We start from the raw sequence: 55,204 nt of genomic DNA on the forward strand, positions 1-55,204 counted from the left end.
TCGCCTGCAGCTGCTGCAAACGGTCGTCATAATGCTCCATCTCTTCCAGCTCGTCCTGGATCGACGCGGCATACTCCAGGATTTCGTCGACGCTTTTGCCGTACTTGCGCTTCAGGCCTTGAATCACATCCAGCCGCCGTTCCACCTCGGCCAGTTCTTCCGGATCGTATTCCACCCTGTCCGCGTACTGGCGGAGCTGGCGCGCCAGGTCTTCCACCTGATAGTAGGCCGACTGGATCGCTTCAACCATCGGGGCCAGCCCGTCGTCATACTGCTGAATGCGCTCCAGCTCGCTCATGGCATGGCCGAGCCAATCCAGGCCGCGCTGATCTCCGTGCAGGGCGCGGTAGGCAGCCTGAATCCCGCCGAATATCTTTTCCATATGGGCCGATTTCTTCCGCATGCTGTTCAGGCGCTCGTCTTCCCCCGGCTGCAGGGCGGCTTCCTCGATCTCCCGCAGCTGATAGCTCAGCAGATCGATACGGTGCATCAGTTCCCGCTCGTTTTTGGCCATGCGCTCCAGATCCTGCCGGGTTTTCCGATAGGAGGCGTACAGGGCGGCATATTCCTTTTTGGCCGCCGCCAGCTGCTGTTCGCCAAACGCGTCCAGCCAGGCGATATGCTTGTCCGCATGCAGCAGATCGTGGGCATCGTGCTGTCCGTGAACGGTCACCAGCCAGGGGCCAAGCTCGCGCAGCATGGCCAGCGTCACCAGCTGGCCGTTGAGCCGGATAATGCTTTTGCCCTGCAGGGAGATGTCCCGTTTGACCACCAGCATGCCATCCTGGTCCACCTGCACGCCAAATCCTTCGCAGATTTTCAGCGCGGGATGGCCCGGGGGCAGCTCGAACAAGCCTTCCACTTCCGCGCGCTTTTCGCCGTAGCGGACGAAATCGACGGAGCCGCGTTCCCCCAGCAGGAGGCCGAGGGCATCGATGATGATCGACTTGCCGGCGCCGGTCTCTCCGGTCAGGATATTCAGGCCGCGCTGAAACGAGATGGTCACGGACTTGATAATGGCAAAATTGCGGATTGTCAACTCCAGGAGCATGGCGTCCCCCCACCTTTACAGCATGTCCATAATGCGATCGGTTACCTCTTTGGAATTTTCTTTCGATCGGCAGATGATCAGAATGGTATCGTCACCCGCAATGGTGCCCATGATCTCCGGCCAGCTCAGGCCGTCAATCAGGGCGGCTACCGTGTTGGCATTCCCCGGCAGCGTTTTCATGACGATCAGGTTGTCGGCATGATCGATGCCGACAAAGCTGTCGAGCAGGGCGCGCTTCAGCTTCTGCAGCGGATTGAACTTCTGCTCGGCAGGCATTGAATATTTATACCGTCCGTCCGGCAGAGGCACTTTGACCAGATGAAGCTCTTTGATATCCCGGGAAACCGTCGCCTGCGTCACGTTAAAGCCTGCCTCGCGCAGGCGTTCCACCAGCTCGTCCTGGGTCTCCACCTCATGATTGGCAATGATGTCTCTGATCCGGATATGACGCTGTCCCTTGTTCATTCCATCTACTCCCATTCCCCTTGAAGTTTCGTGCGTATCGCTTCAAAAAAGCTGTCTTTCTGCCATTTGATCAGTGGCGTCACATGGGGGGATTTGCACACATAGATGTCATCCCCGCCCTCCAAATGGTAGCCAAACTGCCCGTCAATGGAGAGCCCCATCTCCCGGTGAACCGCATCCACCTGAATGCGGATCATCTGGCTCGCCGAGAAAACCATGGGGCGTGCCGTCAACGAATGGGGGGCTACCGGTGTCAACAGCAGCATATCCACGTTGGGGGCGACGATGGGGCCGCCTGCGGACAGCGAATAGGCCGTGGAACCGGTGGGGCTGGAGACGATCACCCCGTCTCCGCTGAACGTCGCCACGTACTGTTCATCCAGATAGACGGCGCATTGGATGATCCGGCAAAAGGATCCCTTGGCGATTCCGATATCATTCATGGCCGTGTACGTGCCCAGCACCTCTCCGCGGCGAACCAGCTTCGCCTCCAGCATGCTGCGCTCTTCGATGAAATACTGGCCGGACAGCAGCTTGTCCACGGCATCGGTCAAATTGTCCGGCTCCGCCTCCGACAGGAAGCCGAGCGTTCCCAGATTGATGCCGAGGATGGGCAGCGAGCAGCCGGCCAAACGGCGTGCGATGCCCAGAAGCGTGCCGTCTCCGCCCAACACGCAGACAAGCTGCACCACCCCGTCAAAGCGATGAAGCGGCAGCCCCAGATCGGGTCTCCCGATGTCGCCTGCGATGCTTTCATCCAATACCGCTCGTGCCCCTTTCGCTTCCAGCAGGTACAAGAGTTCCCGGGCCACAATGCGGGTTTCCGGTTTTCCTTTATTTGCAACGATTCCGATCGTTTTCACAGCGCCACCCCAAAGCTCGGTTATCTCCGTTTGCTGTATACAATTATACAACTATGTATGCATATAAAAAAAGCGCCATTCCGTAAGTCGCCCGCACAAATCGTACAAAATTACCCCGCCGACTCAAGCGAACCACCCACTCGGTCATAGCTAACGCTCTGCCCACCCGGCGACAGCTATCGCTGCACCGAGCGGGGAGCTCTCTGTGCCGAGCAGGGTCCCTTGCTGATGTCGGCGGGGCCCCTATTCGTTATTTCAATTCCCGGTGAGCGGCGGCGACAACTTCCTCCATCCGCTTCAGCCATGCGGTTGTTTCCTCTTCCGTACCCGGCGGCTCTTTGCGCAGGTGGAGCAGAAATTCGATATTCCCCTCCCCGCCGGTAATGGGCGAATAGCTGACCCCTTTCACCTGCATGCCGATCGACGACGCAAATCCGGCGATTCCCGTAAGCACCTCCAGATGAACAGCCGGGTCGCGCACGATGCCGTTTTTCCCGACGTTCTCCTTTCCCGCTTCGAACTGGGGCTTCACCAGGGCCACCGCGTCTCCGCCGTCCTTCAAGAAACGGTGAAGGACAGGCAGAATCAGCCGCAAGGAAATAAAGGAAACGTCGATGGAGGCGGCATCCGGCTTTTCGTACGGAAATGCTTCCGGCTCCAAATGACGGAAATTGGTTCGCTCCATGACGACGACGCGCTCGTCCTGCCGCAGCGACCAGGCAAGCTGTCCGTAGCCGACGTCGATGGCATACACCAGACGGGCGCCGTGCTGCAGGGCGCAATCGGTAAAACCTCCCGTGGAGGCGCCGATATCCATCATCACTTTTCCTGTAAGGTCGATGCCGAATTCCCGCAGCGCTTTTTCCAGCTTCAGGCCTCCGCGGCTCACGTATGGGTGTAGTTCCCCTTTTACCGCGATCGCCACGTCTTCGGGCAGCTTCGTCCCCGGCTTGTCGCAACGCTCGCCGGCTACCGTCACCAGGCCGGCCATGACCGCCGCTTTCGCCTTTTCCCGCGTCTCAAACAGGCCGCGCTCGACCAGCAATACATCCAAACGCTCTTTTTTCATCGTATCAAGCCCTTTGTCTGCTGCGCGGCATGAGTGCCCGGACGCTGGCGGCGATCCGTTCCGCCGTCAGCCCCACTTCCTGCCGCTGTTCTTTTACACTGCCATGTTCCACGAAATAGTCCGGAACGCCGATCATCCGCACATTGACGCTGCCGTAGCCCGCCTGGACAAGAAACTCCAGCACCGCGCTGCCGAAGCCGCCCATCGTCGAGCCTTCTTCCACGGTGACGATGTCGTAGCCTTCCTTGGCGAGGCGAAGCAGCAGCTCTTCATCGAGCGGTTTGCAGAAACGGGCATTCACCAGCATCGGACTGCTTCCTTCCGCCCGCAGGAGATCGTATGCCTGCTCCGCCACCTCGAAGATATGACCGAAGGAGAGGATCGCCACTTCGCTGCCGTCGCGCACGATCTCCGCCTTGCCGATCGGCAGCACCTTCAGCTCCTGATCCATTTTCACCCCGCGAATATTGAGGCGCGGATAGCGGAATGAGATCGGCCCGTCGTTGTAGGCAATCGCCGTTTTCATCATATGGCGCAGTTCATTTTCGTCCTTGGGCGCCATGATCACCATATTGGGAATGGCACGCATGAAGGCGATGTCATACACGCCCTGGTGGGTCTCGCCATCCGCTCCCACCAGTCCGGCACGGTCCACCGCAAAGACGACGTTCAGCTTCTGGCGGGCCACATCGTGGATCAGCTGATCGTAAGCCCGCTGCAGGAAGGTGGAATAGACCGCATAGACGGGTTTGAGGCCCTGTGTCGCCAGGCCGGCACAGAAGGTACACGCATGCTGTTCGGCGATGCCCACATCAAACATGCGGTCCGGGAAGTGCTCGGCAAACTTGAGAAGCCCCGACCCGGCCGGCATCGCGGGCGTGACGGCGATGATCCGTTCATCCTCCTTGGCCAGTTCGATCATGGTGTCGGCAAAGACAGTGGTGTAGGTGGCCGCCGATTTGGCCGATTCCCCCGACTCGATCTTGTAGGTGCCAACCCCGTGCCACTTGACCGAATCGGCTTCGGCCGGGGCATAGCCCTTCCCTTTTTTCGTGATGGCATGGATCAGCACCGGCCCTTTTGTGTTCGCAGCCGTCCGCAGGGAATCGAGCAGCAGCTCCACATTGTGGCCGTCGATCGGGCCGATGTAGGTAAAGCCCAGCTCTTCGAACAAGATGCCGGAGACCAGGAGATACTTCAAGCTGTCTTTGAGCCGTTCCGCAAATTGGGCCAGCTTGCCTCCCACGGCCGGTATCGACTTCAGCAGGTGCTCCAGTTCGTCTTTGGTGCGGCGGTAATTGTTGGTTGTGCGCAGTCTGCCCAGGTAATTGTGCAGGGCCCCCACATTGGGAGCAATCGACATTTCGTTGTCGTTCAACACGACGATGACGCTCTTTTTCTCGTGACCGATGTGGTTGAGCGCCTCAAACGCCATCCCGCCGGTCAGGGCGCCATCCCCGATGATGGCTACCACATGGTTCTTCTCCTTCTTCAGGTCGCGCGCACAGGCCATTCCCATGGCGGCCGACAGCGAAGTGCTGCTGTGTCCTGTCTCCCAGACATCGTGCGGGCTTTCGCTCATCTTCGGAAAGCCGCACAATCCTTTGTACTGGCGCAAGGTAGGGAACAGCTCCCGGCGGCCCGTCAGCATTTTGTGCACATAGGCCTGGTGTCCGACGTCCCAGATCAACTTGTCTGTCGGGCTGTTAAACACATAATGCAGGGCGAGCGTCAATTCCACCACGCCCAGATTGGGCGCCAGATGGCCGCCTGTCTTGGAGAGCGTTTCCACCAAAAATGTACGTATTTCATCCGCGAGCTGATAGAGTTGCGGGATCGTTAGTTTCTTCAGTTCTTTCGGGTCGTTGATGCGTTCCAACAACATGACAAACCCCCACTTTCAGCTACATGCATGAGGTTTATTGCTTGATTCATTATAAACGACTCTGGTACAAAACTCCACCGTTCAAGAAAATGAGGAAGAATCGGGACCCTTCAACATGCAAAAAGCTGGCGCTTTTCAACCGGCGCCAGCTTTTGTTATTTCTTGCGCTCCATCACATAATCCGCCAGCGGCATCAGGGCCGAATGGCCGAGGCCCGCCGCTTCCAGGGTCGCTTTCGCCTCGGCGATCAGCGCCGCCAGACGCTCCTTGGACGCTTGCAGTCCCAGCAGGGCGGGATAGGTGGCTTTTCGTCTGTCGGCGTCGCTTCCCACCGCTTTTCCCAGGAGCTCCGCGCTGCCTTCCACGTTCAGGATATCATCCTGAATCTGAAACGCCAGCCCGATGCAGCGGCCGTAATGCGACAATGCCTCCAGCTGCTCTTCGCTGGCTTCCGCGAGAAGGCCGCCGCCCAAAAGCGACGCGATCAGCAGATCTCCCGTCTTGTGCTGGTGGATATATTCCAGTTCGTTCATGGTCAGCGAGCGGCCTTCCCCTTCGATGTCCGCCATCTGACCGCCCACCATGCCGCGGGCCCCGGCCCGTTTGCCCAATTCGGCGATCAGCTTCACCACGGTCTGCGGGCTTACCTCGGGATGATGGAGATAGGCGTCCGCGATGTAGCCGAACGCCCGCGTCAGCAAGGCGTCGCCGGCCAGAATCGCCGTCGCTTCACCAAATACCTTGTGATTGGTCGGCTTGCCGCGGCGCAGATCATCGTTGTCCATCGCCGGCAGATCGTCATGGATCAGCGAGTAGGTATGAATCATTTCCAGTGCGACGGCGTAAGGGATTCCCCGCTCAACCGGCTTGTCCAGCGCTTCCAGCACGGCCAGCACCAGAACGGGACGCAGCCGCTTGCCGCCGGCCATCAGCGAGTAGGCCATGGAGTCGTACAGGGTCGGCGGGACCCCTTCCTTTTCCAATGCCGGGAGAAGATTTTTTTCGATCAGGGTTACTTTTTCTGCCAGATAGCTGCTGAGAGAGACGGCCATTATGCTTCTCCTTCCAGGCGAAAATCTTTCTGCTTCACCTGACCGTCTTCTTCCAGGATCTGCGTGATTCTGGTTTCGATGGCCTCCAGCTTCTGCGCACAGACGCGCGACAGCTGCACCCCTTCCTGATAAAGCTCCAGCGCCTCTTCCAGCGGGATGTCCCCTTCTTCCAGCCGGCGCACCACTTCCTCGAGACGCTTCATCGCTTCTTCAAACTGCATCGGTGTTTGCGGTTCTGTCTTTTTCCGAGCCATCCGCTTTCTCCTCTCGTACAATCTCCGTCACGTGTGCCGTTATGCTGCCATCTTTTAATCGTACCATGAGTTCGTCACCGATCGCAAACGGTTCCACCGACTTCACGAGCCGCTCCCCTTTGTACACCAGGGAGTAGCCGCGCTCCATGACGCGCAGCGGGCTCAGGGCATCCAGCTGGGCCAGCCGGGCCAACCAGGCGCTTCGGGCGGTGGCGAGACGCTCTTCCATGCGCTGGTGCAGCCGCTCTTCCATGCGCAGCGCCTGTTCCCGCTTCGCTGCCACACGGTCGCTCAACCGGAAGCGGCGCATGCGTTCGGCTGCATGCCAATACTGCTCCTTCCGGCGATCGCGCAGCTTCCCCATGGCCTGGCGCAGGCGCATCTGCCAATCGTCGAGCCGCTGCTGCGCCTCTTCCAGTCGCCGCTGCGGCTGCCGCATCGCATAGGAATGCATCAGTCTGGTCAACCGTTCCCGCTCTTCCTCGACCTGCCCCCGCATGGCCCGGTGCATGCGCAGATCCAGCTGCTTCACCCTCTCCAGCCATTCCAGATAGTGAGGGACCGCCAGTTCGGCGGCGGCGGTGGGCGTGGCGGCCCGCACATCGGCGACAAAATCCGCGATGGTAAAATCGGTTTCGTGTCCGACGGCGGAGATCACCGGAATGCGGGAAGCCGCGATCGCGCGGGCCACCACCTCTTCATTGAACGCCCAAAGCTCTTCAATCGAACCGCCTCCGCGCCCCACGATCAGAACATCAATGTCCGTACAGCGGTTGATCATGCCGATGGCCGCTACGATGGAAGCCGGGGCTTCCGCGCCCTGCACGAGCGCCGGCGCGATGACGATCTCCGCCTGGGGGAACCGGCGCCTGATGGTCGTGCAGATGTCCCGGATCGCCGCGCCGGTGGGAGAAGTAACCACGCCGACCCGTTTGGGGAACTGGGGAAGGGGGCGCTTCCGTTCCGGGGCGAACAATCCTTCCGCTTCCAGCTTGGCCTTCAGCTGTTCAAACGCCAGATAGAGAGAGCCCAGGCCGTCCGGCTGCATGTCGCGCGCGTAGAGCTGGTAGGTGCCGTCCCGCTCAAAGGCAGAAATGGAACCACGCACAAGCACCTTGGTTCCATCCTTGGGGAGAAACTTGAGAAAACGATTGTAGCTGGCAAACATGACGACCTTGATCCGGGCATCCCGGTCTTTCAAGGTAAAGTACATATGTCCGCTGGTATGGTGGACGAAGTTGGAGATTTCGCCCCTCACCCAGACGTCGGCGAGACGCTCCTCTCTCTCCAGCACCCACTTGATCCAGCGGTTCAGTTCCGTGACGGACCATACCTGGTTGGGTTTCATCAACTATCCCTTCCGTTTCTCTTCCTTCGCCAGCAGCCTGGCCGCCTTGATGGTATTTTTCAGCAGCATCGTGATGGTCATCGGCCCCACACCGCCCGGCACCGGCGTGATATAGCTCGCGATCGGCGCCACTTCGTCAAACCTCACATCCCCGGTCAGTTTGCCGGTCTCCAGCCGATTCACGCCCACATCGATGACGAACGTACCCGGCGTGACGTGTTCCCTGCCGATGATGCCCGGCTTCCCGACGGCCACGATCAGAATGTCCGCCTGCCGGGTCACCTCTTCCAGGTTGGTCGTGCGGGAGTGGCACATCGTCACCGTGGCGTTTTCCTGCAGCAGCAGCTGCGCCACCGGTTTTCCGACGATATTGCTGCGACCGACCACCACAACCCGTTTGCCGGTCAGCTCCACACCCGTCCGCTTGATCATTTCCACAATGCCGTAGGGGGTGCAGGGCAGAAACGCATCCTCGCCGATCATCATGTTGCCGACGTTGATCGGGTGAAAGCCGTCCACGTCTTTTTCCGGGAGGATGGCATCGATCACCGCTTTTTCGGAAATATGGGCAGGCAGCGGCAGCTGCACCAAAATGCCATGAACGTTCGGATTTTCGTTTAAATGCGCGATCGTCTCCAGCAGTTCCTGCTGGCTGGTGGTGTCGGGCATGCGGATCACTTCCGAACGGATGCCGACCTCCTCACACCCTTTTACCTTTCCTCTCACATAGGAATGGGAAGCCGGGTCCTCCCCCACCAAAATTACGGTTAATGCCGGTACGATGCCTTGCTGCGCCAGCTCCTTCACTTCGGCGGCCAATTCCGCGCGAATCGATTTGGCAACCTCTTTTCCGTCGATCACAATAGCAGCCATTGGAACGAACCCTCCTTCGTGCGAATCCATACCCTTAGTGTATCGGTCGAGGGGGTTCGTGTAAAGGCGAATTTTTAGCCATTTTCTATTTTAAAATGTTCGGTTTTTGTGCTGCGCCCACCCCAACATGGCGACGCCGTAAGCATTATCGCCGGAATAGGCCGGATCGCAAAAGAATAATCGTGCCCGCACGGCCGGATGTTCCAGCCGCTTGATCAGCCGCTCCCGCACGTACTGGTTGGCCGCCACCCCGCCAACGATCAGGATCTCCTCGGGATATCCCTGTTCCCGGGCTGTCCGCAGCACCTTTTCCAGCGTGTTGGCGATGCACTGTTCCGTCGCGCGGGCAATCTCCGAAGGCGGCACGTTTCCCTGTTCGATGGCCCGCAGGAGCGACGCTTCCGGCCCCGAAAAGCTGAACGTCAAGCCGTTCACCGCAGAGGGGACGCGGAACGTTCCGGCCGCCTGCCGCGCCAGCTTCTCCAGCGCCGGTCCCGCCGGAAAGGGCAGCCCGAGCGCCACCCCCACGCGGTCCACCAGCTGTCCGGCATGCAGATCCGCCGTTCCCCCGATCTTTTCGATGGCATACCCGCTCTCCCTGCGGGTGCAGAGCAGGAGTTCGCTGGTGCCTCCGGACAAATGCACGGCCAGGAACCGATCCTGGCGGGGGCGTGCCGCCGCCGTCAGCTCTCCGGCCGCAATATGGCCTTCCTGATGGGTGGTCAGATAATAAGGCACCTTGTGAAAGACGGCAAACGATTTGGCCAATCCTTCCCCCACCTTGAAGACCGGCATGTAGGAGCCTTCCACCGGGCGCGGCTTCTCGCTCGCGCAGACGGCCACGATCTCCCACTCGGCAAGCCGCATCGCTTCGCTTAATTCCGGCAGATTCATCACATGCTGAAAGACGGCCTCCGACTGCTGCAGGCCGCGCTTCCCCTCCTTGACGCGCAGGAGGCGTTTGGCTTCCGCCACAATCCGTCCGTCTTCCCCCGCCAGACACAACGATGTCCGATAGTTACTCGTGTCAATCCCCAGCACTACCTTCGCCATCGCCGCCACCCGTTACGCCTGCGTCGTCTGCCGGTTCTGCAGGTAGCTGGACAGGACCCCGTTGACAAAGCGGTACGATTGTTCGTCGCTGAACAGCTTGGCCAGCTCGATCGCTTCGTTCAGCACCACTTTCTCCGGAATCTCCGCCACATGCATCAGTTCAAAGAACGCCAGGCGCAGGATGGCGCGATCCACGTTGGCGATGCGCTCCAGCTGCCAGCCCCGCAGATACTTCTTGATCTCGGCGTCAATCTCCGGCAAGTGCTGCAGCGTGTTTTTCACCAGGTAGCGCATGTATTCGGTGTCCGTCTCATCGTTCTCTTCCAGGACCATCGCGATGGCGTCATCCAACTGGACATCCGCCATGTCGATCTGAAAGAGACACTGGACTGCCTTTTCTCTTGCTGTTCTACGTTTCATATGCCGTTTCACCTACTGTATATGTACTGTTCTCATAAGGGCGGAGGACCCGCCTGCCGAACGAAACTACCGAAACTTGCCCGGGAGGATGCGATCAAGGATTTCCCGCAAATCTTCCTTCTGATCCAGCTTCCGTCCGATGTAATAGCCGGTGGAAACAAAGACGAGAAACACGAGCGTATCCCAAAAGCCCACCAACAGGTACAAGATGCCAAAAAACAGGCCCGCCGCCACACCCAATAGTTTCCCCTTGTGTTCCCATAAAATCTCCCACATCATCGGTTTCACCTTCTATTCGACCCGTCTCGTACGGAGCGAGGCGTTTTCATGCTGGGCCACTTCCGTCACAACCACCGTCACTTCCGCGATGTCGACGCCGGCAATCGCTTCTACCTGCGCTTTCACTTCATGCTGCAGCTTCTGCGTCATTTCCGGCAACGGGGTCTCCCCATCCACGGAGACGCGCAGCTGGATCAGATTCCCGCTCTCCAGCGCCTTGACGGCCGTTTTTAGCTCGCGCACCCCTTTTACCCTGCGCGCGGCCCGTTCGGCGATCGTCTGGATGGTGTTCAGGGTAATCAGGATCTCGCCAATTTCGCTTCGCTGCCGGATGCCTTTCTCCGCCTTCTTCTTTTTGAACGAAAACGCGCTGAAAAAGAACCGCAGGCTGATAATCAGGAAGATGAGGCCGACAAGCAGATAAGGGATGTTCGGCCGGCCATCCGCATAAAGGTTTTGCAGGATCATTTGGCCATATTCCAGCGGAACCATGTTGGCGGCCACCCCGATCCATACCACGGACAGCACGATCAGGGCAAAACTGTAAAGGGTCAAGATAAAGCGGTCAAACAGGTTCATTCGCATCTCTCCTTCGCCAATTCCTCCCAGATGAGGAAAATGCCCCCGAAAAGTGGGGGCATGGATGTTTCGTGGGATTAGCGGACCCGCTGGTACTCCTCCGCCGGTGGAGCCGGCTGATTCTTCTCTTCCGCCTTCAGCTCCACATCGACGATATGTACGTTTACTTCCACCACCGTCAGTCCGGTCATACTTTCAATCGCATTGCGAACGCTGTCCTGAATCTTGCGCGCCACCTCCGGAATCCGGTGGCCGTATTTCACAATGATGGAGACATCGACCGCAGCTTCACGCGAACCCACTTCCACGCGAACGCCGCGCGCGACGTTTTTGCGGCCGAGCCGTTCTGCTATATCACCAACGAAGCCTCCGCTCATGTGGGCAACCCCTTCCACTTCAGAGGCCGCCATACCGGCGATGACTTCCAACACTTCGGGAGCGATCTGGACCTTACCAAGCTCTGTTCTCTCTACATCCGGTGTAAACTCTTCCATGCTTCGCACCTCCCACTGGGTTTCCTTTCCATTATAGCAACAGCGGCTCCTTTTTACAAATGGCGTTGTCCCTACTCATCCAGATTCACTTCATGGGTCTCCAGGAATTTCGTATCAAAATGACCGCTGATGAAGACCTCGTGTTCCATCATCTTGAGATGGAACGGGATCGTCGTCGTGATCCCTTCAATGACAAATTCCCCCAACGCCCGCTTCATCCGGTCGATGGCTTCCTGCCGGGTCTTGCCCCACACAATCAGCTTGGCGATCATCGAATCATAGTAGGGCGGGATCGTATACCCGCTGAAAGCGGCGCTGTCCACGCGCACGCCAAACCCGCCCGGCGCCAGATAGTTGGTGATGCGCCCGGGAGAAGGCATGAAATTCCGGGCCGGATTCTCCGCATTGATGCGACACTCGATCGCCCAACCGTTCAGCTTCACGTCATCCTGCGTGAAAGAGAGCGGATGGCCGGCCGCCACCAAGATCTGCTCCTTGATGAGATCGAAGCCGGTGACCAGTTCGGTGACCGGGTGTTCCACCTGGATGCGCGTATTCATTTCCATAAAATAGAACCGGCCATATTTGTCCAGCAAAAATTCGACGGTCCCGGCGCCGTGGTAGTTGACGGCCTTGGCCGCCGCCACCGCCGCTTCCCCCATCTGGCGGCGCAGCTCTTCGCTGAGGGCCGGAGATGGCGCCTCTTCAATCAGCTTCTGATGGCGGCGCTGAATGGAACAATCCCGTTCTCCCAGATACACCACGTTGCCAAACTTGTCGGCCATCACCTGGATTTCCACGTGGCGCGGGCCTTCGACGAACTTTTCCAGGTAAACCCCGGGATTGCCAAACGCCGTTTTGGCTTCATTCTGCGCCTGGCGAATCGCCTTCTCCAGATCCTCGTCATTGACGGCCACCCGCATCCCGCGGCCGCCGCCGCCCGCCGTCGCCTTGACCATGACCGGATAGCCGATCTCATTGGCGGTCCGGATGGCATCGGCGATGTCCTCAATCAAGCCGTCGGTCCCGGGAACCGTCGGGACGCCCGCCTTCTTCATGGTATCCTTGGCGGTGGACTTGTCCCCCATCTTGGTGATGGCTTCCGGATCGGGACCGATAAAGGTGATGCCGCAAGCGGCGCAAATCTCGGCAAAATCGGCGTTTTCGGCCAGAAACCCGTAGCCGGGGTGAATGGCGTCCACGCCTACCTTGGTGGCAACGGCCATGATGTTCGCCATGTTCAGATAGCTTTCCTTGGACGCCGTCGGCCCGATGCAGTACGCTTCGTCCGCCATCTTCACGTGCAGGGCGTCGCGATCCGCCTCGGAATAGACGGCCACAGAGCGGATGCCAAGCTCACGGCACGCACGGATGATGCGCACAGCGATTTCGCCGCGGTTGGCAATCAATACTTTCTGAAACATACTCGACTCCCCCGTCTATTCTGTCTTCACCAAAAAGAGCGGTTGGCCGTACTCCACAAGCTGGCCGTCCTCCACCAAGACTTTGACGATCTCGCCCGTGACCTCCGCTTCGATCTCGTTAAAGAGCTTCATGGCCTCCACGATGCACACCACTTTGTTCGGCGTCACTTTGTCCCCAGGCTGAACATAGGCAGGCTTGCCCGGTTCAGGAGAACGATAGAAGGTACCGACCATCGGCGACACGATCTTGTGCAGATTCGACTCGTCCACCGCCGGTGCCGCCGGTGCGGCCTGTACTGCCGGCGCAGCTTGTACGGGCGCAGGAGCGGCCGGCGCTTCTGCCACCGCTGCCGGTGCCTGCACGGGAGCCGCTGCGACCGGATGAACGACCGGCTGGACGCTTGCGGCAGGCGCCTGCTCCACGACGGCGGCTGCTTTCTTGATGCTTACTTTGGCCCCATCCATCTCCACTTCAAATTCCTGGATGGAGGATTGATCAATCAACTTGATGATTTCACGGATTTCATGGATCTTGAACACACTAAGCACTCCTTCGCGAAGGGAATCGGCGACACCATGATCGCCCGCCTGTACGGGGCTGTTATATGTGCAGATAAGAGCAGGTCACAATATAATCATGGTAGCTTTTTGACCATCCAACGTCAAGAAAGGATTTCCTCCCCCGCCTGCCTGCCCAAGGGAGAAAATCCTTTACCATCCTTCCCTGAAAGTGCCTATTTCATAATGCCTTATATTGTACGGACACATTGCTTCCCGAGACGTTGAGATGCTGCTTCACCTGGGCAATGATGTCCACGACCTCGCCGGCGGTCAGATTCTCCTTCTGCACGATGACGGTTACCTTCTGATCCTGGACGGAGACCACCGCATCCTTGTACCCGCTTGCCTTCAGCATTTCTTCGATGGTCATGGTCGCCTGCTCCACGGTGGACAGCTCCTCGTATTTTGCCTTGGCTTCCGCTACCGCTTGCGGGGTCGCTTCCGGATTCATCATGATCGCCATCTGTTCATCCTTGTCTTTTTGCAGCAGGGCATCCCGCTTCAGCTTGTAGCCCTGGAACACGTCGCTCGGCGTATCCGCCAGGGTGGCTGCCTCCTTCTGCTCCGACGATTTCGGCGCCGGTGTCTCCAGCGTTGCGGTATCCGCTTCCGCGGGTGCCGCTTCGGGCGCAGGCTGATCCGTCTGTTTCGTATCCACCTGCACGTCTCCCAGCGCACTGTCCTGCTGTTCTTCCGAAACGGCAGGCACCTGCTCATTCGGCCCTTTCACCAGATAGTAGCCCGAGAGCACCACCATCACCGCCAGCATCGTCAACAGCCAAACCGTTTGTTTCCGCAATACCATCCTCATTACCCCCTACCCTTTTTTTGGCAAAATGGAAATCTTGTACAGCGGCACATCCAACGCTTTTTGCACAGCTTCCGCAATCCACGCCTTCACCTGCATGTTTTCCGCCCCTTTTGCGACTACCAGCACTCCTCTCACCTTGGGTTTCAATGTTTTCAACACGACCGGCTGTTCCTGTTTGCCGGAAATGATGATCGCCTGCTCATTGCGGGATTGGTCGCTCTGGTTGCGCGTGGCCTTCTCCTTGTCTGTCTCCTGGGTGGTGGATGAGCGGGTTTCGCGGTTCTTCTCCACGACCAGTTCCGGTGTGGAATCCAGATTAACCATCACCTCCACCTCGCCCACCCCGACAACCTTCTCCAGGATTTCCTCCAGCTGGGTCTTGTACATGTTCTCGTATTCGGCGATGATGTCATTGCCGCCGGAGGAACCGAATGCCGGTGCGGCAGGAGGATCTTCCCCGCTCCCGGACGTATTGACGGAACCGGCGGCCAGGCCGAGCGGCTGGTCCGTCTCCACCTTCAGAAAGTCGGTGAGAATCATCAGCGCGATGCCTACCCCCAAGAGCACGATGATATAGTGGATGGGCTTCAGTTTCTTTTCCGCCGCATCGGTCTGCAGCAGCTTTTTCAACATTTGAAACATGGGTTCACCTCTCCTCGCCCCCCGTTTGCCGGTCATTCCTGCCACCGGTCCGAATCACATCGATCTGTTCTTCCCGCACATCCCATTCTTTTGCCAGCCAGCGAACGATCTCCTGATCGCGCGGGTCAACGCTCGTCCCGGAGACGCTGTCCGGCGCACCGCTGACGGGCTGTTCCTTGCCCACCCGGATGACGACCGGTTCGATGGGCTTCACTGCCTGCACGGCTGCCGATGCTTCCTCTTCCCCGGCGAATGTGACCGCAATGTGTTGGATCGCCGGATGCTGGGGATCCGTGGTGTTCAGCGTCACCTCCACCGCTGACGGTTCCGTTCTCCAGGCGCGTTTCACCTGCTGGCGGATGGTGCTCTCCAGCTGTTCCTTCACGTAGGAAGTTACCTGCTCTTCCTGCTGCCCCAGCAGCTTTTTGGCGAGAGGCTCCCAGTCCGTCCGGGAGGCGTTCTGAAAGTTATCCTGGTAGCGGCTCAGCTTCAGGGCGAGATCGTCCTGCGACAGGTTGAACACGGCGAAAACGGGCGAGAGGATGGTCAGGAGCAGGATCAGACCCATCACCATCTTGACGTACCGCTGCAGGTTGGTATTCGGCAGGATCAGATCGAGGAAGGCTGCCAACAGCACGAGCAGAATGATTTTTTTCAGCCAGGCGTTTAACCATTCCATCGGGCACCACCTATCCCACCATCATGGAAATGTTCCCTGCCGCTATCATGATCGTGATGGCCAGGAAAAACATCAGTCCCACCGTTGCCAGTGCGGCAAAGACAAAGAGAAGGCTTTTGCCGATCGCCCCCAGCGCGGCGATGATCGGGCTGCTGCCGAGCGGCTGCAGCACGGCGGAAGAGATGTTGTAGATCATGGCGATCACCAGAATTTTCAATGCAGGAAAGGCGCAGAGGATCAGCAGGATGAACACCCCGGCCAGACCGATCGCGTTCTTGACCAGCAGCGAGGCGCTCAGGACGGTATCCGCCGCGTCGGAAAACATCCGGCCCACGATCGGCACAAAGTTGCCGGTCACATACTTGGCCGTGCGCAGTGTCACCCCGTCGGTCACGGCGGAGGTCGCCCCCTGCAGGCTGATGACCGCCAGGAAGATGGTTAGAAACGAGCCGAGCGCCCCCATCGCGATGTTGCGCAGGAGCGAGGCCAGCTGCGTCACCTTGTAGCGCTCGGAAAAGAGGCTGGCGATCGCGAGCATGGTCGACAGGAACAGCAGGGGAAAGATGATGGTGGAGATCAGGATGCCGCTGGTGTTGACCATGAAGATGATCAGCGGGTGAAACATCGCGGCCGAAGCCAGATTGCCCACCGACGCCAGCAGCGCGATTACCAGCGGGATCATCGCCAGCATGAAATCGGACATGTTGGTGATCGCATCCCTGGCGTAGGTGATCGCCACGTGAAAGCTGTTGATGGCGAGCACCATCAGGACCAGGTAGGTGATCGAATAGGCGACGGTTGTCACCGTGTTGCGCTCAAACGCATTCTGCATCGTTTCCAGAATCATGGCAATGACGGTGATGATGATGATGGAGCTGAGCAGCTTGCCGTTTGTCCAGATTTCGTGCAGGACGTACTTCAGCATCCCCTTCAGAACCCCCGCGATGCTGATTTCGCCATTCTGCATGAGAAGCTGCACGAAGCCGGGGGATTTGATGTCCGGAAGATACCCCTTGTATTCCTGCAGCGTCTTCTGCCAGAACTGTTCCACGCGGTCCATGTTGAGATGCTCCACCTGCTGCCTGACGAGCTGATCGATGGGCCCGTCCCTGGCCCCCTCTGCATCGGCCATGGGCGGCGAGAGCAGGAAGAAACCGAAAAAGGTGATGAGAAGAAGCTTGATTGCCTGCGGCATCGATCTCCCTCCTTTCCCCGGGTGCTGCAGATCAGGCCGGCAATAGTCCGATCACCGTTTCGATGATGATCTGGATGATCGGGACGGCCATCACCAGAATGAGCACTTTCCCCGCCAACTCGATCTTGGAGGCGATCGCCCCTTGTCCGGCATCGCGGGTCATCTGGGCGCCAAATTCGGCGATATAGGCAATTCCGATGATTTTCAGGATCGTTTCCAGGAAAACCATATTCAAGTCGGCCTGCACCGCCAGCCGTTCCAGCACCCGGATGACCACCGCGATCTTGTCGATGAGAAAATAGAAGATGATGGCCCCGCTGGCGATCGCAAGCAGGAAGGCAAATATCGGCTTCTGTTCCTTAATCACCAGGGCGAGGATGGTGGCGACCAATCCCAGTCCGACAATCTGCACGATTTCCATCGCCAACGCCCCCCTTTAGTTGAACAGGAAGACGCGTTTCACCTCGGAGAACAAATCCCCCAGATAGTGAGCGACCATGTACAGGACGATGATGAAGCCCACCAAGGTGGCCCAATGCGCGATATCTTCCTTTCCGGACTGCTTCAGGACGGTTTGGATGATGGCCGTGATGAATCCGACTCCGGCGATCTGAAAGACAGGAGTCAAGTCAAAATCCACGCTGAACACCTCGTTTCACAGCATCAGGATGACGACTAACAGTCCACCCAGGAACCCCAGACTTTTGTACATGTTTTCATATTTGCCCTGCTCCAGCCTCGCTTCTTCTTCCAGACCGCGCAGATGCGTCATCGTGAGGCGCAAATGCTTCTGCTGATCGTGCCGGTCCGAACTGCCGAGCACGTATCCCAGGTTCAGCAGCACGTCCTTCTCCTCCTTGCGCAGAACCGTCTGTGACCAATGCTGTTCCACCGCCGTCTGCCAGCAGACTTGGGTCGAAAGGGCTTCGGCCGTCCCCATCAGCTCCGCAGCGGTCAGAAAGATACCGCCGATCTCCTTCGCCATCCGGCGGCCGATCTTGACGAACGCCCGGTGCAGCGGGGTCGATCCGTAGACGATTTCCGTCTCCAGCATCTGCAGCGCGATCAGCAGGGTACGCAGCTGCACGGGGCGCATGGCGTACAACTTGCCAACCTGCCAGCCCACCATGGTGGCGGAAAACAAGATAATAGCGGAACCGATCAGCTTGACCATGGAAGATTCTCCCTTTCCAAAGGCGCCAGGGAAGCGTCGTAAATCCCCTGGATCGTACCGGCGCCATGCTGGCGGCTTAACACGATGTAACGGGAAAACGCCCGGTGCTGCATCAGCTTCCCCAGCGTCGGCCGCAGCGCCACTTCCTGCAGGTCGGATCCGTGAGCGGAACAGATGACGGCCACCCCCGCGTGAATCGCTTCCCAGATCGCCTCCCCGTCTTCCGTGCGCCCGATCTCATCCGCAATCAGGACATCGGGCGACATCGAACGGATCAGCATCATCATGCCGACGGCCTTGGGACAAGCGTCCAGCACATCCGTACGCGGCCCGACATCACGCTGCGGAACCCCGTTCACGCTTCCCGCCAGTTCGGAACGCTCGTCCACAATCCCCACTTTCCGGCTGGAGGACCATTCGCTGCCGTAACTGAGGGAACGGGCGATGTCGCGCAGCAGCGTCGTTTTGCCGCACGAGGGCGGCGAGACGATCAGCGTGTTGAGAACCTTGCCGCCCTGAAAGAGAAATGGCAGCACCTGTTGGGCGGCCCCTTTCTTTTCCCGGGCGATGCGTATGTTGAAACTGGTGATGTCGCGTATGCCTTTCACTTCGCCGCCTTCCATGACAACCTTGCCTGCTATGCCAATCCGGTGCCCGCCCGCCACCGTGATATATCCCCGCTTCAGCTCTTCCTCCAGCGCATAGAGCGAATGCTGGCTGATCTGATTGATCAGCTTGGTCACATGCTCTTCCGTCAGAGTCCACCCCTGCCGCACATTGGCCGTCAGTTGGCCGCTCGTTGTTACATAGCTGGCCTGCTGGCTGTATCGCACTTCCAGCGGCTGGTTTTGCCGCAGGCGTATCTCTTCCAGAGAATCGCGCACCTCTGCAGGCAGGGCTGTCAGGATCTGCCGGATCGGCGCGGGCAGCATGGCGATGATTTCTTTCACGGGCTATCTCCTCCCACCGCATGGATCTGAATTTTCTCGGGAAGCCGTACAAACGGTGCTTTGTCCACTCTGACTTACCTCATCCTATGCAGCGTCGGACGAGATTTATGCTTTCTGCCCACAAAAAAACGTTTGCTGTCGCACATGGCGTGCACGCAAACGTTTCATGCCCCAAACGGTATTCGTCAGGTTGGATTGATCGGTTCCCGCTGATCCCGGCAGGGCTCGATCACATAGTGATGATATCCTTCGTCGTCTGTACTTTCGTGCAGGAAGATGATCTCCTGGCAGGACGGGCAGGGGAATTCGTAAGCGGTCTCGTACGCTTCGCCGCGATCCCGCCACCTGTCGTACACCCAGGCGTCCTCGCTGTCGTCCAGATCATACACCGCTGCCGCTTCATCGTCATCCACGGTTTCATACAGGTCGTCTTCCTCATCGTACAAGAACCATTCCAAGTCAGCCAGATCTTCGTCGACGGCTTCCACATAGGACTCCGTCTCTTCCACACGGGCGTTCAGAGCACGCAGCTCACCGGACATCTCGTCCAGAATCTGTATGATCTCCGACAAGATTCTGCCTTCCCGGCTGCTTTCTTCAAGCTCCAGCCCGTCCGTCCATCCGCGCAAATAGCTGATGCGTTTCGCCAGTGACTCCACTCGTGCTCCTCCTTTTCCACAGGCTCAGGATTAGAATTCCCTGCATCCTGGCGGTTACGAGTGGAAATCTTGACCGGTTGCTCGGGCTACAGCTGTCTGCTCTCCCCCACCTTCGCGCCCTGGTCCAGCCGATACTGCCCGCGGTACTCCACCAGATCGATTTCACAGCCCGGCCCGATGGTGACATTGTTCCCCCGCACCACACGGGCTTTGGTATATTCGAGGTGGATATCGTCGCCTTCCACGCTGTCCGTGGTCAGATAATGGCCAAACGGCAGGAGCGCTCCCCAGAATTTGGGCCCATGCGCAATCTTCCGGACACGGATATGCTCCCCGCCGATTTCCTTGGCCTGGCATCCGTCATGGATGTGGATCTCGATTTTGCCGGCATTGAGCAGTCCGCCGACGGTGAAGCCTCCTTGCAGCGAGAAGACTTCGGCATCGCAGTCCCCTTCCACGTGAAAATTTCCCCGGATATCCGCTTCTTCCCCGGATGCCCTGCCCGAGACCCGGGTCTTGCCGTCCACTCGAATCTCCTGGAAGGTAACGTCGCCTTCGATTTCCATTTTGCCGTGGATGTTGATCCGCTGGGCCTGCACATTCCCTTTGACGGTGGAAAGGCCTTCCACATAGACGGTGCCGGACCTGATCGCCCCGTTGATCTTGACTTTCCCGTTAGCGTTGAAGTCCTGGCACTCCAGATCGCCGTTGACTCCGGACACGCCGTTGATATCCACCCGGTCATACCTGCCTCCGGAGGCGGTGCCCATCCCGTTTATGCGCAAATCATTCGTTTTTTCCTTCATCATGGTATCCTCCCGCCTACATCAGTTTCGGTTTCAGTTCTTCGATACAGCTGGCAAGATTGACCCGCGCGGCAATGCGGGCCCCGTTTTCCACATAAACCTCTCCGGTGCCGGCATGCAGCAGGCAGGTAGCAATGCCAAGCTTGCGCACGAAGATCAGCTCGCCGCCTTTTCCCTGCACCTTGGGATAGTGATCGGCCAGGGTCTGCAGCAGCAATCTCCCTTCCTCCAGGCTGATCGAACCGTCCTGCAGCAGCTTCTCCACGATATAGCCAAACAGGATGCTGTCGAATGGAACGACCTCACCGATGCCCAGCTGGTCTGTCAGCAGGTCAAGGGAAACCTTCGAAACAATGTTTCGCTTCAGCAAATCTTCCCTGCCCAGCGATACGGCGGCCGCTTCGGGTGAGAACATGTCGGCGATCTCGTCGAGGGACAAGTCCTCTTTCATGTTTTTGATCTTGTCGATTCTGGCCAGTATCTGTTCCCTGGGGAAAAAGGTTTCCTGACCGGTAAACGTCGATTTCCGGATAAACCATTCTTCCGGGATCAGGTTTTTCCGCTTCCACCGGTAGAGCTGGCCGTAAGAGATTCCTGTCAGTTCCAGGAGGTCCTTCTTCGAGATTATGTCCTGATCCACTTCGTATCACCTCACCATTAAAGTAACATAACATTGTTACGTTGTAAATCGCAAATAAAAAAGGGCATTGACGCCCTTCTTCGGCAATTCTTTTTTACTGCTGGCGCACCCCGATAAAAATAAACATCACGCCGGTAAAGATCCAGGCGATTTTCCAGAGGCTGATCCGCTCCGCCATGCCCAACAGCCCGATGGTGGTTGTCGTCAATAGAACAATCGGCCCGACAAGCGCAAGCCCGGAGTTGACCACCAGCGCCTTTTCCACCTGGTTCAGTTTCAAAATCAGCAAGGCGGCCAGAATCTCGATGGTTCCCGACATGATCCGCAGCGCTGCCATGCCGATGATCGCTTTCTCCCACATGCCCGTCCCTCCTTTCCACCAGCTTATGCCCGGCCAGACTCTTTTAGTCTATGTCCCGGTCTCTTTTGGGCCAACGCCCAGCCGCTGCCGACTCACTTTCCTCCCCCTGTCGGGCATAAGCTGTAGCAAATGCCCAAGAAAAGAGGAGTCGACATGCGAGGAAACGAATCACCCTTTTGGCCTGCCAGCTGGATCGATCCGTCATTGGCGCGTGCGGACAAACCGCGCACGCGGGGTTTAACCATGGTGATCGACAAAGGACTCGGGCTGCACGCCTTCCATGACCTGCTGCAGCTCGCCGCTCCCTATATCGATATTTGCAAGCTGGGTTTCGGGACGTCTGCGCTTTATCCCATCGACATCCTGCGGGAGAAGGTGGAGCTGGCCAAACGTTACGGCGTGGATATCATGCCTGGCGGAACCTTTTTCGAGCTGGCCTTCGCGCAGGCGCCGCTGGAGAGCTACCTTGCCCGGCTCAAGGCGCTCGGCTTCACCGCCATCGAGATTTCCGACGGCACTCTGCCGCTTTCCAGGGAGATGCGGCTGAAAGCCATCTCCCGCGCGGCAGATGCCGGGCTGACGGTCTACACGGAATTCGGCCAGAAAGCGGCGGGCTTCAAGGCGGAGGCGGAAGCCCTGACCGAAACCTTGCGGGCCGATCTGGAGGCCGGCGCCGCCTATGTGATCGTGGAAGCGCGGGAAAGCGGCAATGTGGGGGTGTTTAATCAGCAGGGAGAATTGGATGAACCATTCCTGCATGACGTGACGAACCAATGCGGGGATCTGGCGGCCAAGCTGATCTGGGAGGCGCCGCAAAAGGACCAGCAGGTGGCCCTGCTGCGCACGCTCGGCCTGCATGTCAATCTCGGCAACATCGCGCCGGCGGATGTGCTGTCGGTCGAAACGCTGCGCCGGGGGCTCAGGGGGGATACGTCGGCGAAGGTGCTGCGCGAGAGGAGAGCCGCTCCGTGCGAATAGAGGTGGTGCCCTCCGTGGGGGAAATCCGGCATGAGCAGATCCGCAGCCGGGTGGTGGTGGTGATCGATGTGCTGCGCGCCTCCAGCACGATCGTCACGGCCCTGCAGCACGGCTTTGCGGAGATCATTCCGGCGGAAACCGCCGGGCAGGCGCTGGCGCTGCGTGACGAGCGCTCACTGCTGGCGGGCGAACGCTACTGCCGCAAACACCCGTCCTTTGATTTCAACAATTCGCCGACAGCGCTGTGCACCGACCGCTTCCACGGCAAACGGCTGATCCTCTGCACCACCAACGGCACCCGGGCGATTCAAAAGGCGGAGCATGCCCAGGCCCTTTTGATCGGGTCGCTGCTGAACGCGACGGCATGCATCACCCATGCCCTCTCCTATCAATCGGATGTCACGCTGTACTGCGCAGGCTCCCGGGAGAAATTTGCCCTGGAAGACGGGATCGCCGCCGGCATGATGGTGGATGTCGTGAAACGGCTGGCTCCGCAGGCGCAGGTGTGCGATCTGGGGAACGCCCTGCACGCCAGCTACCTCTACCTGGCCGACCACCTGGAAGAGATGCTGGCGCAGACAGCAACGGGCAAACGGCTGCTGGAGCATCGCTTCGAGGAAGACATCCGCTTCTGCAGCCAGCGCGACCGTTATCAGCTGGTGCCTGTCGCCAAGGAAGGACGCATACTCCCGGCCCTTGTCTCATAAAGTGTAGGAGACTAGGGACAGGGGTTCGATGCGCATGTCGTTCATGTCAGGAGAAGTGACGCTGGTCGTCCTGATCGTCATCGGGCTGGTTGGCCGCTCGCCGATTATCGCCACGGCCGCCAGCATGCTGCTGGTGATGAAGCTCACGTCGCTGGAGCGTTTTTTCCCCACGGTGGAGCGCCGCGGCCTGGAGCTGGGGCTGTTGTTTTTGACCGTCTCCGTATTGGTGCCGTTTGCCAATGAAAAGGTGACGCTCAAGGAGATCACCCCGCTGTTTACGACGCTGATCGGGGTGCTGGCGCTGGCCGGCGGCGCCCTGGCCACCTACATGAACGGCAAGGGGCTTGAAGTCCTGCGGGCCGAGCCGCACATCATCGTCGGCCTCGTGATCGGCTCCATCATCGGCATCGTCTTCTTGCGGGGCATCCCGGTCGGTCCGCTGATGGCCGCCGGGATCACGGCCTTTCTCATGAAAATCTGCGAGTGGTTGGGCGGACGGTGGTAAAATAACCCCGCCGACTTGAGCTATCGCTGTTGTCGGCGGGGGCCCCCCAGCGATAACCCCGCCGACTTGAGCGAACGCTCCACCCACTCGGCAATAGCTAACGCTTTGCCGAGTGGGGTCCCTTGCTGTTGCCGGCAGGGGCCCCCAAAACAAAAACCTTGGCACGCATATAGCATTGCCAAGGTTTTCTTACACTTACGCGCGGGACACGTAGCTTTCCGAGCGCGTATCGATGATCAGCTTGTCGCCTTCGTTGACGAAGAGGGGAACGTTTACCACGAACCCGGTCTCCAGCTTCGCCTTCTTCGTGACGTTGGAGGCGGTGTCGCCCTTGATGCCCGGTTCGGTTTCCACGACGGTCAGCTCCACCGTGTTCGGCAGCTGAATCCCGATGGTTTCGCCGTTGTACTGCATCACCTGCACGTTCATGTTTTCCTTCAGAAACTTCAGTTCACGCTCGATCTGGCTGCGGTTGAAGTTGACCTGCTCGTAGGTTTCCGTATTCATGAACGTGTATTCGTCGCCGCTGTTGTACAGGTACTGCATCGTGCTGGTCTCGATGCGTGCCGGATTCACTTTTTCACCGCCGCGGAACGTCATTTCCGTCACGTTGCCGTTGCGCAGGTTGCGCAGTTTGGAACGGACGAAGGCTGCGCCTTTACCCGGCTTTACATGTTGAAATTCAATCACTTGGTAGATGTTGCCATCCACTTCGATGGTTAAACCAGTACGAAAATCGTTTACAGAGATCATGATAGTCCTCCCAAAAAGATCAATAACCATCCATAGTATAAATTAGACGGGCAAAATGAGCAACTCTTTCGTTGATTGTGTCAAAATCTCACAACCGGTTTCGGTGATCCATACATCGTCTTCAATGCGGACGCCGCCCAGCTCGCTGAGATAGATGCCCGGTTCAACCGTTACCAGCATGCCCGGCTTCAGCACCACGCTGCTGGCCGCCGACAGATTGGGCAGCTCGTGCACCTCCAGCCCCAGACCGTGGCCCGTGCTGTGACCATAAGCCGGACCATAGCCCGCTGCTGCAATGATATCCCGGGTCAGCGCGTCGGCTTCCCTGCCGGTCATGCCCGGTCGGATATGCTTGACGCCGTTCAGTTGTGCCTGCAGCACGATGTCATAAATCTCCTTCATCTTCGGATCCGGTTCGCCGACACTGACCGTTCGGGTAATATCGGAATTGTATCCCTGGTAAAGCGCGCCGAAATCAAGCGTCACCATTTCGCCCGCCTGAATCACCTTTTCGCTGGCGCGGCCATGGGGAAGCGCGCCGCGGACCCCCGAGGCCACGATGATATCGAAGGCCGATGCGGCCGCTCCCTCCCGGCGCATGAAGAACTCCAGCTCCATCGCCACATCCAGCTCGCGCACACCCGGACGGATGTAGGAGAGGATATGGGTGAATGCGGCGTCGGCAATGCGAACGGCCTCGCGGATGATTGTCATCTCCGCTTCATCCTTGTACATGCGCAGCTCTTCAATCAGGCCGGCCGTCGGGACCAGTTCCACGCCCGCAAACGCTTCTTTCCATGCTTCGTATACCCCGACGCTGATGTGGTTCTTTTCAAAAGCCAGCCGTTTCACACCCAGGCTCTTCAGCTGCCCGGCAATGGCCTCCACCGGTTTGCGCTCATTGTTGACGATGGTAAACAGCGGCGCTTCCACCGCGGCCTGGTCGAGATACCGAAAATCCGTGACCAACACCGCCGCATCCGCCGTGACGATAACCCAGCCTGTCGAACCGGTGAAGCCGCTGATGTATCGACGGTTCTCCCGGTTCTCCGTGATCAGGGCATCCACCCCCTGTTCAGCCAGCGCGGTCCGCAACTGCTCCAATTTTTTGGACATCTTTTCCTCTCCCTTTCCGCGTTTATCTGCTTGCTCGTTCCAGTCGACGGACCAGCGCCCGCACGGCCCACTCGTACCCGTCCGTGCCCAGACCTACGATCTGTCCGATCGCCACCGGCGCAATGACGGACGTGTGGCGAAACGGTTCACGCGCGTGTACATTGGAAATATGTACCTCAATCACCGGCAGCGATACGGCTGCGATCGCATCCCGCAGCGCGTAGCTGTAGTGGGTGAAGGCTCCCGGATTAAACACGATGCCGTGATGAACCCCCTTGGCCTGATGGATGGCATCAATCAGCACGCCTTCGTGATTGGACTGGATGTGTTCCAGGCGGCAGCCCAGCTCTTCCGCGACGCGGCGCAATCTGGCCATCACGTCTTCAAGCGTCTCGCTGCCATAAACGTCAGGCTCCCGCTTCCCCAGCATATTGAGGTTGGGCCCGTTTAACACCAATAGGGACAGCATGTCCGATTCCTCCGGTAAAATTCTTTTTCCCAGCCATTTTACCATAGGGAGGAAAAGATTGCACCGATTATTCCGATTCGGCCCGCTCGGCCACAAACGTCATCCCGATAAACAGCCCGAAGGAGAGAAACCACCCCAGTTCCGTACTGAGCGTACTCTCCTCCCAGTTGGCCATGCGAAAGAAAAAACCGAACACCAGCAACCAAACCAATCCATAAATCAGTCCGCCCCACCACAGCCTGATCCGCGAGAGCCATACCGCGTAGAGCGCCGTCGCTCCCCAGGCCAGCAGAAACAGGAAGGCCAATCCGGATACCGCCCCCCACGCCGATCCTTCTCCCCCCATGCCAAGCAGCGGCCGGGAAAACGAACGTACCCCGTATGGCGTAAATCCCAGATAGTTGGCCGTCATACGGATCGTCCCCCAGATCACCGTGCCCCAGAATGCCACTTCCAGGATTTTGCGCCACGTAATTCTCCGGGCGGCATGCCGCGCTGCTTTCTTGTGAACCTTTGATTTCACCGACTGCATCGATCTTCACCTCACCTTGTAGTATGCACCTGTACACGGTTTTGCCATCCCTCCCAGGAAACGGCAGCGCCGATCGTCGCGGAAGATGGGCATGGCATCGAAGCATCTGCTTGTGGCGGGACTGCCCACTTTACGCTAGAATAGGAAGGAAGGAAGGTGATCACTTTTGGCGCAGCAAACCACACCTGCATACGGCGGTCAAGCCGTGATTGAAGGGGTTATGTTTGGCGGCAGGTCCGTTACCGTCACGGCCATCCGCAGAAAAAACCAGGAGATTGAATACTACGAGGCACCCAGAGAAGAATACAGATGGATGAAGCCCTTGAAAAAAATTCCCTTCCTGCGGGGAATCGTCGGCTTGATTGAAGCGAGCGCGAACGGAGCAAAGCACCTGAACTTCGCCACCGAACGGTACAGCATGGAGTCCGGCGAAGAGATGGACACCAAGGGTCCGTCCCGGCTCACCATGATTTTTGGCGTCGCCGTCGTCGGGGTTCTCTCCTTTCTGTTCGGCAAGTTCGTCTTCACCCTGGTCCCGGTTTTTCTCGCCAAACTCCTGCTGGGCAGATGGGTTCCCGATGGCATCCCGCAAAACCTGGTGGAGGGCGGATTCAAGCTGCTGCTTCTGCTTGGCTACATCTACGCGATTTCCCAGGCGCCGCTGATCAAGCGACTGTTTCAGTATCACGGTGCCGAGCATAAGGTGATTAACGCCTTTGAATCCGGGGTAGAATTAACTGTACCGAACGTGCAAAAATTTTCCACCCTGCACTACCGCTGCGGCAGCAGTTTTATCATCTTCACCATTCTCGTCGGGGTCGTCGTCTACTCGTTGGTGACGTATGAAACGCTTTGGGAGCGGGTCGTCCAGCGCATTGTCCTGCTTCCTGTGGTCATCGGCCTCTCCTATGAAGTCCTGCAGTGGACCAACAGGTTCCGGGAAACGCCCGTTCTCCGCTATCTCGGCTACCCGGGGTTGTGGCTGCAGAAGCTGACCACCAAAGAACCGGATGACGCCCAGGTGGAAGTGGCGATCGCCGCCTTCCAAAAAATGCGTGAACGCGACCAGATCCAGACGAATGGAGAGCTGGCTTCCACCGGTTAACCTTGCATTCTGTAAACCGTTGAGGTGAAACCCTATGTTGAGCCGTGTTCATCCGATCATTGCCGTCCTGCTGCTTTTCGCGGTCATCGGTTTCCTCACAGACCTGATTGCTCATCCCGTCAGCATCCTGTTGACGGCAGGCCTTCTGCTGCTGCTGTTTTTTCTGGTCAATCGTTATGGAAAAACCGGCCGATTTCTCCTCCGCCATCAGGCGCAAAAACGGACGCAGCAGGCGAAGCTGTTCAAGACCGCAGCGAAGAAAACCGGCCACACACCTCGCAAAGAAATGCCGTTTCGTGTGATCGAAGGAAGCAAGGGCAAAACAAAGGAGAAAAAAGAGACAAAGGCTACCTGAGGAAGGTAGCCTTTGTTGATGGCTTGCGGTACACCTCGATATACCGTTCGAAATCCCATCTTTCCAGGAACTTCCGGGCGGCGCGCTGGCCGGATTGGTACAAGTCCGTCCTCACCTTCTCCGGCAGCGAGAAATGGGTCGCTTTCACCCCCAGGGTCTGGATGAAAATCGTCCGTACAGCGTGCGCTTTCTTGACGTACAGACGGTCATGCGCTTCCAGCATGGTGGTGATCAATGCTTTGCTAAAGCTGAGCAGCCCGGTGATGCGGGTAAATTCATTCTCCTGCGCCTGGTCATGCAGGCGGAATCCGATCGTCGGCCAGCGGGGGATGCCGGGCACGTCGAACAGCCAGACGGGAAAATTGCTCAGCAGTCCCCCGTCCACGATGTAATGGACCATGTTGCTGTGCTTCAGCAAGAAGGGCTGGAAAAAATACGGAATGGTACAGCTCATGCGGACAGCCCGGGCGATGGGGAAAGCATGCGGATCGATGCCAAAGGAAGCAAGGTCATCGGGCAGGATCAGCATTTTGCCCGCGGTGATGTCCGAAGCGATGACACGCAGCTTCTCAGGCGGCAGATCGCCGAATGTCCGCACCTTTTTCCTGCGAAGCAGATCAGCCACCATCGCTTCCAGCTCGCTGCCCGGATACAACCCTTTGCGCAGCAGCAGACCGGCTGCGGGTCCCACGAGCGGCAGACGTTCCCATCCTTTGGTTTTGAGCAGCCGGAGATAGTTCATGCGGGTGAAAATCTCCTTCATTTCACCGCTGGAGTAGCCGGCCGCCAGCAGTGCGGCCACGATCGATCCGGCCGATGAGCCGGCCAGCTTCTCCCACTCGTAGCCAGCCGCCTCCATCTCCGCCAGCGCGCCGATAAAGGCGATCCCTTTCACCCCGCCGCCTTCAAATACCGCATCCGCTTTCATTCCCCGCCCTCCCCTCTCCTGCATCATATGAGGGGAAAACCTCTCCGTAGAACAGAAAGCCGCAGTCCACGGCGGCCTGCGGCTTACTCTTCTTCCTTCTGTTCCTCGTCGCGTCTGATGCGGTGCAATTCCTCGATCCGTGCGGGATCCGCCTGAAAATACTGCATCAGGTACCCGACGCAGGTGATCGATTCCCAGCTGAGGTGATGCTCGATTCCTTCCACGTCCTGATAGATATGCTCTTCATCCACACCGATCAGGCGGAGGAAGTCTTCCAGCAGGCTGTGTCGATCCACGAGTCGTTTTCCGATCTTTTTCCCCTTGGCGGTAAGCACCAGCCCCCGGTATTTTTCATAGACCAAATATTTATCCTTGTCCAGCTTTTGCACCATCTTGGTAACGGAGGAGGGGTGAACTTCCAACGCTTCTGCGATATCAGATACCCGGGCATATCCTTTTTCTTCAATCAGGTTATAAATTCGTTCTAAATAGTCTTCCATACTAGGAGTTGGCACGTTCATCCCTCGTTTCAAACCATGATTGCCGAGAAAGCATATAAAATCATAATAACGTGAAAACAGGACATGTTGCAAGGGATAGATCCCCAGGAAGGAACCCGGAATCGGTTCTGAAGGAGCCATGCCCCAACATAAACTTGTACCATGTTGGATAAAGGATGATGGCTCATGAAAAGAAGAGTGTGGCAGATTGCTGCCATCTACACTGCCGCCGCACTTGGAGTGGATTATCTGGGCGGCGGGGAGTGGATGCAATTCTTTTCCGGTTTCGGTACCTGGGGAACCATTGACCTCACGGTCGCAACCATCGCATTGACATGGCTGTGCTATCAAGCGCTCAAGGCGGCGGTTCAGCGCGGGATTGCTTCCCTTCCCGCGTTTCTCGCCCATCTGGCCGGAGAAAAAGCGGCGCCGACGGTCACGTTTCTGATCTACCTCCTGATGATCGCCTATACAGGCAGCGCGGTTGGCCAGCATGCGGCGCAATGGTGGGGCAGCACGTCGCTGGCGTTGATCACCGTACCGGTCATTTTTGTCGGCCTGCTCGTGCTGTTGTGGTCGGGTGTACAGCGGCTGGCGGTTTGGGGAATGGCGCTTGCCTTGATCGCATTGGTTCTCTTCGTCAGCCTGTTTTCCCTGCGCCACCATGTGCCCATGCCGAGCCTTGCCTATCAGCTAAACCTGAAGTGGCTGCTGTACGCCCTTTTCTACATGCCGTTTCACTACCTCTTTGTGCTGCTGGTCCTGTTGGTACACATCAGGAAGGAAACCAGCCTGGAGACGATCCGAACAGGCATGGTGCTGGGCGGAATCAGCCTGTTTGGCGTCGCGATGTCGGGGCACCTCACCATCCTCGTGTACTGGCATGAGGTGAACGGTTACGCGCAGCCGCTCCTTCAGCTTGTCGTCTCGCAATTTGCGGGAAGCAGGCTGGGATATCTTCTGTTCACGCTTGTTCAGCTGTTGATCCTGACAGCTTACTGGTTCCACGGTCTGGCTGTGCCGCTGGCGGAAAAGCACGACCTGCGGCGGACACCGCTGTATCTGCTGTTTATGGCAGGTGCTCTGCCATTTGCGCTCCTGTCCGTCGCAAGCGCGCGGATATCCCCTCTCCTCTGCGCCCTGCTCACGGCTGCGGGCCTGGTGCTCATCGCCCTCTTTCTCTGGCAGCACTTCCACAAGCGGTAATCCGGTCTTAATGCAAATCAACGCGGCTGATAATTTGTTAATTTTTACAAATTTTTGGAATAGTTAGTGGACAGATGGCATTTTTTGGGTTATGCTACATATAGGATACCATAGGATAACATCATGGTTTCGAACCAGCTATCTCTCTTTCTGTCAAACGGGGGGATCGGGTATTTTGGTGCAATGCGAAGAGGAATTACACGCGATCAAGCATGAGCTGCGACAAGCGATTCAGCGCCAGATGTGGCAGCGCGGCTGGAAGAAAACCGATCTGGCGCAGGCAGCCAATCTTTATCCCAGCGACCTGAGCAACTTCATGAACGGCAGCGGGACACGCACATTTCCGCTGGATGCCTTGGATGCCATCACGGAGGCCTTCGGGTTGCCGCCCGGCCATTTCTATCCCCTCTATTTCGGCGAATGCTACAGCAAGGGAAAATTGGTCCGGCACCGTTGTGAAGAATTTCTGTACAGATGCGCTCTCCTTCAATTCACCCCATTCGTCGAGAGAATCATCGCCGCTCTGCTAGCGGAGAGCAAGAGCCATCTGCAGACGGTCTATACGGTCGCCAAGCGCTTGTTTGATGAAAGGAAAACCGAAGAGGCGCTGCCGTTGATTGAGACGGTGATCGAACATGAAGCCAACCGCTTCTCCCAACGCCTCTCCTCCTGCTATTTCTACCGCTTCTTCATCGTGCGGAACAAAGGGATGGAGCAGGGGTACCATGCCCTGGTGCAGATGCTGGAATATCTGGTTTATATGCCTCTTGACATCCAGCTGGAAGCATACCTGAGAATCATCACCTTTTATTTCGCGCAGGAAGATTGGAAACTGGTGCTGGAATATGCGAAACGCTTGGAAGAGGTCGCGCAAGAAGGCACGTACTATGGCGAAGCGCTCCTGTACCAAAGCATCGCCTTGAGTGAGACCGGCCGATTCGAGGAAGCGCTCCAGCTCACCGACCGATATGCGGGGGTCAGCGATTATTTTGCGGATCTCGCCGTCGGCAACCGGCTCTTTATCCATATCAAGGCGGGGAAAACCCAATATATCGATGATCTGATCGCCCATCTGGAAGCCAACGACATGATGTACCTGGGGCTGCCCATCATCTTGGTGGCTTATCTGAAAGCGGGCCAATTGTCGGAGGCCCGTCACTTTCTGGACCGTTTCCGCCATGCTGCCGAGCAGTTGAAAAACGAAACGAACCCTCATTTTGCCAAGCTGCTGCTTGACTTCAGCTATCATCACGCTTCTTTGCTGTTTGCGACCGGACAAATCGCCCATGCTGTCGACGAAATCCTGGAAGCGATCCGTCTGGCGGACAAACTTGGCAACATGGAGCGCTTCAAAGATTCCCTGCGGCTTTTCTGGCAATACCATGAACATACATCTCCTGACCAGAAAGCAAAATTCTATTCCTTACTAAGAAGGAGTGATGGGTCATGAAAAAGTGGTTCATGAGCATGCTGGTTGTGATCGGTCTGGTTGCCTCATTTGCAGGGATTGCAGCCGCCAAAGCACAGAGCCAGATCGACCCCAACTGGTTAGGTACTGGCTGGTAATCTCATAACGACACTGTTTTTCCAGAGGGCTGGGGCTCATCCTGGCCCTTTTTCTTTTCGATCTCCATAGCTCTGGTTGCGCGGAGAAGGAGATGTCGAATTATTTCCTTTTATGCAGAAATATTTATCGGATTGGTTAGCTTTTATGTTTCATGAAACAATAACGGCGCCCGTACCCTGCAGAGTATGAGGCGCCTTTATGGCTGCTCCGGATTCCTTGTCGGGAGACGGACTTCCACGGTGGTTCCGACGAACGGCGTGCTTTCAATCCGTATCTTTCCCCCATGATCCTCAATGATCTTAAAGCCCACCATCAAACCGAGGCCCGTTCCCCGTTCTTTGGTCGTATAAAAAGGTACGCCCAGTTTGGCGATTCTTTCCGGTTCGATGCCGCACCCTTGATCGTGGAAGCGGATGATCAGCCAGCCGTCTGCGGATGCCTCCGCTTCGATATGGATTTCGCCCCCCTTCGGCATGGCCTCGATGGCGTTGCGAAGAATATTGATAAATACCTGTTTGATCTGATTTTCCTCGCAATAAAGCGGCGGGAGATTTTCTTCGAGCCGTGACACGATCCGGATGTTGTGCAGGATCGCCTGGGTCCCCAACAGGGAGATGACATCATGCAGGATATCGGGCAGCTCTTTGAAACGATAGCTCACGACCTGCGGTTTGGCCAGCAGCAGCAGTTCGCTGACGATAAAATTGATCCGATCCAGCTCATCCAACATGATTTCACAATATCTGTCCCGATCGCCCCCGGCCTTTTTGAGCAATTGGATAAATCCGCGCAGCGTCGTGAGCGGATTGCGGATTTCATGGGCGATGCCGGCCGCCAGCTGTCCCAAGGCGGAGAGCTTGTCCGATTGCCGCAGCAGCTCTTCCGTCTGCTTCCTCTCGGTCACATCGCGCAGCACAAGTACCACCTGTTCCACCTGGCCATCCTGATCCAGGACCGGCATTCCTCGTGCCTCCAGAATCACCCAATGACCGTTGCGATGTTTGAACCGAAACTCCATGGTACCGGGCTCTTTTGTCTCAATCAACCGGCGATAGTTATGGATCACCTCGTCGATCTCGTCCGGATGGCAAAACTCCAGGCCAAACCGGCCGAGGAACATCTCCGGTTCATACCCCAGCACCATTTTGTGGGAAGGCGATGCATACAAGGTATTGCCTTCCAAATCCATGATCTGGATCAGATCGGACATGTTTTCGGCGATCAGGCGATATTTGGCTTCGCTTTCCCGCAGGAGCTTTTCCACTTGTTTCTGCTCGGTGATATCCCGGGCGATGCCGGCGATGTACGCCACTTCTCCCGTCTCATCCCGCAGCGGAAAGACCGTCAGGGAGATGACGATATCCGTGCCGTCCTTCCTTTTCCGGATCGTCTCGTAACCAACGACCTGGCTGCCGGCGAGGACCCGCTGATGGAGCTCATGCGCTTCCTCCTGGAGATGATCGGGGATGGATGGGATCCGCTTCCCCTTCACTTCTTCTTCGGTCCAGCCAAAAATGCGGCCAGAGGCCGGGTTGCTGTAGATGACTTTCTCTTCCCGATCGCTCAGGGAGATGGCGTCGGGCAGGTGAGTCATAAAGGATTCCAGTTGGACCTTCGCGGCAAGCAGCGCATCTTCCGCCCGTTTCCGATCGGTCAGGTCGCGCCCGATGATACAGATTCCCTTTCGCTGCCCCCCTTGATGGTAAAGAGGGATTTTCAACACGTGAAAGTGACGGATGCCGTCCTTGGGGTGGGGCAGGGATACTTCGAAATGCACGGGGTTGCCGGATCTCCACAGCTGTTCATCCGTGATCGCGCAGGCGCCGAAGCTCTTCTGGAAAATCTCCGACTGGCTGATAAGGGAGAGATCGGCTTCTTCCCTTTTCACATCCTCCCGCTGCAGGAAGATCTGCAGGGCCACCTCGTTCGCTTCCACGATTCTTCCTTCCCTGTCATTGACGAAAATAAGATCGGGGACGGCGTGGATCAGTTTGTGCAGCCACACTTCATTCTCCCAAAGCTGTACCCGCTTCGCACGATCCTTCTGCAGAACGCGGTGGAGAAGCCAGCCCGTCCCCAAAAGAAAGGGCACATCGATCGTCATTTTCATGAGAAACGACTGCTGTGTACCGAAGACCCTGGGCAGGCATTCGCCAACGAGCAGCAGCCAGATGAGACCGCTGCCAATATACACGACGGGGATCGCATACAGATGCCACTTGTCTCCCCTTTTGCCAATATGCATGAATGAACGCATTATGACCTCCTGCGGATTCGAAGACAATACCGGCCAATCCAAAAAATACCCGTGACCTTTGTGCGTCAAGGGCATTCATGCCATTTCCAGTCGGGTACGGTATCACACACGCAAAATTATATACCGACCCTTCCGCTCATTCAGCAATAAACCTTCGACATATTGTGACAGACTCGCCTCCCATGATCGCGGTATGGTCAGCAGGTGCATGCTGTGTGAAAATCACGAGCCGTGGCGCCCTGCGCTGATGATTCTCACCGATTGACCCGGTGCGGTGCATCTGCTATCTTGGAGAAAACAGGATATCCGAGACAAGCGTATGCGCGCAACGGATTGGACATGAGGAGGAAACGCTATGCTGTACGTGGATGGGAAATGGGTGGAACAGGGAGAAGCCGCCGTCCAACCGGAAGACCGAGGCTACAATTTTGGCGATGGCATTTATGAGGTCGTCCGGATTTATCAGGGACGTCTCTATCAATGGGACGCCCACATGGTTCGCCTGTATCGCAGCGCAAGGGAGATCCGCCTGACGCTGCCCTGGAGCGAAGCGGAGCTGACGGCAATCGCCCGCCAGCTGCTCGTCAAGAACAACATCACCCCCGCCGATGATGCGATCCTGTATCTGCAAATTACGCGCGGTGCGGCACCCCGCCAGCATGACATTCCTGCCGACGGCATCAGGCCGGTGATCATGGCCTTCGTCCGCCGCAAGGAAAGACCGCTCAAGGAGTTGCAAACCGGCATCAGCGCCAAGCTGGTGGCGGACATCCGCTGGCTCCGCTGCGATATCAAGACGCTGAATCTGCTGGGCGCCGTTCTGGTCAAACAGGAGGCAAAAGATGCCGGCGCTGCCGACTGCATCCTGCATCGGGACGGCATCGTCACCGAATGCAGCGCCGCCAACCTGTTCGCTGTCAAAAACGGTGAGTTGTACACCCATCCGGCCAATCACCTGATCCTGCACGGCATCACCCGGCAAACCGTCATTGATCTGGCCCAACAGGCAGGGATTCCGGTACACGAGCAGGCGTTTGACACGACGTTCGTCCGGCAGGCGGATGAACTCTTCCTGACCGGGACCACCTCGGAAGTCATGCCGATCATCTCGGTGGACGGTCAGCCTGTCGGCAGCGGTCAAGTCGGCCCCATGGTCCGCAAGCTGCAGGAGCTTTTTGAAGCGAACATCAACCAATCCGTACAAGTATGAAAAAGCTCTCGGGAGATTTTTTCTCCCGAGAGCTTTTTGCTGTTTCGCCGCAGTTACCGGCGAAAATTCCACTCATCGGCCGCATAGCGGGTACGAGCCAACTCTTCCGCCAGCGCCCGCTCTTCCGCAGTCAGGTCCTGCTCGATCAGCTCGATGCCAAGCCCGGAGGCGAAGCCTTGGCGAAACGCGGCGATCGCATCCGCCAGGCTGACGGGCTTGGCGCTCACCTCATTGATCGTGACGGCCTTTTGGCGGAAGCTGTCGATCATCCGCTGCTTCACCCGCTCGGACGGAAATTTGAGGAGCGAAAAGAGCAGGTCCACATCCATGTCCAGCAGGATGGAGCCGTGCTGCAGGATCACGCCTTTTTGCCGCGTCTGGGCGCTGCCCGCCACTTTTTTGCCTTCGACCACGAGTTCATACCAGGAGGGGGAATCGAAACAGGCTGACGAGCCGGGCGAGCTGTATTTCTCTTTCTCCTCTTCGGTTGCGAGCGACACCATCTCCGCCTCCAGTCCCAACGCCTGGAAACCGTGCAAAAGCCCCATGCTGATCACTTTGTACGCTTCCGTGACGCTGGACGGCATTTTCGGATGGCTCTCCGACACGATGACGCTGTAGGTCAGCTCCCGGTCGTGCAGGACGGCGCGCCCGCCCGTCGGACGTCGCACGAAGCCCAGGCCGTGCGCTTTGACCTGCTCCAGATCGATCTCTTTTTCCGCTTTTTGAAAATAGCCGATAGACAGGGTCGCCGGGTTCCACGTATAGAAACGGACGGTTGGCGGCACCTTGCCTTCGCTGTGGGCGACCAGAATCGCTTCGTCGATCGCCATGTTCATCTCCGGGGACATGGCTTCCGTACAGATATATCTCCATTGTTCCATGACGGTCCCTCCTCTTGCACGTGTCCATTGTACGTCTTCTTCAGACGGCGAGCAAGAGGACGGGGCACTTCAGAAGGGGATGACCGGAGAGGCTCCGCGAACCAATGCGCCGTTCATGGCCAAGCGCACCCCATCGCGGCGCTTACCTTCCTTCAAAACGGGGCGGGCGCTTCTCCACAAAGGCATGGACGCCTTCCTGGTGGTCGTGCGTGGACGCGACCATGCTCTGGGCGCTGCGCTCCATTTCCAGCACGGCCGCCAGATCGGAAACGAGCGCGCGGTTGGCAATTTTTTTGATCAGACTGTACGCCCGACTCGGTCCTGCCGCCAATTTCCGGGCGTACGCCATGGCTTCTTCCTGCAGGTTGGCGGCCGGGTACACCCTGTTGACCATGCCCCACTCTTTTGCCGTCACGGCGCTGATCGGCTCTGCGTTGAACAGCAGTTCCTTGGCCCGGTACACCCCCAGCGTGCGCGGCAGGAAAAACAGCCCGCCCCCGTCCGAAATCAGCCCCACTTTGGAGAAGCTCATGACAAATTTGGCATCCTCCGCCGCCACCACTTGATCGCAGGCCAGCGCCAGGCATACCCCCGCGCCTGCTGCAAAGCCGTGTACGGCCGCCACGATTGGGATATCCAGCTCGGCCATAGCGAGGATCAGGTCATTCAATCTGCCGATGTGATCGTACACCGCCGGTGGTGACGATTGCCCCATGGTTTTGACATCACCGCCGGAGCAGAAGGAACGTCCCGCTCCCGAAAGCAGCATGGCTCTGATGGTACCATCCTCCTTGACGGTTCGGATCGTATCCATCAGCCCTTCGATCATATCCCGGCTAAGCGCGTTCAGTGCGTCCGGACGGTTCAAGGTTGCGCAGATCACCCCATCGTACCGTTCCACCAACAAATCTTGACTCATCGTACTCCCCCTCGGCATAAAGTAAGTGTACTAACCAGTCGGTATGTATGCTGTCTTAGCTTCATTATATGATCGACTAGTCTGAAAATACAGCAGAATTTTTGTAAAAAACAGGAATGACCTCCTGAAAAAAGGCTCATTCCTGTGGGCTTACGCATGCGGCTGAATGCCGTTCAACAAAATCTCGAGATAGGTTCGAACCAGTTCGTCATCCGTCACCGGGCCGTTCGGGTTGAACCACTGATAGCTCCAGTTGCACATGCCCAGGATGGCGAATGCGATCAGGTCTGCCCGTAAATCGCGGCGCAGTTCCCCCTGCTCGATTCCGTCTTGGATCACCTGCTGCAGATTCAGCCGGAACTGCTCCCGTTTTTTGCGGATCACCATGTAATTTTCTTCGCTCAGGTTGATCAATTCCCGGAAAAAAATTTTGGCTGTCCGGCCATGGGTTCTGATCTGCTTGATCAGCAGCTGGATGATCTCAAAGATTTTGGTCTTGCTGTCCTTGCCTGTATCGTCCATGATCTGCCGCTGTTTGGCCAGCAGGTCATCGATGTACACCATCTGAATCTCCATCAGCAACTGCTCTTTGGAATCAAAGTAATAGTAAAACGTTCCTTTGGTTACGCCCAGCGCATCCACGATATCCTGGATCGATGCCTCGCTGTATCCTTTTGTCTCAAACAGTTTCACGCTTTCTTCCACGATTTTGCGCTTCACGGGACCACTCCTTTCCGTATTGTTTGAATTTTCCAGTTATATAGTATACAATATACAACACATACCGACTGGTCAATATGATGGGAGGAAGGGCATTGTCTCTCTTTCTGGTTCGACACGGAGAAGCCGAGCATAACGTGGATCGCATGCGGATGGCGCATACGCACGATTCCAAGCACGCCTTGACCGAAAACGGGCGACAACAGGCCGAAGCGGCTGCCCGCTTTCTCAGAGAAACCCTCACCGGCAAATGCGTTCTCTACTCCTCCCCCTACCGCCGCACCATCGAGACCGCCCAGGCCATTCACCGTCTCCTTCCCCCGGATTGCCCGTTCTACGAAAATCCGCTGCTGCGGGAATGGGAGCTGGGGAATCTGTATGATTTCGCCAACCGGAGCCCGGAGGCCAAAAGAGAGTTTAAAGCTGCGGGTCCTTTCTATTTTCGCTACCCCAATGGCGAATCGCTGGCGGACGTCTATCAGCGGGCCGCGCTGTTCATGCACGCCGTTGTCCAGCCCATCCAGCAGGAGCAGCGTTATGAGAACATCGTGGTGGTGACGCATGGCGGCTTCATCCACATGTTGCTGGCATTTTTGCTGAATTGGCCGATGGAACGGCTGGAATTTTTTGAACCGGTTGAAAATGGCGCGGTCGTCGCGGTTCGGAAAGTGGCCGGCGAGTATCAGCATGAGAAATTGTTTGTGCCGACCCTTGTGGACTCGTGAAAAGGAGGACTGTCAGTGTGACAGTCCTCCCGCTTTTTAGCCTTATTCCGGTTGATAGCGCAGAATCGGTTTGCGTGCCGCGGTGGCCTCGTCGAGGCGCTTCACTACGGTCGTGTGCGGCGCTTCCTGCACGATCTCCGGCGTTTCCTCACATTCGCGGGCGATCTGCAGCATCGCGTCGATAAATTCATCCAGCGTTTCTTTCGTTTCCGTCTCCGTCGGCTCGATCATCAGACACTCGTCGACGATCAGCGGGAAGTAGATGGTCGGCGGATGATAGCCGAAGTCGAGCAGGCGCTTGGCGATATCCAGCGTGCGGACGCCCAGCTTCTTCTGCTTGACGCCGGAGAGGACGAATTCGTGCTTGCAGACGCGGTCGTACGGCAGGTGGTAGGCCCCGGCCAGACGGCGCATCATGTAGTTGGCGTTCAGCACCGCATATTGCGAAACCTGCAGGAGTCCCTCCGCCCCCATCGTGCGGATATAGCTGTAGGCGCGCAGCAGAATGCCGAAGTTGCCGTGGTAGCCTTTCACCCGGCCGATCGAATGCGGACGGTCGGTGTCCCAGTAATAGGTGCCGTCTTCCTTCTTCGCGACGATCGGGGCGGGCAGGAACGGCTCCAGAATCTTTTTCACGCCGACCGGACCGGCGCCGGGGCCGCCGCCGCCGTGGGGACCGGTGAAGGTTTTGTGCAGATTGAGGTGAACCACGTCGAAGCCCATGTCTCCCGGACGGGCGATGCCCAGAATGGCGTTGGCGTTGGCACCGTCGTAATACAGGAGTCCGCCCGCTTCGTGGACGATTTTGGCCATTTCGACGATATCTTCTTCAAACAGCCCCAGCGTGTTGGGGTTGGTCAGCATCAGGGCCGCCGTATCCGGACCGACCGCTTCGCGCAGCGCCTCGATGTTGACCAGGCCGCGCTCGTCGGACGGGATGGTTACCGTTTCCAGACCGGCAATCGTGGCGGAAGCCGGGTTGGTGCCGTGCGCGGAGTTGGGCACGATCACCTTGGTCCGGTTTTTCTCGCCGCGGCTTTCGTGATAGGCGCGGATCATCATCAGACCGGTCCACTCGCCCGCCGCGCCGGCTGCCGGCTGCAGGGTTACCGCATCCATGCCGGTGATCTCGGCCAGGTCCCGCTGCAGGTTGTACATCACTTCCAGCACGCCCTGCACCGTCTCGGCCGGCTGGTACGGATGGGTCTGGGCAAAGCCCGGGTAACGGGCGACATCTTCGTTGATTTTCGGATTGTATTTCATCGTGCAGGAGCCGAGCGGATAAAAGCCATTGTCCACCCCGTGGTTGCGGCGGGACAGCTCGGTGTAATGGCGCACGACCTGCAGTTCGGATACTTCCGGCAGTTCGGCCGGCGTTTCACGGATCAAATGCTTCGGCAGCAGGCTTGCCACATCCGTTTCCGGCACATCCAGCTCCGGCAGATTGTAACCCACACGGCCCGGTTTGCTCAGTTCAAAAATAAGCGCCTTTTCCTTCTTGTTGGTATGGTTAGCCACGCGTGATCGCCTCCAATTCCGTAGCCAAGGCATCGATCTCCTGTTTTGTCCGCAATTCGGTGACCGCAATCAGCATGTGACCGGCCAGTTCCGGATAAGCGAGGCCGAGATCGTAGCCGCCGATAAACCCTTTGGCGAGCAGCTTGTTGTTCACGTCCGCAACCGGTTTGCCGATGTTGATGGCAAACTCGTTGAAGAATGGCGCGGCAAATGTGGCGCTGATGCCTTTTGCCTGCAGGGCCTGTTTGGCATAGTGCGCTTTCTGCAGGTTCATCATCGCCATCTCCTGGACGCCCTGCTTGCCGAGGGCGCTTAAGGTGATGGCCGAAGCCAGGGCCAGCAGCGCCTGGTTGGAACAGATGTTGGACGTCGCCTTTTCGCGGCGGATATGCTGCTCGCGGGCTTGCAGCGTCAGGACGAACCCGCGTTTCCCTTCTTCATCCTTGGTTTGTCCGACGATGCGTCCCGGCATCTTGCGCATCAGCTTCGCCGACGTGGCAAAGTATCCGCAGTGCGGGCCGCCGAACGAAGCCGGAATGCCGAACGGCTGCATGTCGCCGACCACGATATCGGCGCCCAGCTTGCCCGGCGCTTCCAGGATGCCGAGCGCCAGCGGGTTGGCGGAGACGATCAGGAGCGCCCCTTTGGCATGCACGATTTGTTCGATGGCCGCCAGGTCTTCCACGTTGCCGAGGAAGTTGGGATACTGCACGATGACGGCGGCGGTCCCTTCATCCAAGGCGGCCTCCAGCGCAGCGGTATCCGTGAGGCCCTGGCTGTCGTAGCCCACCTCCGTCAGCTCCACGCCTTGGCCGTACGCATACGTGCCCAGCACGCTGCGGGCTTCCGGATGGACGGCGCGGGAGACGATCACTTTTTTGCGGCCGGTGTGGCCCGCCGCCATCATGGCCGCTTCCGCGAGCGATGTCGCGCCATCGTACATGGAGGAGTTGGCCACTTCCATGCCGGTCAGTTCGCACACCATCGTCTGGTATTCAAAAATGGCCTGCAGCTCTCCCTGGCTGATCTCCGGCTGGTAGGGCGTGTACGCGGTGAAAAATTCGCCGCGCAGCAGCATGTGGTTCACCACGCTCGGGATGTAATGCTGGTACACGCCGGCACCGAGGAAATTGACGTGCGTGGTGAAGTTGACATTCTTTTGGGCAAGGGACTGGAAATAGGAGACCAATTCCGGCTCGGACAGCGCTTCGGAGATCTGCAGTTTTCCTTTGAAGCGCACTTCTTCCGGAATGTCGGAGAACAGGTCGTCGATGCTGCTGATGCCGATCGCATCCATCATCTCGCGTTTGTCCTGTTCCGTCATGGGCAGGTAACGATACTTCACGAGAGGATTCCTCCTTTTCTTCTGGTTCCGCCGGGCGGTTCCAAGCTGCTTGCGGGCGGGTGGATTATGGTTTCGGACGTTTGTAAAACGGTGTCGCCACCACGCGGGCCTTCAGGCGTTTGCCGCGAATCTCCACGAACAGCTCCGTGCCCAGCGCCGCATACGCTGTCTTGATCAGGGCAAGCCCGACGTTTTTCTTCAGGGTAGGCGACTGGGTGCCGGTGGTAACTTCCCCGATCGGTTCGTCGCCGGCAAACACCGGATAGTGGGAGCGCGGGATGCCGCGGTCGATCATTTCGATGCCGACCAGCTTGCGCGGCGCGCCGTTTTCCTTCTGGGCCTTCAGCACCTCCTGCCCGATAAACGGCACCGCTTTGTCCGTCTTGACCGCAAAGCCGATCCCCGCTTCGATCGGGGTAATCTCTTTGGACAGCTCCTGGCCGTACAAAGGCAGGCGGGCTTCAAAACGGAGGGTATCCCGCGCCCCCAGGCCGCACGGCAGCAGCCCCTCTTCTTTCCCCGCTTCCAGCAGCTTCTCCCAGAGGGCCACCGCTTTGTCCGCGTCGAGATAGATTTCGAAGCCGTCTTCCCCGGTATAGCCGGTGCGGGAGACCAGGGCCGGGATGCCGTCCAGCTTGACGTCCGTCTTGAAACGGAACGAACCGATCTCGGACAGGTTGGTATCGGTAAGTTTCTGCAGGATCGTTTCGGCCAGCGGTCCCTGGATGGCGAGCTGGGCCGTTTGCGGGGAGACATTCTCGATCCGGACATCGCCTGCCAGATGCTGCTGCATCCAGGCGAAGTCTTTGTCGATATTGGAGGCGTTGATGACCAGCAGATAATGATCGTCCGCCAGTTTGTACACCAACAGATCGTCCACGGTGCCGCCGTCCGGATAGCACATCGCGCTGTACTGCGCCTGACCGGCCTCCAGCCTGGAGACGTCGTTCGTCGTCAGGCGCTGCAGGTACGCCAGCGCATCCGCTCCTTTCACCTCCACTTCCCCCATGTGGGACACATCGAACAACCCTGCTCTTGTGCGCACCGCCTCATGTTCCTCGGTAATACTGGAAAACTGGACCGGCAGCTCCCAGCCGCCGAAATCGATCGTTTTGCCGCCGTATCTGGCATACACCGGATACAGCGGGGTTCTTTTCAAGTCTGCCATCTGCAGCGCCACCTCCTGAAATTTTTCCATCCTTACCTTCCCCGTCGGAATGGAGTTTCACAACAAAAAAAGACAGAAAAAAGAAGAACGCAAACCGCCGGCGAGCGGTTCCTTTCTTCTTCTCTGTCCTTGGTACCTGAGAGTTACCTTGCCAAGAAGCAAGTTTCCCCTTTGGTGGCTCCATTGAGCTCTCTCCAGAGATGCGTCCGGCAGAGGTACTTTTGCCTGAGAGATTCACCGTCGCTGGCTTGCTCCTTCGGCGCCACAATGAAGTGGTCTCTCCCTGCTGCCATCATTCGCCCGATATGAAAGCGGGTGCAATCCTACATAACTTTACTCTGCTGTCGCATACTAGGGGAAAAACGGAAAGATTTTTCTCCTTTATCCTACCACGACCGCTATCCGTTGAAAATACAAAATTCGCAACAAAACCGAAAAAACTTAACAAAATTCTTTTTACAGCAATTAATGTTAGCATTTTCGACAAGAAATCCGCAATAATTGTATGAATCAGGAAAGAAGGGATAGGATTGCCGAATATTGCCTTCGACCGGTCGTGGATCGAGCCGTTCGCCCACTTGATGCAGAACGACGGGCCCTGGCACAAATGGGAGCTGTTCCAACTGGCGATCGAAGCGGAAGAGGCGCAGGCCGTCACCGCATTCGACCAGCTGCAATGCCTGAAATACCTTCCCCACCTCCAGCCCTATCCGCATCAATTGCAAACGGCGGAGCGCGTCCTGAACGAGATGCGCGGCCGGGCGGTTCTGGCGGATGAGGTGGGGCTGGGCAAAACCATCGAAGCGGGGCTGATCATGAAGGAGTACATGGTGCGGGGGCTGGCGAAAAAGATCCTGATCCTCGTCCCGGCTTCCCTGGTGATCCAGTGGACGAAGGAATTGAACCAGAAGTTCGGCATCCCTGCGGTAGCCCAGAAAAAGGAGTACATGTGGCGCCAGTACGATGTGGTCGTGGCCTCCATCGACACGGCCAAACGGGACCCGCACCGCCGCCACGTCCTGGACATCGACTACGACATGCTGATCATCGATGAGGCCCATAAGCTGAAAAACAAGCGGACGCGCAACTACCAGTTCGTCAAGGAGATCAGGAAGAAGTACTGCCTGCTTTTGACGGCAACCCCTCTGCAGAACGACATGGATGAACTGTACAATCTGATCAACCTGCTGCGCCCCGGCCATCTCGGCCACAGCAGCGCCTTTGCCGCCAATTACGTGGAAGGAAAGCGGCAGGCGAAAAACAACGAGAAGCTGAAGGAAGAGATCGACAAAGTGATGATTCGCAACAAGCGCAGCGATGGCGGCATCCATTTCACGACGCGGCGGGTGCAGTCCGTCCCGATTGAGCTCTCGCCGGAGGAAATGGCGCTGTATCAAGGCGTCACCCGCTTCGTCCGGGAGCATTACCGGTCGGAGGCGGGCGCCCTGAACGCCCTGGCGCTGATCACGCTGCAGCGGGAGGTGTGCTCCAGCCGGGAAGCGGCGTTCATGACCTTGTACAACCTGTACCGGCGAACCGCCGAAGATTCACCGATCCGCCCCTCCATCATGGAGTTGGTGGAGATGATCAAGCGGATTGAGACCCATTCCAAGGCCGCCAAAACGGTGGAGCTGATCAAGCAGATCAACGACAAGGTGATCATTTTCACCGAATACCGGGCGACCCAAAACTACCTGCAAAAATATCTGCATGAGCACGGCATCACCTCCGTCCCGTTTCGCGGCGGATTCAAGCGCAGCAAGAAAGACTGGATGACCGACCTGTTCCAGAACCGGGTGCAGGTGCTGATCGCCACCGAAGCGGGCGGCGAAGGGATTAATCTGCAGTTTTGCAACCAGGTGATCAATTATGACATGCCCTGGAATCCGATGCGGGTGGAACAGCGGATCGGCCGGGTCCACCGGCTGGGCCAGCAGCGGGACGTCTTCATCTACAACCTGTCGACCACCGGCACGATTGAGGAGCATATCCTGCATCTGCTCTACGAAAAAATCGATTTGTTCGAGATGGTGATAGGCGAGCTGGATGAGATCGTGGAGCGGCTCAACCTGTCGAACAGCCTGGAAGAGAACCTGATCAGCATCATCCTGGAATCCCGTTCGGAGAAGGAGATGGCCCTGAAGCTGGACAACATGGGGCAGGCGATCCGGGCCGTCAAGAGAACCCCGCCGACTTAAGCGAACGCTCCACCCACTCGGCGATAGCTATCGCTGCGCCGAGTGGGGGCCCTTGCTGGTGTCGGCGGGAGCCCCCAACCTTTCTTACTTCGATTTAGCGCTCCAGAGAACAAATCCCAGACGGGCTGGCTGCCGCAGGCCGTCCAGTAGCGTCCTCTCCGCACGACGCCGGCAGCATCGCCCATCCTTCCGCTTTCGGGCTGATCATCGGGCGTTCCCGGCTCATTCTCGTAAAGGAGGCATTCCGGCCATGAATCAGCAGCAGGTTCGCCAGTATGTGGAACGGTATTTGTCCGCCTTCTCCACCCATGTCATGGAAACGCACCCCGCCTACCTCACCGTCAAGCTGCCGGTGGAGGTGGACAAGGATATCGGCAACCGTCCGTTTTACTGGAGCTGGGTGGAGAAGATGAACATACCGCCACAGCCGATGATCCTTACCTTTTTTTTCGATCCGGAGAACATTCCGCAGGGTATGCGGGGCGAATTCGTTCACTTCGGGGCAAACCGGCTGCAGCAGATGTTCCAGTCGGCCAAACGGCACGGCCGGTTCGTCTGCATGTATGAACAGAGCCAGTCCCTGCCATCCAAAGGCATGGCGGCCGGCCGCCGTTCCTCCCCCCTTACACCCTGGCTGGGCGTTAATGTCAAAGTCTCGTTTCTCTGCGACAAAAAACGGGATATGCTGCTTTATCTCGGGGTGAATCTCTATCAGCCGCGGATCGTGCATGATTTTTATCCGTTCCTGCGGCGCCTCTCCCTTTCCCCTGCCATTCCCCCCTATCACTACACCCAGGAGCATCGAATCACGATCGCGCAAGCCTGGCAAATGATCGAGCGGGAGGTGGAACAGCGCATCGGGGAGGTGGATCAAAGCTGGGCGGATGAGGCCCGGGAACGTCTGGAGGAAGAACTGGAGATCCTGGAAGCCTATTATGCGGAGCTTGCCATGCGGGAGGCACCGGAGGGGGAGGAAGCGGCCTCTGCCGAGGATGGACCGCAGCATGTTCCCGAACCGGAGCCCGTTTCCGCACCGGTGGATGACGCAAGCCCATCGCCGCCGGACACGCCGGCCCCCGTCGATCTGGGGGATTTCCGCGCAGGAGGGGGCCGCATTCTCGATTTTCTGCGCATGCATGCCATTCCGGAAACACCCAGGGAAGCGATCGATCAGACAGCCTGGCGCAAAAGCACGCCGAAGGAGGAAAAAGAGCGGCGCATCGCCGAACTGCGTTGGCAGTATGAACCGCGAATCGAGGTTCAGGTGATCAACGGCGGTCTCTTTTTCCTGCACAACATACCGCCGTTTTCCAGCTAGGGATGGCAAAAGGCGGGGAAAAATGTAAAACAGCAGCGAGAAAAAAATATCCCCCGCTGACAGCTTGCAACAAATCTTTTTCCTGCAGCTGGCTACAATGGGAGATAAGCATGAGAAAAGGATGGTGGTGCGGATGATCCGGCGGGCACCTTTGCTCCTTGTCGTCCTTCTTCTGCTGCTGCATGCCCAAACGGCAGGCGCCGAGGGAACCTGGCAGGGGACGTTGACCAAAAACATTCAACAGTGGATCCAGACGATCAGCCGGCAGGACCCGCAGTTTGCCGCCTGGAAACGAGCGGATACGGAGATCAGAGCCCTCGGCGTGAACCAGCACCAATGGCTGGTCACCGTCCGGGAAGATGGCCGTCAGGTGGGATATCTGGTAGTCGGGGAGGTGGATACCGCCGCGTCGGGCAGCGGTCCGGTCTTTGCGCTGCTGGAATACGGAGCGGGCGCCTATATCCTGTTTGACGAGGCGATTGCGCCCGATGACGGGACCGCTGTCCCCGTGTACGACGGATTCGCTTCCTTCTGGCAGGTGACGGACAAGGAACAGACGCGGTATGTGGACGCCAAGACAGGGGAACGTTATCCGGAAGGGTTCCTGCCTGATCCCCCGACCATGGGTTCCGTGGAACCGGACGGGCTCGTTACAGCGGAGAAGAAACTGACGGCCGCGCGGGTGCTGACCGCTCAGGAAACCAATCCGTTTGACCGGATCGACTGGGTGATGAAGGCAGCCGATAAGACGCGGGACTCCTCCCGGGACGATGCCTGGCAAACGCTGACGCAGCCATCTGCCCACCAACCCGCCATCCTGACCGTCTCCCTTTTTCACGATCAGGTGACCGCCCCCTTCACCATCGGGTCGGTGCATCTGTGGAGCGATGAGGCCGCCTATGTCGGGGTATGGGATGAGGGGCTGCGCTTTCTTCCCATTTCCTATGTCAGGCAAGTCGGAACATTGATTAAATGACATGAAAAAAGTGCCGATTCTGGTCGGCACTTGGTTCGAAGCGTCCGCTCAGTCGGCTGGGTCCACTCATCGATGCTTGGTCGGAGAGAGGCGGACGTGAACGGCATGGAAAACTTCGTCGGCCGTCATTCCCTCCGCATTGATGACCGGCGCGCCGGTGATCGACTTGCTCTGATCGTTCAGCACGTTGACATTCTGGCCGGTGATGACGACGGCGTCCACCATCTGCTGCCAGTTCCCCAGGTCCACCACCTCGTACCCATTGTCGCGCAGCATCTTTCGGATGTGCGTCAATGAACCTTCCACGGCAACTCTCGGCATACGCTACCTCCCCCTGTTGCGTTGGTTATTTGCGCAAAAACAGCTTGATTGACATGGGGATCGCGCCAAACCAGCGGGATGTCCATGCCTCCCTCGGCGCTTTCCTCTTTTTTCGTTCTTCGACAGGGGTCTCCATATACGCGACAAATGACTTCGTCAGATACTTCAAATACTCTTGAAACGACATGCCACGCTCTCCTTCCTGCCGACATCCCTGTACAACCTTAGTCTGTCCGGAAGGGCACGTGTTCAACCATCTTTGCAGCAATTTCCGCCACGATGGTCTCCACCTGCTTGGCGGTTGTATCAATTTTCAGCGGGGCAAAGTCATAGGCGCCCGCCCGCTCCTGCAGCAGCGCTTTCACCCGGGCGGCCGGGTCGCCTGCCAGCAGCGGCCGTCCTGCATCCGAAGAAACCCGCCGGACAATCTCCGCTTCGTCCGCAAACAAGGCCACCACGAGCCCCCCCTGTAGCATGGCGGTCACATTGGCCGGACGCAGCACCGCCCCGCCCCCGGTCGCAATCACCTGCCGCTGCTGTCCCAGGAGTTCGGCCAGCAGCGCGCTCTCCACATCCCGGAAATAAGCTTCCCCCTTCGTCCGGAACAATTCGGGGATGGATCGCCCTTCCCTTTCCGCGATCCGTCTGTCCAGATCGACGTAGGTCCAATTCAGTTTGGCCGCCAGCGCCCTGCCGACGGTGGATTTTCCGGTTCCCATAAAACCGACCAGCACAATGTTCTCCATGCTCGGCTCAAACTCCCTTTCGTCACGATTCACGGCCGTCAGCCACGGTGATTTTGAGAATGTGCGCATCCGCCTGATACTCCGTCCGGTAATGCAGCACCTGCCTGAAGAAGTCGAGCGGCACCATGGTCCGATCCTTGATCTCGGCCACCGGCACCGGCAGCTGGATCGGCTTCCCGTTGAGGATTACCTGTCTGCTCCCGCTCTTTACGGTAATCACGTTGTCTCCCCCGCGCAGGCGGAACGCTTGCTTCTCCTTCGTCCATTCCACGCGGTAGCCCAGTTTCTCCATCACATCGCGCACCGGTATGTAGACGGTATTGCCGCGTATGCGCGCGGGGACGCTTGGATAAAAGCTCACCCCGTTCAGCACCATATTGACATAATAATCGATCTGCAAGGGGATGAAGTCCTCGGCGTTGGGCCGTTTCACATTGGGGACGAAATAACGGGCTTCCCCCTGCAGGGTCTGTCCCAGCGCCTGGTCGAGATGTTCCGCTCCGATCACGGCGCCATGGTAGCTGAGCTGCACCCTTTTCAAAAAGTCGCTGAATGGCTTGTCGCCGATCTGCCTGCGCAGATTGTCAAACAGCAGCGGTCCTTCGGCATACCAGGTCCATTCGAACTCATCGTTGGTGGCAAACTGGGTCAGCTGCTTCTCCATCCGGCCGTGCGGATACCATTTCACCAGCCTTTCCCGATCCGCCCGGTACTGCTGAAGCAGCGAGTCCGCCGCCGCTTGCCCGTAGCGCTGCTTCCGGTAATAATAGACGCTCAACTGCACAAGCCCTTCGTCCAGCCAGCCATGCGACGCTTCCAGCGTGGCCACGCTGTTGTACCACCAGAGATGGCCGATCTCATGCGGCAGCCAGTGGTCCACGGAATGATCGTCAAACAGATTGCGGCGGAAAATGGCCAGGTTGGCGTATTCCATCGCGTGGGTAAACGTATTGGTCTCGGCAATTGCCACATGGGGATATGGCAGGGGACCGAACTGCTGGATATAAACGGGAAATACCTGTTCGGCAATCGCCTTGATCCGGTTGATCTCCTCCCGGTTCGTGGAGGCGATGTCCACGGTAAGATCCGGTCCCAACCGCATCGTTTCCACATGGTAAAGCGGGCTGCCTACCAGGGAGAAGTTGAGGATTTTTTTGGCCTGGTAGCGAATCTCCTGCCTGCCTTGTCCGGTTTTGCGCGCTTCGCCCGTGCCCCAGGAGGTTACCCATTGGTACCCTTCCGGGGAAGAGAACGTGACATCATAGTCGGCGTAATGATAGACGAACGGGTCTCCAAAGCCCCCCCGCGCAGGCGGCTCATACCAGACCCCGTGTTGATTCAACGCCCCCAGCATCGGATACCAGTTGGTCAGCGTCCAGATATCGTCCTTTACGCCGAACCGGGTCCCGGCCCTCGGGATGTTGGTCTCAAACTCGACCGTCAGCGTGGTCCGCTTCTCCTGTTTGAACGCATTGGGAAACACGATGACCGCATTGCGCCGCTCATAGGCGACCGGCTTGTCCGCATGCCGAATCGACGTAATCGTTATCGGGCTCCAGGGATAGTCGTAAAGAAAAAAACGCAAATCGGACGTTTTCGGATTGTCGAACGAAAGCTGCATCTTTCCCTTGATCTTCGCCTCATTGGTGAGGAGAGACGCTTGTATGGTATAGGCGGGATGCAGATCTTTCACATAGGACGGAAGCGGCGGATCATAGGCGAACGGATCCGCTCCAGCCGCAGCGGATTGTGCCGGAACGGCCGGCCGGGGCGTCAGCCATTTGGCGATCAGCGGCCATTTGGCCACGATGCCGACAGCGCCAAACATTACCAGAATCGTCAGGCAGACCAGCAAGCTTGTTTTCTGTATCGTTTTCATGCCTACTCCCATCATCCAATCCTTATGCTTTTCCCACATTGTAACAAAAACTCGGCTTGTCGCCCAATCCTAATGGCGAAAGTTAGCTGCTTTCTGTAAGTAAAAAAATACACCGGACGAGCCGCTTGGGTCTCGCCCGGTGGGTTACACGTATCTCAGGCAAACTGGACAGGTGCAATCTGGACATTGGCCTGCTTCGCCCAACGGTGCAGTTCCTTCAGGAAAGAAATGACGTCAGGCCCTTCGCTGTGGACGCAGAGGGTGTCGGCCGCCAGTTCGATGCAGCTTCCATCCACCGTGCGCACCGTCTGCGTCAAGACAAGCTGACTCGCCTGCTCCATCCGCTCCTCCTTGCTGATCAGCACGCTGCCCTCCAGTTCGCGGGGGGCCAATCGCCCATTGGGGAGATAAGCGCGGTCCGCAAACACCTCCTCCGCCACGGTCAGCCCGTGTTCCATCCCCACATGGACAAGGGCGCTGCCGGAGAGCGCGTAAACGGTCAAGTCCTCGTCGATATCGATGATTGCCCGCACGACCGCCTCCGCGATTTCCGGCTTTTCTGCCGCCTCGTTATACAGGGCGCCGTGCAGCTTCACATGATGGAGCCTGCCGCCCATGGCCCGAGTCATACCATGGAGCGCTGCGACCTGATACAAGACCAGCTCATACACCTCTTTCGCCGACAAGTTCATGGAACGACGGCCAAACCCCTGCCAGTCCGGATACCCCGGATGCGCGCCGATCATGACGCCGCTCTCCAGTGCGCTTTCCACGATCCGGCAGATCATGTGCGGATCGCCCGCATGCATGCCGCACGCCACGTTAACCGACGTAATCCACTTCAAAATCCCCAGATCATCGCTCATCCGGTAGCGGCCGGATCCTTCCCCAAGATCGCAATTGATATCCAATCTGATCATGCTATTCCCTCGCCTTCATCTTTAACGCCGTTTTGAAAGCGCATACAAACAACCAGATGCAGTTTCCTTTCTTTAGCATATCATGCCGGACGGGACAGCAAAAGAAAAAGCTGCCTTCCGGGAGGCAGCCTTCCTGCCAGCGTACCGAAACTAGCGAACCGGCTGCACCTCTTCGGCGCCAACCCTTGCCGCTGATTCGGTCAAAGAATCCGCCAATGCAATCAGTTGGCTTTTCTCCTGTTTGTAATCGTATTCCTTCGCCTTATCCGGTTTGGCATTGTTGTATTCCACAGGAATTTCATGCCGATGGGAACGTTCCACCTTTGTGACAAACGGCAGCCGCTCCATGATCCGGATAATCTCGTCGATTTCGGCCGCATCCACGTACATGGACACATAATTGAGCCGCTTGGATATATAATGGATCGAGCCGAATTTGCGCAAATTTTTGGCCATGCGGACATGCTTGACCCAGACAGCCAATCCCAGTCGTCTTTCCCTCATGCTACCTGACATTCTCCTTCCCGAACGATCTTCCGTCACCTACATATCCTTGTGCTTCCGGCAGGAATGGCAAAAAGGTGTGTGACGTTGGACAACGGATCTCTTATGTAAACCGCCTGCTTCCCCTGAGCCGGATCACCGGCTGATCCCGGAAACAGGCGACCCCGGCTATGACGTTTTCTTCACCTTCTTGATACTGCATCCGCAGCTGCCGCCCGTTCCGCAGCCCCCCGCCTTCGCTTCAAGGAAGGGATTGTTGCTGGGTACCTTTATGCTCGGGGAGACGGCATCCGCAATCATGCGGCTTACCTGATACAGCAGCGTATCCAGCGCATCTTCCGCCCTCTTGAATGCCTGAACGGTGTCAAGCATTTCCAGCGAGCGTTTCAGCTGCCGCACTTCCGTAGATACCCGATCGTAATCGGGATGATATTTTCCAAAGCGCTGCACATCTTCGTACTCCGCTTTTTTCTTTTGAAACATGGCCAGTAGACGCTGGGCTTCCGGATCCTGGGCCATCTGCTCTTTCGCGGCCAGATAGGCTTCCACTTCCCGCGACTGGTTGATCATCCGGGACAGCTCGTGGGCTTCCGTTACCAGCTCGGCCATATCAACGGTGACGACTGCTTCGGTCATCTGCTTGACCCCCTTTCCAGCGATCGCTGCTTCCATCGCCTATCGATCATTGTACCACGAATTCAACGGATATGCTGCACTTTCCCTCAGCAATATTCCGGCAAAATGATCTGGACGCGCCTGATCTCGTCAAGGCGGTACTTGTACCGCTTCCGGCCCGCCTCCAACGTGAGCACCCAGTACCCCATATCCACCCCCACCTCGAGCGGCGTCCCCTGCCGTTCCTCGCCGCTGGCCAGCTCCATGCGAATGTCGATCCGCAGTTCGGCTGCCCGCCTGCACAAATCCCGCAGTGTCTGGGGATGATAGCTTTGGAAATGGCGGGTCCACATCCTGGGCAGTCCGTCAAGCCGGGAAGTCTGGTCATCCTGCTCGGGGAACGTATTCTCCACCTGATACCCTGTCCACGGGCGTTGATCGGCGAACAATCCGGCGCTTTCCTCCGGAGGGGCGGGCGCAGCCGTCTCTTCCCGCGCAATCCCCACATATCCGGCAGCTTCTCCCGCCAGCGGTTGGTACCCGCATCGCCGCAAGACTGCGGACAGCTCGCTCTCCTGCTCCGGCCTGACCAAAAAGTCGGTCGCCGAGATGATCTCGGTCAGATAAGGCTGCAGCGTCGGAATCTGGCGCATCTCCTGCAGCAGCCGGGGATCGGCCACCCGCACCCGGACGACCCGTTCCAGCCGGATTTGTTTCGCTTCCTTCCCCCACCTGTGCAGCATCTCCACGACGCTGTCGGGCAGCGGATGGATGCAGCCGTCCTGCAGGAAAGAGAGGGCCTGCTCGGGTGTTCCCCCCTGCGCGACATATGCCTGGATACGCCTGGCTTCCAGCGTACAGCGGATCATTTCTCCCGCAAACGACACCTCCCCCAGACGGCTCAATTCCCAAATGCGCTTCAGGGAGACAAGCGGCGGCACAAGTACCTCCCCCGTCGGCTGCACATACCAGCCGTCTTCGCTCTCCCGGCGGATCAGGGGATTCCACCGCCAACGGAGGCTGTTATTCCCAGCATGTCCCAGCTGAATCCAGCCAAACCCAAGCAGGGGATGAAGCCACTGCTCCACGATCATGTGCAGGGCATCGTCGGGCAGCTGGTATCCCAAGCGCTTCAGGTTGTCCAGCAGCCGGTCAACGGCTGACCAGCGATCATGGCCGTGGTCATTCATGGCAAAAGCCGCTCCTTCCAGCCACGGATGGGCCGGGAGATAATGGCTCATCGCCACGTGCATGATCCGGCTCCAGCGCACGGCTGCCGGCGCATCCAGCCATTCGGCCACCCGCTCTGCCACCAGGCGCAATCGGCCCTGCTCCATCCTGATCAGCGACAGGCGCAGGGCCAGATCCAGGATGACCGATGTTTTTGCGGAGCAGCTTTCTTTCGCTGCCGGCGGGAACAGGGAGGAAAACCATCCGGCGACATGTGCATCCGTCAGGGAAAAAAGGTCTTCCAGCTTGACGAGTGCCCGGCGATGAATCGTCTTTTTTTGGGTCAGCGGCACCTCGTGCTCCCGGATAAACAGGAGCAAGGCAATAAGATCCAGATGAATCCCGCGCCCGCTTGGTATATAATAAGTGGGCGCTTGAACCGGATCGGAGACAGGCGTTTTTTCTCGGGGCGCTGTCCGCTGGAGCATGGTCGCCAGCATCTCTCTCACTTCGAAAGGCATCAGATAGCCGACTTCGCTCCACAGCTTGCGGACGGTCAGGATCAGCCCCAGACGGCGCAGATTGGTCAGCCCCAGGGAAAAGCGAAGCGGGGCATGCTGGACGAGACGCTCCCATTCGCGCCTGCTGACAAATCCCTGCGGGGCCTGCAAGAGAAACAATCGCGCCACCTCCCGTTCAGGTTCAGTGGTCTTCTCCCAAAGTCCGGCTACATAGGCGGGGCTTGTCAGCCGGGAGGATAGATCCAGATCCGACGATGAGCCGAGCCGCCGGTTTTGCTCGGCAATGATTTTTTCGATGGTTGCTTCCGACAGCATGGACAACCCCATGCGTACCTGCATCCGCTCTCACCTCGACAAGTCACATGGAATCGGAGGAAATGATCCATGAATGCGATATTTACGCTGTTGTTTTCCATCAGCATCTCCCTGTTGGGCGCGCCGTCAGCCACGGCACCCGCTGCACCCGCCGCTGCCGCCCAGGCGGGCTATGAAGTCATCGCGGCTCCCTATCCGGCCGCCGTCGCAAACGGGCTGCGCGACATCCGGACGAAAGGCGGCCACAAGGTGGTGACGGTTGACGGCAAAACCTATGTGGCGATCAGCCTGGGGCAGCGCTCCACAGGCGGATATAAAGCGGTTGTCAAAGCCGCGGTCAAACAAGCCGACGGCACCTGGAGGATCGAAGTGGCGGAAACGGCTCCCACCGACGGGCAACTGGTGACCCAAGTGATTACGTATCCGACCGTCGTCATCGCCCTGCCCGAAGCTCATGCACAGGTGACCGTCGTTCCATAAACGATCGAAACAAGAACGAGGAAAAGCAGAGGAACCGCCCTCTGCTTTTTTACTTGATGTCAATTTGAAAGGTTTGTTTGATGCCGTACGAGTCATGGTTGTTATGGGCCAGTTCGACCATCACATCGTGGTGTCCGGTGGGAACGTCGCGATACACATACTGCGGGCTAAAAATTTTCGCCACTTT

Annotated in this window: 63 protein-coding genes and 2 riboswitches (2 of these 65 cut by a window edge); of the genes, 13 read left to right on the forward strand and 50 right to left on the reverse strand. The window is 57.8% G+C overall.

The window, feature by feature from the left end:
• The 28 genes from recN to G3578_RS05945 all read right to left on the reverse strand — a co-directional run.
• A protein-coding gene (gene recN, locus G3578_RS05810; RefSeq protein ID WP_165209897.1) for a DNA repair protein RecN crosses the window boundary here: on the reverse strand, positions 1–1,051 show its 5' portion. It extends 701 nt beyond the left edge of the window; 1,051 of the gene's 1,752 nt are visible here — the first part of the coding sequence; its start codon is at positions 1,049–1,051; its stop codon lies off the left edge, out of view.
• A 15-nt stretch (positions 1,052–1,066) separates the two neighbouring features.
• Entirely contained in the window at positions 1,067–1,516 is a 450-nt protein-coding gene (ahrC, locus tag G3578_RS05815; RefSeq protein ID WP_165209899.1) for a transcriptional regulator AhrC/ArgR, read from the reverse strand.
• Positions 1,517–1,521: 5 nt separating this feature from the next.
• Positions 1,522–2,379, reverse strand: a complete 858-nt coding sequence (locus G3578_RS05820; RefSeq protein WP_165209902.1) for an NAD(+)/NADH kinase — start codon at positions 2,377–2,379, stop codon at positions 1,522–1,524.
• Positions 2,380–2,629: 250 nt separating this feature from the next.
• Entirely contained in the window at positions 2,630–3,448 is an 819-nt protein-coding gene (locus G3578_RS05825) for a TlyA family RNA methyltransferase (protein WP_165209904.1), read from the reverse strand.
• 4 nt (positions 3,449–3,452) lie between these two features.
• The gene (gene dxs / locus G3578_RS05830) at positions 3,453–5,333 is read right to left on the reverse strand and encodes a 1-deoxy-D-xylulose-5-phosphate synthase (RefSeq protein WP_165209907.1); all 1,881 of its coding nucleotides are present in this window, start codon (positions 5,331–5,333) and stop codon (positions 3,453–3,455) included.
• A 155-nt stretch (positions 5,334–5,488) separates the two neighbouring features.
• Positions 5,489–6,385, reverse strand: a complete 897-nt coding sequence (locus G3578_RS05835; protein WP_165209910.1) for a polyprenyl synthetase family protein — start codon at positions 6,383–6,385, stop codon at positions 5,489–5,491.
• Entirely contained in the window at positions 6,385–6,639 is a 255-nt protein-coding gene (gene xseB, locus G3578_RS05840; RefSeq protein WP_165209913.1) for an exodeoxyribonuclease VII small subunit, read from the reverse strand. Before xseB ends, G3578_RS05835 begins: the two co-directional genes overlap by 1 nt.
• Positions 6,596–7,987 carry an exodeoxyribonuclease VII large subunit gene (gene xseA / locus G3578_RS05845; protein WP_165209915.1) on the reverse strand — a complete coding sequence of 464 codons (1,392 nt, stop codon included), beginning with the start codon at positions 7,985–7,987 and terminating at the stop codon, positions 6,596–6,598. The genes xseB and xseA overlap by 44 nt, the downstream gene beginning before the upstream one ends.
• A 3-nt stretch (positions 7,988–7,990) precedes the next feature.
• Positions 7,991–8,860, reverse strand: a complete 870-nt coding sequence (folD, locus tag G3578_RS05850; protein ID WP_165209918.1) for a bifunctional methylenetetrahydrofolate dehydrogenase/methenyltetrahydrofolate cyclohydrolase FolD — start codon at positions 8,858–8,860, stop codon at positions 7,991–7,993.
• A 90-nt stretch (positions 8,861–8,950) separates the two neighbouring features.
• Complete coding sequence (locus tag G3578_RS05855) at positions 8,951–9,913, reverse strand: Kae1-like domain-containing protein (protein ID WP_165209921.1); 963 nt, start codon at positions 9,911–9,913, stop codon at positions 8,951–8,953.
• A gap of 12 nt (positions 9,914–9,925) precedes the next feature.
• Positions 9,926–10,333, reverse strand: coding sequence for a transcription antitermination factor NusB (nusB, locus tag G3578_RS05860; protein ID WP_165209924.1), 408 nt, complete (start codon positions 10,331–10,333; stop codon positions 9,926–9,928).
• A gap of 66 nt (positions 10,334–10,399) precedes the next feature.
• Entirely contained in the window at positions 10,400–10,612 is a 213-nt protein-coding gene (locus G3578_RS05865; protein ID WP_165209927.1) for a DUF2273 domain-containing protein, read from the reverse strand.
• A gap of 12 nt (positions 10,613–10,624) precedes the next feature.
• A complete protein-coding gene (gene amaP / locus G3578_RS05870; protein WP_165209930.1) occupies positions 10,625–11,191 on the reverse strand; it encodes an alkaline shock response membrane anchor protein AmaP in 567 nt (188 codons plus the stop codon).
• A gap of 77 nt (positions 11,192–11,268) precedes the next feature.
• Entirely contained in the window at positions 11,269–11,685 is a 417-nt protein-coding gene (locus G3578_RS05875) for an Asp23/Gls24 family envelope stress response protein (RefSeq protein ID WP_165209933.1), read from the reverse strand.
• Between the two features lie 71 nt (positions 11,686–11,756).
• The gene (gene accC, locus G3578_RS05880) at positions 11,757–13,109 is read right to left on the reverse strand and encodes an acetyl-CoA carboxylase biotin carboxylase subunit (protein ID WP_165209936.1); all 1,353 of its coding nucleotides are present in this window, start codon (positions 13,107–13,109) and stop codon (positions 11,757–11,759) included.
• 15 nt (positions 13,110–13,124) lie between these two features.
• Positions 13,125–13,649, reverse strand: a complete 525-nt coding sequence (gene accB / locus G3578_RS05885) for an acetyl-CoA carboxylase biotin carboxyl carrier protein (protein WP_165209939.1) — start codon at positions 13,647–13,649, stop codon at positions 13,125–13,127.
• 199 nt (positions 13,650–13,848) lie between these two features.
• On the reverse strand, positions 13,849–14,475 hold the full coding sequence (locus G3578_RS05890) for a SpoIIIAH-like family protein (RefSeq protein ID WP_165209942.1): 627 nt from the start codon (positions 14,473–14,475) through the stop codon (positions 13,849–13,851).
• A 12-nt stretch (positions 14,476–14,487) separates the two neighbouring features.
• A complete protein-coding gene (spoIIIAG, locus tag G3578_RS05895; RefSeq protein ID WP_165209945.1) occupies positions 14,488–15,123 on the reverse strand; it encodes a stage III sporulation protein AG in 636 nt (211 codons plus the stop codon).
• Positions 15,124–15,127: 4 nt separating this feature from the next.
• Positions 15,128–15,802: a stage III sporulation protein AF gene (gene spoIIIAF / locus G3578_RS05900; protein ID WP_165209948.1), complete on the reverse strand. Its 675-nt coding sequence runs from the start codon at positions 15,800–15,802 to the stop codon at positions 15,128–15,130.
• A gap of 10 nt (positions 15,803–15,812) precedes the next feature.
• Positions 15,813–16,997: a stage III sporulation protein AE gene (spoIIIAE, locus tag G3578_RS05905; RefSeq protein WP_165209951.1), complete on the reverse strand. Its 1,185-nt coding sequence runs from the start codon at positions 16,995–16,997 to the stop codon at positions 15,813–15,815.
• A 31-nt stretch (positions 16,998–17,028) separates the two neighbouring features.
• On the reverse strand, positions 17,029–17,418 hold the full coding sequence (gene spoIIIAD / locus G3578_RS05910; RefSeq protein WP_165209954.1) for a stage III sporulation protein AD: 390 nt from the start codon (positions 17,416–17,418) through the stop codon (positions 17,029–17,031).
• Between the two features lie 15 nt (positions 17,419–17,433).
• Positions 17,434–17,637 (reverse strand): stage III sporulation protein AC, encoded by a 204-nt coding sequence (gene spoIIIAC / locus G3578_RS05915; protein ID WP_134683166.1) that lies wholly within the window; start codon positions 17,635–17,637, stop codon positions 17,434–17,436.
• A 15-nt stretch (positions 17,638–17,652) separates the two neighbouring features.
• A complete protein-coding gene (spoIIIAB, locus tag G3578_RS05920) occupies positions 17,653–18,171 on the reverse strand; it encodes a stage III sporulation protein SpoIIIAB (protein WP_165209957.1) in 519 nt (172 codons plus the stop codon).
• Positions 18,159–19,121, reverse strand: coding sequence for a stage III sporulation protein AA (gene spoIIIAA / locus G3578_RS05925; protein WP_165209960.1), 963 nt, complete (start codon positions 19,119–19,121; stop codon positions 18,159–18,161). The genes spoIIIAB and spoIIIAA overlap by 13 nt, the downstream gene beginning before the upstream one ends.
• A gap of 185 nt (positions 19,122–19,306) precedes the next feature.
• Positions 19,307–19,780, reverse strand: coding sequence for a CD1247 N-terminal domain-containing protein (locus G3578_RS05930; protein WP_165209962.1), 474 nt, complete (start codon positions 19,778–19,780; stop codon positions 19,307–19,309).
• Between the two features lie 86 nt (positions 19,781–19,866).
• Positions 19,867–20,589, reverse strand: a complete 723-nt coding sequence (locus G3578_RS05935) for a polymer-forming cytoskeletal protein (protein ID WP_165209965.1) — start codon at positions 20,587–20,589, stop codon at positions 19,867–19,869.
• Positions 20,590–20,602: 13 nt separating this feature from the next.
• Complete coding sequence (locus G3578_RS05940) at positions 20,603–21,226, reverse strand: DUF4004 family protein (protein ID WP_165209968.1); 624 nt, start codon at positions 21,224–21,226, stop codon at positions 20,603–20,605.
• A 94-nt stretch (positions 21,227–21,320) separates the two neighbouring features.
• The gene (locus G3578_RS05945) at positions 21,321–21,587 is read right to left on the reverse strand and encodes a DUF2619 domain-containing protein (RefSeq protein ID WP_165209971.1); all 267 of its coding nucleotides are present in this window, start codon (positions 21,585–21,587) and stop codon (positions 21,321–21,323) included.
• 153 nt (positions 21,588–21,740) lie between these two features.
• On the opposite strand from G3578_RS05945, the gene comA reads away from it, so the two are divergent.
• The 3 genes from comA to G3578_RS05960 are packed head-to-tail and all read left to right on the forward strand — an operon-like array spanning position 21,741 to position 23,777.
• Positions 21,741–22,565, forward strand: a complete 825-nt coding sequence (gene comA, locus G3578_RS05950; protein ID WP_165209974.1) for a phosphosulfolactate synthase — start codon at positions 21,741–21,743, stop codon at positions 22,563–22,565.
• Positions 22,556–23,272, forward strand: coding sequence for a 2-phosphosulfolactate phosphatase (locus G3578_RS05955; RefSeq protein WP_165209977.1), 717 nt, complete (start codon positions 22,556–22,558; stop codon positions 23,270–23,272). Before comA ends, G3578_RS05955 begins: the two co-directional genes overlap by 10 nt.
• Before the next feature lie 34 nt (positions 23,273–23,306).
• The gene (locus G3578_RS05960; protein ID WP_165209980.1) at positions 23,307–23,777 is read left to right on the forward strand and encodes a DUF441 domain-containing protein; all 471 of its coding nucleotides are present in this window, start codon (positions 23,307–23,309) and stop codon (positions 23,775–23,777) included.
• A 195-nt stretch (positions 23,778–23,972) separates the two neighbouring features.
• On the opposite strand, the gene efp is transcribed toward G3578_RS05960, so the two are convergent.
• The 4 genes from efp to G3578_RS05980 form a co-directional block, all read right to left on the reverse strand.
• Positions 23,973–24,530 carry an elongation factor P gene (gene efp / locus G3578_RS05965; protein ID WP_165209983.1) on the reverse strand — a complete coding sequence of 186 codons (558 nt, stop codon included), beginning with the start codon at positions 24,528–24,530 and terminating at the stop codon, positions 23,973–23,975.
• A gap of 42 nt (positions 24,531–24,572) precedes the next feature.
• The gene (locus G3578_RS05970) at positions 24,573–25,646 is read right to left on the reverse strand and encodes a M24 family metallopeptidase (RefSeq protein ID WP_165209986.1); all 1,074 of its coding nucleotides are present in this window, start codon (positions 25,644–25,646) and stop codon (positions 24,573–24,575) included.
• Between the two features lie 22 nt (positions 25,647–25,668).
• Positions 25,669–26,115, reverse strand: a complete 447-nt coding sequence (aroQ, locus tag G3578_RS05975; RefSeq protein ID WP_165209989.1) for a type II 3-dehydroquinate dehydratase — start codon at positions 26,113–26,115, stop codon at positions 25,669–25,671.
• A gap of 67 nt (positions 26,116–26,182) precedes the next feature.
• Positions 26,183–26,647 (reverse strand): YqhR family membrane protein, encoded by a 465-nt coding sequence (locus G3578_RS05980; RefSeq protein WP_165209992.1) that lies wholly within the window; start codon positions 26,645–26,647, stop codon positions 26,183–26,185.
• A gap of 166 nt (positions 26,648–26,813) precedes the next feature.
• On the opposite strand from G3578_RS05980, the gene G3578_RS05985 reads away from it, so the two are divergent.
• Both G3578_RS05985 and G3578_RS05990 read left to right on the forward strand, forming a co-directional pair.
• The gene (locus G3578_RS05985) at positions 26,814–27,752 is read left to right on the forward strand and encodes a DUF1385 domain-containing protein (RefSeq protein ID WP_206529503.1); all 939 of its coding nucleotides are present in this window, start codon (positions 26,814–26,816) and stop codon (positions 27,750–27,752) included.
• 34 nt (positions 27,753–27,786) lie between these two features.
• A complete protein-coding gene (locus G3578_RS05990; protein WP_165209995.1) occupies positions 27,787–28,107 on the forward strand; it encodes a hypothetical protein in 321 nt (106 codons plus the stop codon).
• Here the strand turns inward: G3578_RS05990 and G3578_RS05995 are convergent.
• A complete protein-coding gene (locus tag G3578_RS05995) occupies positions 28,100–29,035 on the reverse strand; it encodes a patatin-like phospholipase family protein (RefSeq protein ID WP_165209998.1) in 936 nt (311 codons plus the stop codon). The two genes, G3578_RS05990 and G3578_RS05995, sit on opposite strands and share 8 nt — an antisense overlap.
• Positions 29,036–29,118: 83 nt before the next feature.
• Entirely contained in the window at positions 29,119–29,556 is a 438-nt protein-coding gene (gene mntR / locus G3578_RS06000) for a transcriptional regulator MntR (RefSeq protein WP_206529504.1), read from the reverse strand.
• A gap of 165 nt (positions 29,557–29,721) precedes the next feature.
• Here mntR and G3578_RS06005 point away from each other — a divergent pair, with 165 nt between their 5' ends.
• Both G3578_RS06005 and G3578_RS06010 read left to right on the forward strand, forming a co-directional pair.
• Positions 29,722–30,741 carry a hypothetical protein gene (locus tag G3578_RS06005; RefSeq protein WP_165210004.1) on the forward strand — a complete coding sequence of 340 codons (1,020 nt, stop codon included), beginning with the start codon at positions 29,722–29,724 and terminating at the stop codon, positions 30,739–30,741.
• Between the two features lie 178 nt (positions 30,742–30,919).
• On the forward strand, positions 30,920–32,191 hold the full coding sequence (locus G3578_RS06010; protein WP_346773970.1) for a helix-turn-helix domain-containing protein: 1,272 nt from the start codon (positions 30,920–30,922) through the stop codon (positions 32,189–32,191).
• A 313-nt stretch (positions 32,192–32,504) separates the two neighbouring features.
• On the opposite strand, the gene G3578_RS06015 is transcribed toward G3578_RS06010, so the two are convergent.
• Complete coding sequence (locus G3578_RS06015) at positions 32,505–34,565, reverse strand: PAS domain S-box protein (protein ID WP_165210010.1); 2,061 nt, start codon at positions 34,563–34,565, stop codon at positions 32,505–32,507.
• Positions 34,566–34,920: 355 nt separating this feature from the next.
• Between G3578_RS06015 and dat the strand changes: the two genes are divergently transcribed.
• Positions 34,921–35,775 carry a D-amino-acid transaminase gene (gene dat, locus G3578_RS06020; protein WP_165210013.1) on the forward strand — a complete coding sequence of 285 codons (855 nt, stop codon included), beginning with the start codon at positions 34,921–34,923 and terminating at the stop codon, positions 35,773–35,775.
• Between the two features lie 53 nt (positions 35,776–35,828).
• On the opposite strand, the gene G3578_RS06025 is transcribed toward dat, so the two are convergent.
• The 3 genes from G3578_RS06025 to G3578_RS06035 form a co-directional block, all read right to left on the reverse strand.
• Positions 35,829–36,659, reverse strand: coding sequence for a lipoate--protein ligase family protein (locus tag G3578_RS06025; protein ID WP_165210016.1), 831 nt, complete (start codon positions 36,657–36,659; stop codon positions 35,829–35,831).
• A gap of 142 nt (positions 36,660–36,801) precedes the next feature.
• Positions 36,802–37,578, reverse strand: coding sequence for an enoyl-CoA hydratase/isomerase family protein (locus G3578_RS06030; protein WP_165210019.1), 777 nt, complete (start codon positions 37,576–37,578; stop codon positions 36,802–36,804).
• A gap of 150 nt (positions 37,579–37,728) precedes the next feature.
• Positions 37,729–38,298 (reverse strand): TetR-type transcription factor C-terminal domain-containing protein, encoded by a 570-nt coding sequence (locus G3578_RS06035; protein ID WP_165210021.1) that lies wholly within the window; start codon positions 38,296–38,298, stop codon positions 37,729–37,731.
• 95 nt (positions 38,299–38,393) lie between these two features.
• On the opposite strand from G3578_RS06035, the gene G3578_RS06040 reads away from it, so the two are divergent.
• Entirely contained in the window at positions 38,394–39,023 is a 630-nt protein-coding gene (locus G3578_RS06040) for a histidine phosphatase family protein (RefSeq protein WP_165210023.1), read from the forward strand.
• Positions 39,024–39,065: 42 nt separating this feature from the next.
• Here the strand turns inward: G3578_RS06040 and gcvPB are convergent, their stop codons facing one another.
• From gcvPB to gcvT, 3 genes are all read right to left on the reverse strand, one after another.
• Positions 39,066–40,541, reverse strand: a complete 1,476-nt coding sequence (gcvPB, locus tag G3578_RS06045) for an aminomethyl-transferring glycine dehydrogenase subunit GcvPB (protein WP_346773965.1) — start codon at positions 40,539–40,541, stop codon at positions 39,066–39,068.
• Positions 40,534–41,886 carry an aminomethyl-transferring glycine dehydrogenase subunit GcvPA gene (gcvPA, locus tag G3578_RS06050; protein ID WP_165210027.1) on the reverse strand — a complete coding sequence of 451 codons (1,353 nt, stop codon included), beginning with the start codon at positions 41,884–41,886 and terminating at the stop codon, positions 40,534–40,536. The genes gcvPB and gcvPA overlap by 8 nt, the downstream gene beginning before the upstream one ends.
• 64 nt (positions 41,887–41,950) lie before the next feature.
• Positions 41,951–43,054, reverse strand: a complete 1,104-nt coding sequence (gcvT, locus tag G3578_RS06055) for a glycine cleavage system aminomethyltransferase GcvT (RefSeq protein ID WP_165210246.1) — start codon at positions 43,052–43,054, stop codon at positions 41,951–41,953.
• Positions 43,055–43,167: 113 nt separating this feature from the next.
• Positions 43,168–43,257: riboswitch (glycine riboswitch) on the reverse strand.
• Positions 43,258–43,350, reverse strand: a riboswitch (glycine riboswitch).
• 234 nt (positions 43,351–43,584) lie between these two features.
• Here gcvT and G3578_RS06060 point away from each other — a divergent pair.
• From G3578_RS06060 to G3578_RS06070, 3 genes are all read left to right on the forward strand, one after another.
• Positions 43,585–45,252: a DEAD/DEAH box helicase gene (locus tag G3578_RS06060; RefSeq protein ID WP_165210029.1), complete on the forward strand. Its 1,668-nt coding sequence runs from the start codon at positions 43,585–43,587 to the stop codon at positions 45,250–45,252.
• A 250-nt stretch (positions 45,253–45,502) separates the two neighbouring features.
• Positions 45,503–46,570 (forward strand): YqhG family protein, encoded by a 1,068-nt coding sequence (locus G3578_RS06065; protein ID WP_165210031.1) that lies wholly within the window; start codon positions 45,503–45,505, stop codon positions 46,568–46,570.
• A 133-nt stretch (positions 46,571–46,703) separates the two neighbouring features.
• The gene (locus tag G3578_RS06070; protein WP_206529505.1) at positions 46,704–47,546 is read left to right on the forward strand and encodes a hypothetical protein; all 843 of its coding nucleotides are present in this window, start codon (positions 46,704–46,706) and stop codon (positions 47,544–47,546) included.
• A 66-nt stretch (positions 47,547–47,612) separates the two neighbouring features.
• On the opposite strand, the gene G3578_RS06075 is transcribed toward G3578_RS06070, so the two are convergent.
• From G3578_RS06075 to G3578_RS06110, 8 genes are all read right to left on the reverse strand, one after another.
• Entirely contained in the window at positions 47,613–47,867 is a 255-nt protein-coding gene (locus G3578_RS06075; RefSeq protein ID WP_165210035.1) for a YkuS family protein, read from the reverse strand.
• 25 nt (positions 47,868–47,892) lie between these two features.
• A complete protein-coding gene (locus G3578_RS06080; protein WP_165210037.1) occupies positions 47,893–48,054 on the reverse strand; it encodes a YqzE family protein in 162 nt (53 codons plus the stop codon).
• A 37-nt stretch (positions 48,055–48,091) separates the two neighbouring features.
• Positions 48,092–48,613, reverse strand: a complete 522-nt coding sequence (locus G3578_RS06085; RefSeq protein ID WP_165210039.1) for a shikimate kinase — start codon at positions 48,611–48,613, stop codon at positions 48,092–48,094.
• A gap of 22 nt (positions 48,614–48,635) precedes the next feature.
• A complete protein-coding gene (locus G3578_RS06090; RefSeq protein ID WP_241254484.1) occupies positions 48,636–50,492 on the reverse strand; it encodes a stalk domain-containing protein in 1,857 nt (618 codons plus the stop codon).
• A gap of 155 nt (positions 50,493–50,647) precedes the next feature.
• Positions 50,648–51,412 (reverse strand): LamB/YcsF family protein, encoded by a 765-nt coding sequence (locus G3578_RS06095; RefSeq protein ID WP_165210044.1) that lies wholly within the window; start codon positions 51,410–51,412, stop codon positions 50,648–50,650.
• Positions 51,413–51,562: 150 nt separating this feature from the next.
• A complete protein-coding gene (locus tag G3578_RS06100; protein WP_165210047.1) occupies positions 51,563–51,916 on the reverse strand; it encodes a YlbG family protein in 354 nt (117 codons plus the stop codon).
• A gap of 168 nt (positions 51,917–52,084) precedes the next feature.
• Entirely contained in the window at positions 52,085–52,552 is a 468-nt protein-coding gene (locus G3578_RS06105; RefSeq protein ID WP_165210050.1) for a YlbF/YmcA family competence regulator, read from the reverse strand.
• Positions 52,553–52,638: 86 nt separating this feature from the next.
• On the reverse strand, positions 52,639–54,561 hold the full coding sequence (locus G3578_RS06110; protein ID WP_165210053.1) for a hypothetical protein: 1,923 nt from the start codon (positions 54,559–54,561) through the stop codon (positions 52,639–52,641).
• A 45-nt stretch (positions 54,562–54,606) separates the two neighbouring features.
• Between G3578_RS06110 and G3578_RS06115 the strand changes: the two genes are divergently transcribed.
• The gene (locus tag G3578_RS06115; RefSeq protein ID WP_165210056.1) at positions 54,607–55,017 is read left to right on the forward strand and encodes a protease complex subunit PrcB family protein; all 411 of its coding nucleotides are present in this window, start codon (positions 54,607–54,609) and stop codon (positions 55,015–55,017) included.
• A 49-nt stretch (positions 55,018–55,066) separates the two neighbouring features.
• Here the strand turns inward: G3578_RS06115 and G3578_RS06120 are convergent, their stop codons facing one another.
• Positions 55,067–55,204, reverse strand: partial view of a hypothetical protein gene (locus G3578_RS06120; protein WP_481752722.1) — the 3' end only. It continues 258 nt past the right edge of the window; only the last 138 of its 396 coding nucleotides appear in the window; its start codon lies off the right edge, out of view; its stop codon occupies positions 55,067–55,069.

It is taken from the genome of Brevibacillus sp. SYP-B805 (assembly GCF_011059135.1).
In the GTDB taxonomy this organism is placed as follows: domain Bacteria; phylum Bacillota; class Bacilli; order Brevibacillales; family Brevibacillaceae; genus Brevibacillus_F.

What these genes read in the sequence shown, in the direction of transcription:
- G3578_RS05835 (WP_165209910.1), bottom strand. Translation starts at nt 6,385, where the DNA reads ATGGCCGTCTCTCTCAGCAGCTATCTGGCAGAAAAAGTAACCCTGATC.
- G3578_RS06095 (WP_165210044.1), bottom strand. Translation starts at nt 51,412, where the DNA reads ATGATCAGATTGGATATCAATTGCGATCTTGGGGAAGGATCCGGCCGC.
- G3578_RS05890 (WP_165209942.1), bottom strand. Translation starts at nt 14,475, where the DNA reads ATGGTATTGCGGAAACAAACGGTTTGGCTGTTGACGATGCTGGCGGTG.
- G3578_RS06085 (WP_165210039.1), bottom strand. Translation starts at nt 48,613, where the DNA reads ATGGAGAACATTGTGCTGGTCGGTTTTATGGGAACCGGAAAATCCACC.
- aroQ (WP_165209989.1), bottom strand. Translation starts at nt 26,115, where the DNA reads ATGCTGTCCCTATTGGTGTTAAACGGGCCCAACCTCAATATGCTGGGG.
- ahrC (WP_165209899.1), bottom strand. Translation starts at nt 1,516, where the DNA reads ATGAACAAGGGACAGCGTCATATCCGGATCAGAGACATCATTGCCAAT.
- G3578_RS06070 (WP_206529505.1), top strand. Translation starts at nt 46,704, where the DNA reads ATGATCCGGCGGGCACCTTTGCTCCTTGTCGTCCTTCTTCTGCTGCTG.
- G3578_RS05825 (WP_165209904.1), bottom strand. Translation starts at nt 3,448, where the DNA reads ATGAAAAAAGAGCGTTTGGATGTATTGCTGGTCGAGCGCGGCCTGTTT.
- gcvT (WP_165210246.1), bottom strand. Translation starts at nt 43,054, where the DNA reads ATGGCAGACTTGAAAAGAACCCCGCTGTATCCGGTGTATGCCAGATAC.
- spoIIIAE (WP_165209951.1), bottom strand. Translation starts at nt 16,997, where the DNA reads ATGCCGCAGGCAATCAAGCTTCTTCTCATCACCTTTTTCGGTTTCTTC.
- spoIIIAF (WP_165209948.1), bottom strand. Translation starts at nt 15,802, where the DNA reads ATGGAATGGTTAAACGCCTGGCTGAAAAAAATCATTCTGCTCGTGCTG.
- comA (WP_165209974.1), top strand. Translation starts at nt 21,741, where the DNA reads ATGCGAGGAAACGAATCACCCTTTTGGCCTGCCAGCTGGATCGATCCG.
- G3578_RS06065 (WP_165210031.1), top strand. Translation starts at nt 45,503, where the DNA reads ATGAATCAGCAGCAGGTTCGCCAGTATGTGGAACGGTATTTGTCCGCC.
- G3578_RS06105 (WP_165210050.1), bottom strand. Translation starts at nt 52,552, where the DNA reads ATGACCGAAGCAGTCGTCACCGTTGATATGGCCGAGCTGGTAACGGAA.
- G3578_RS06110 (WP_165210053.1), bottom strand. Translation starts at nt 54,561, where the DNA reads ATGCAGGTACGCATGGGGTTGTCCATGCTGTCGGAAGCAACCATCGAA.
- G3578_RS05855 (WP_165209921.1), bottom strand. Translation starts at nt 9,913, where the DNA reads ATGGCGAAGGTAGTGCTGGGGATTGACACGAGTAACTATCGGACATCG.
- G3578_RS05970 (WP_165209986.1), bottom strand. Translation starts at nt 25,646, where the DNA reads ATGTCCAAAAAATTGGAGCAGTTGCGGACCGCGCTGGCTGAACAGGGG.
- G3578_RS06075 (WP_165210035.1), bottom strand. Translation starts at nt 47,867, where the DNA reads ATGCCGAGAGTTGCCGTGGAAGGTTCATTGACGCACATCCGAAAGATG.
- xseA (WP_165209915.1), bottom strand. Translation starts at nt 7,987, where the DNA reads ATGAAACCCAACCAGGTATGGTCCGTCACGGAACTGAACCGCTGGATC.
- accC (WP_165209936.1), bottom strand. Translation starts at nt 13,109, where the DNA reads ATGTTTCAGAAAGTATTGATTGCCAACCGCGGCGAAATCGCTGTGCGC.
- G3578_RS06030 (WP_165210019.1), bottom strand. Translation starts at nt 37,578, where the DNA reads ATGAGTCAAGATTTGTTGGTGGAACGGTACGATGGGGTGATCTGCGCA.
- folD (WP_165209918.1), bottom strand. Translation starts at nt 8,860, where the DNA reads ATGGCTGCTATTGTGATCGACGGAAAAGAGGTTGCCAAATCGATTCGC.
- dxs (WP_165209907.1), bottom strand. Translation starts at nt 5,333, where the DNA reads ATGTTGTTGGAACGCATCAACGACCCGAAAGAACTGAAGAAACTAACG.
- G3578_RS06080 (WP_165210037.1), bottom strand. Translation starts at nt 48,054, where the DNA reads ATGTCGTTTCAAGAGTATTTGAAGTATCTGACGAAGTCATTTGTCGCG.
- spoIIIAG (WP_165209945.1), bottom strand. Translation starts at nt 15,123, where the DNA reads ATGTTTCAAATGTTGAAAAAGCTGCTGCAGACCGATGCGGCGGAAAAG.
- G3578_RS05980 (WP_165209992.1), bottom strand. Translation starts at nt 26,647, where the DNA reads ATGCAGTCGGTGAAATCAAAGGTTCACAAGAAAGCAGCGCGGCATGCC.
- dat (WP_165210013.1), top strand. Translation starts at nt 34,921, where the DNA reads ATGCTGTACGTGGATGGGAAATGGGTGGAACAGGGAGAAGCCGCCGTC.
- spoIIIAB (WP_165209957.1), bottom strand. Translation starts at nt 18,171, where the DNA reads ATGGTCAAGCTGATCGGTTCCGCTATTATCTTGTTTTCCGCCACCATG.
- G3578_RS06025 (WP_165210016.1), bottom strand. Translation starts at nt 36,659, where the DNA reads ATGGAACAATGGAGATATATCTGTACGGAAGCCATGTCCCCGGAGATG.
- G3578_RS06005 (WP_165210004.1), top strand. Translation starts at nt 29,722, where the DNA reads ATGAAAAGAAGAGTGTGGCAGATTGCTGCCATCTACACTGCCGCCGCA.
- G3578_RS05945 (WP_165209971.1), bottom strand. Translation starts at nt 21,587, where the DNA reads ATGTGGGAGAAAGCGATCATCGGCATGGCAGCGCTGCGGATCATGTCG.
- G3578_RS05865 (WP_165209927.1), bottom strand. Translation starts at nt 10,612, where the DNA reads ATGATGTGGGAGATTTTATGGGAACACAAGGGGAAACTATTGGGTGTG.
- G3578_RS05875 (WP_165209933.1), bottom strand. Translation starts at nt 11,685, where the DNA reads ATGGAAGAGTTTACACCGGATGTAGAGAGAACAGAGCTTGGTAAGGTC.
- G3578_RS06090 (WP_241254484.1), bottom strand. Translation starts at nt 50,492, where the DNA reads ATGAAAACGATACAGAAAACAAGCTTGCTGGTCTGCCTGACGATTCTG.
- G3578_RS05935 (WP_165209965.1), bottom strand. Translation starts at nt 20,589, where the DNA reads ATGATGAAGGAAAAAACGAATGATTTGCGCATAAACGGGATGGGCACC.
- efp (WP_165209983.1), bottom strand. Translation starts at nt 24,530, where the DNA reads ATGATCTCTGTAAACGATTTTCGTACTGGTTTAACCATCGAAGTGGAT.
- G3578_RS05960 (WP_165209980.1), top strand. Translation starts at nt 23,307, where the DNA reads ATGTCGTTCATGTCAGGAGAAGTGACGCTGGTCGTCCTGATCGTCATC.
- nusB (WP_165209924.1), bottom strand. Translation starts at nt 10,333, where the DNA reads ATGAAACGTAGAACAGCAAGAGAAAAGGCAGTCCAGTGTCTCTTTCAG.
- amaP (WP_165209930.1), bottom strand. Translation starts at nt 11,191, where the DNA reads ATGAACCTGTTTGACCGCTTTATCTTGACCCTTTACAGTTTTGCCCTG.
- xseB (WP_165209913.1), bottom strand. Translation starts at nt 6,639, where the DNA reads ATGGCTCGGAAAAAGACAGAACCGCAAACACCGATGCAGTTTGAAGAA.
- G3578_RS05995 (WP_165209998.1), bottom strand. Translation starts at nt 29,035, where the DNA reads ATGAAAGCGGATGCGGTATTTGAAGGCGGCGGGGTGAAAGGGATCGCC.
- G3578_RS06115 (WP_165210056.1), top strand. Translation starts at nt 54,607, where the DNA reads ATGAATGCGATATTTACGCTGTTGTTTTCCATCAGCATCTCCCTGTTG.
- G3578_RS06100 (WP_165210047.1), bottom strand. Translation starts at nt 51,916, where the DNA reads ATGAGGGAAAGACGACTGGGATTGGCTGTCTGGGTCAAGCATGTCCGC.
- G3578_RS05990 (WP_165209995.1), top strand. Translation starts at nt 27,787, where the DNA reads ATGTTGAGCCGTGTTCATCCGATCATTGCCGTCCTGCTGCTTTTCGCG.
- mntR (WP_206529504.1), bottom strand. Translation starts at nt 29,556, where the DNA reads ATGAACGTGCCAACTCCTAGTATGGAAGACTATTTAGAACGAATTTAT.
- G3578_RS06015 (WP_165210010.1), bottom strand. Translation starts at nt 34,565, where the DNA reads ATGCGTTCATTCATGCATATTGGCAAAAGGGGAGACAAGTGGCATCTG.
- spoIIIAD (WP_165209954.1), bottom strand. Translation starts at nt 17,418, where the DNA reads ATGGAAATCGTGCAGATTGTCGGACTGGGATTGGTCGCCACCATCCTC.